This window comes from Amycolatopsis sp. NPDC004625 (assembly GCF_040609695.1).
Classification (GTDB): Bacteria; Actinomycetota; Actinomycetes; order Mycobacteriales; family Pseudonocardiaceae; genus Amycolatopsis.
In genome coordinates this window covers 1-57,506 of record NZ_JBEXKX010000012.1, presented here as the reverse complement: position 1 = coordinate 57,506, position 57,506 = coordinate 1, and the positions used below count along the sequence as shown (strand labels likewise).

The 57,506-nt window shown below is 67.7% G+C and carries 47 protein-coding genes and 5 pseudogenes; 27 read left to right on the top strand and 25 right to left on the bottom strand.

The features are described 5' to 3' along the window. Positions 1-112: 112 nt before the first annotated feature. Positions 113-3,007 (bottom strand): BTAD domain-containing putative transcriptional regulator, encoded by a 2,895-nt coding sequence (locus tag ABZW17_RS15985; protein WP_354813902.1) that lies wholly within the window; start codon positions 3,005-3,007, stop codon positions 113-115. Positions 3,008-3,195: 188 nt separating this feature from the next. On the opposite strand from ABZW17_RS15985, the gene ABZW17_RS15980 reads away from it, so the two are divergent. Then, complete coding sequence (locus ABZW17_RS15980; RefSeq protein WP_354813900.1) at positions 3,196-4,008, top strand: hypothetical protein; 813 nt, start codon at positions 3,196-3,198, stop codon at positions 4,006-4,008. Between the two features lie 159 nt (positions 4,009-4,167). Here the strand turns inward: ABZW17_RS15980 and ABZW17_RS15975 are convergent. Together ABZW17_RS15975 and ABZW17_RS15970 are read right to left on the bottom strand one after the other, a co-directional pair. After that, positions 4,168-4,356: pseudogene (locus ABZW17_RS15975) on the bottom strand (hypothetical protein); the annotation flags it as partial. A 221-nt stretch (positions 4,357-4,577) separates the two neighbouring features. Continuing rightward, on the bottom strand, positions 4,578-4,946 hold the full coding sequence (locus tag ABZW17_RS15970) for a hypothetical protein (protein WP_354813898.1): 369 nt from the start codon (positions 4,944-4,946) through the stop codon (positions 4,578-4,580). Positions 4,947-5,304: 358 nt separating this feature from the next. On the opposite strand from ABZW17_RS15970, the gene ABZW17_RS15965 reads away from it, so the two are divergent. Beyond that, positions 5,305-9,441, top strand: coding sequence for a tetratricopeptide repeat protein (locus tag ABZW17_RS15965; RefSeq protein ID WP_354813896.1), 4,137 nt, complete (start codon positions 5,305-5,307; stop codon positions 9,439-9,441). A 146-nt stretch (positions 9,442-9,587) separates the two neighbouring features. Continuing rightward, positions 9,588-10,025 carry a hypothetical protein gene (locus ABZW17_RS15960; protein WP_354813894.1) on the top strand — a complete coding sequence of 146 codons (438 nt, stop codon included), beginning with the start codon at positions 9,588-9,590 and terminating at the stop codon, positions 10,023-10,025. 235 nt (positions 10,026-10,260) lie between these two features. Here ABZW17_RS15960 and ABZW17_RS15955 read toward each other — a convergent pair whose 3' ends face one another. From ABZW17_RS15955 to ABZW17_RS15945, 3 genes and pseudogenes are all read right to left on the bottom strand, one after another. After that, a complete protein-coding gene (locus ABZW17_RS15955) occupies positions 10,261-10,566 on the bottom strand; it encodes a hypothetical protein (protein WP_354813892.1) in 306 nt (101 codons plus the stop codon). 96 nt (positions 10,567-10,662) lie between these two features. After that, positions 10,663-10,809, bottom strand: a pseudogene (locus ABZW17_RS15950) (IS256 family transposase); the annotation flags it as partial. Between the two features lie 251 nt (positions 10,810-11,060). Beyond that, positions 11,061-13,871 (bottom strand): XRE family transcriptional regulator, encoded by a 2,811-nt coding sequence (locus ABZW17_RS15945; protein ID WP_354813890.1) that lies wholly within the window; start codon positions 13,869-13,871, stop codon positions 11,061-11,063. 317 nt (positions 13,872-14,188) lie between these two features. On the opposite strand from ABZW17_RS15945, the gene ABZW17_RS15940 reads away from it, so the two are divergent. Next, positions 14,189-14,350 carry a peptidoglycan-binding domain-containing protein gene (locus tag ABZW17_RS15940; RefSeq protein ID WP_354814186.1) on the top strand — a complete coding sequence of 54 codons (162 nt, stop codon included), beginning with the start codon at positions 14,189-14,191 and terminating at the stop codon, positions 14,348-14,350. A 27-nt stretch (positions 14,351-14,377) separates the two neighbouring features. Next, positions 14,378-15,124 (top strand): hypothetical protein, encoded by a 747-nt coding sequence (locus ABZW17_RS15935; RefSeq protein ID WP_354813888.1) that lies wholly within the window; start codon positions 14,378-14,380, stop codon positions 15,122-15,124. A gap of 153 nt (positions 15,125-15,277) precedes the next feature. Here ABZW17_RS15935 and ABZW17_RS15930 read toward each other — a convergent pair whose 3' ends face one another. Both ABZW17_RS15930 and ABZW17_RS15925 read right to left on the bottom strand, forming a co-directional pair. Beyond that, positions 15,278-15,676, bottom strand: coding sequence for a hypothetical protein (locus tag ABZW17_RS15930; protein ID WP_354813886.1), 399 nt, complete (start codon positions 15,674-15,676; stop codon positions 15,278-15,280). A 328-nt stretch (positions 15,677-16,004) separates the two neighbouring features. Further along, positions 16,005-16,982 carry a hypothetical protein gene (locus tag ABZW17_RS15925; RefSeq protein WP_354813884.1) on the bottom strand — a complete coding sequence of 326 codons (978 nt, stop codon included), beginning with the start codon at positions 16,980-16,982 and terminating at the stop codon, positions 16,005-16,007. A gap of 44 nt (positions 16,983-17,026) precedes the next feature. On the opposite strand from ABZW17_RS15925, the gene ABZW17_RS15920 reads away from it, so the two are divergent. The 3 genes from ABZW17_RS15920 to ABZW17_RS15910 all read left to right on the top strand — a co-directional run bounded on the left by ABZW17_RS15920 (position 17,027) and on the right by ABZW17_RS15910 (position 19,030). Continuing rightward, positions 17,027-17,320, top strand: coding sequence for a hypothetical protein (locus ABZW17_RS15920; protein ID WP_354813882.1), 294 nt, complete (start codon positions 17,027-17,029; stop codon positions 17,318-17,320). Positions 17,321-17,753: 433 nt separating this feature from the next. Continuing rightward, complete coding sequence (locus ABZW17_RS15915) at positions 17,754-18,143, top strand: hypothetical protein (RefSeq protein ID WP_354813880.1); 390 nt, start codon at positions 17,754-17,756, stop codon at positions 18,141-18,143. A 26-nt stretch (positions 18,144-18,169) separates the two neighbouring features. Next, positions 18,170-19,030, top strand: coding sequence for a helix-turn-helix transcriptional regulator (locus tag ABZW17_RS15910; protein WP_354813878.1), 861 nt, complete (start codon positions 18,170-18,172; stop codon positions 19,028-19,030). A gap of 664 nt (positions 19,031-19,694) precedes the next feature. Here the strand turns inward: ABZW17_RS15910 and ABZW17_RS15905 are convergent. The 3 genes from ABZW17_RS15905 to ABZW17_RS15895 all read right to left on the bottom strand — a co-directional run bounded on the left by ABZW17_RS15905 (position 19,695) and on the right by ABZW17_RS15895 (position 21,267). Then, positions 19,695-19,835: a hypothetical protein gene (locus ABZW17_RS15905; RefSeq protein WP_354813876.1), complete on the bottom strand. Its 141-nt coding sequence runs from the start codon at positions 19,833-19,835 to the stop codon at positions 19,695-19,697. A 151-nt stretch (positions 19,836-19,986) separates the two neighbouring features. Further along, entirely contained in the window at positions 19,987-20,571 is a 585-nt protein-coding gene (locus ABZW17_RS15900) for a hypothetical protein (RefSeq protein ID WP_354813874.1), read from the bottom strand. 279 nt (positions 20,572-20,850) lie between these two features. After that, positions 20,851-21,267 (bottom strand): hypothetical protein, encoded by a 417-nt coding sequence (locus tag ABZW17_RS15895; RefSeq protein WP_354813872.1) that lies wholly within the window; start codon positions 21,265-21,267, stop codon positions 20,851-20,853. Positions 21,268-21,356: 89 nt separating this feature from the next. Here ABZW17_RS15895 and ABZW17_RS15890 point away from each other — a divergent pair, with 89 nt between their 5' ends. From ABZW17_RS15890 to ABZW17_RS15880, 3 genes and pseudogenes are all read left to right on the top strand, one after another. Then, positions 21,357-22,019, top strand: a complete 663-nt coding sequence (locus tag ABZW17_RS15890) for an NBR1-Ig-like domain-containing protein (RefSeq protein WP_354813870.1) — start codon at positions 21,357-21,359, stop codon at positions 22,017-22,019. A 210-nt stretch (positions 22,020-22,229) separates the two neighbouring features. Then, positions 22,230-22,539 (top strand): annotated as a pseudogene (locus ABZW17_RS15885) (transposase); the annotation flags it as partial. Positions 22,540-22,801: 262 nt separating this feature from the next. Further along, positions 22,802-23,005 (top strand): annotated as a pseudogene (locus ABZW17_RS15880) (MarR family transcriptional regulator); the annotation flags it as partial. Between the two features lie 150 nt (positions 23,006-23,155). On the opposite strand, the gene ABZW17_RS15875 reads toward ABZW17_RS15880, so the two are convergent. Next, positions 23,156-23,617, bottom strand: a complete 462-nt coding sequence (locus ABZW17_RS15875) for a hypothetical protein (RefSeq protein WP_354813868.1) — start codon at positions 23,615-23,617, stop codon at positions 23,156-23,158. 19 nt (positions 23,618-23,636) lie between these two features. Here ABZW17_RS15875 and ABZW17_RS15870 point away from each other — a divergent pair, with 19 nt between their 5' ends. The 5 genes from ABZW17_RS15870 (at position 23,637) to ABZW17_RS15850 (ending at position 31,165) form a co-directional block, all read left to right on the top strand. Beyond that, entirely contained in the window at positions 23,637-25,136 is a 1,500-nt protein-coding gene (locus tag ABZW17_RS15870; protein WP_354813866.1) for a site-specific integrase, read from the top strand. Continuing rightward, positions 25,133-26,935 carry a hypothetical protein gene (locus ABZW17_RS15865; protein WP_354813864.1) on the top strand — a complete coding sequence of 601 codons (1,803 nt, stop codon included), beginning with the start codon at positions 25,133-25,135 and terminating at the stop codon, positions 26,933-26,935. Before ABZW17_RS15870 ends, ABZW17_RS15865 begins: the two co-directional genes overlap by 4 nt. Next, the gene (locus tag ABZW17_RS15860; protein ID WP_354813862.1) at positions 26,932-28,983 is read left to right on the top strand and encodes a hypothetical protein; all 2,052 of its coding nucleotides are present in this window, start codon (positions 26,932-26,934) and stop codon (positions 28,981-28,983) included. The genes ABZW17_RS15865 and ABZW17_RS15860 overlap by 4 nt, the downstream gene beginning before the upstream one ends. A gap of 241 nt (positions 28,984-29,224) precedes the next feature. After that, positions 29,225-29,407, top strand: a complete 183-nt coding sequence (locus ABZW17_RS15855) for a hypothetical protein (protein ID WP_354813860.1) — start codon at positions 29,225-29,227, stop codon at positions 29,405-29,407. A gap of 243 nt (positions 29,408-29,650) precedes the next feature. Next, a complete protein-coding gene (locus ABZW17_RS15850; protein WP_354813858.1) occupies positions 29,651-31,165 on the top strand; it encodes a pentapeptide repeat-containing protein in 1,515 nt (504 codons plus the stop codon). A 245-nt stretch (positions 31,166-31,410) separates the two neighbouring features. Here ABZW17_RS15850 and ABZW17_RS15845 read toward each other — a convergent pair whose 3' ends face one another. Continuing rightward, positions 31,411-32,385 carry a pentapeptide repeat-containing protein gene (locus ABZW17_RS15845; protein ID WP_354813856.1) on the bottom strand — a complete coding sequence of 325 codons (975 nt, stop codon included), beginning with the start codon at positions 32,383-32,385 and terminating at the stop codon, positions 31,411-31,413. A 354-nt stretch (positions 32,386-32,739) separates the two neighbouring features. Between ABZW17_RS15845 and ABZW17_RS15840 the strand changes: the two genes are divergently transcribed. Beyond that, on the top strand, positions 32,740-34,242 hold the full coding sequence (locus ABZW17_RS15840; protein ID WP_354813854.1) for a pentapeptide repeat-containing protein: 1,503 nt from the start codon (positions 32,740-32,742) through the stop codon (positions 34,240-34,242). A gap of 966 nt (positions 34,243-35,208) precedes the next feature. Here ABZW17_RS15840 and ABZW17_RS15835 read toward each other — a convergent pair. Continuing rightward, a complete protein-coding gene (locus tag ABZW17_RS15835) occupies positions 35,209-36,660 on the bottom strand; it encodes a pentapeptide repeat-containing protein (protein ID WP_354813852.1) in 1,452 nt (483 codons plus the stop codon). 175 nt (positions 36,661-36,835) lie between these two features. Continuing rightward, positions 36,836-39,506: pseudogene (locus tag ABZW17_RS15830) on the bottom strand (error-prone DNA polymerase); the annotation flags it as partial. 330 nt (positions 39,507-39,836) lie between these two features. Between ABZW17_RS15830 and ABZW17_RS15825 the strand changes: the two are divergent. Continuing rightward, the gene (locus ABZW17_RS15825) at positions 39,837-40,079 is read left to right on the top strand and encodes a hypothetical protein (protein WP_354813850.1); all 243 of its coding nucleotides are present in this window, start codon (positions 39,837-39,839) and stop codon (positions 40,077-40,079) included. A 49-nt stretch (positions 40,080-40,128) separates the two neighbouring features. Here ABZW17_RS15825 and ABZW17_RS15820 read toward each other — a convergent pair whose 3' ends face one another. Further along, entirely contained in the window at positions 40,129-41,598 is a 1,470-nt protein-coding gene (locus ABZW17_RS15820) for a pentapeptide repeat-containing protein (protein ID WP_354813848.1), read from the bottom strand. A 1,027-nt stretch (positions 41,599-42,625) separates the two neighbouring features. Between ABZW17_RS15820 and ABZW17_RS15815 the strand changes: the two genes are divergently transcribed. Further along, positions 42,626-43,606 (top strand): hypothetical protein, encoded by a 981-nt coding sequence (locus ABZW17_RS15815; RefSeq protein ID WP_354813846.1) that lies wholly within the window; start codon positions 42,626-42,628, stop codon positions 43,604-43,606. 443 nt (positions 43,607-44,049) lie between these two features. Here ABZW17_RS15815 and ABZW17_RS15810 read toward each other — a convergent pair whose 3' ends face one another. Continuing rightward, entirely contained in the window at positions 44,050-44,214 is a 165-nt protein-coding gene (locus ABZW17_RS15810) for a hypothetical protein (protein WP_354813844.1), read from the bottom strand. 212 nt (positions 44,215-44,426) lie between these two features. Between ABZW17_RS15810 and ABZW17_RS15805 the strand changes: the two genes are divergently transcribed. Next, positions 44,427-44,594: a hypothetical protein gene (locus tag ABZW17_RS15805; RefSeq protein WP_354813842.1), complete on the top strand. Its 168-nt coding sequence runs from the start codon at positions 44,427-44,429 to the stop codon at positions 44,592-44,594. A 235-nt stretch (positions 44,595-44,829) separates the two neighbouring features. Continuing rightward, positions 44,830-45,090, top strand: a complete 261-nt coding sequence (locus ABZW17_RS15800; RefSeq protein WP_354813840.1) for a sigma-70 family RNA polymerase sigma factor — start codon at positions 44,830-44,832, stop codon at positions 45,088-45,090. An 85-nt stretch (positions 45,091-45,175) separates the two neighbouring features. Here the strand turns inward: ABZW17_RS15800 and ABZW17_RS15795 are convergent, their stop codons facing one another. Together ABZW17_RS15795 and ABZW17_RS15790 are read right to left on the bottom strand one after the other, a co-directional pair. Beyond that, complete coding sequence (locus ABZW17_RS15795) at positions 45,176-45,757, bottom strand: hypothetical protein (RefSeq protein ID WP_354813838.1); 582 nt, start codon at positions 45,755-45,757, stop codon at positions 45,176-45,178. Positions 45,758-46,129: 372 nt separating this feature from the next. Further along, positions 46,130-46,681, bottom strand: coding sequence for a hypothetical protein (locus tag ABZW17_RS15790; RefSeq protein WP_354813836.1), 552 nt, complete (start codon positions 46,679-46,681; stop codon positions 46,130-46,132). Between the two features lie 273 nt (positions 46,682-46,954). Here ABZW17_RS15790 and ABZW17_RS15785 point away from each other — a divergent pair, with 273 nt between their 5' ends. The 4 genes from ABZW17_RS15785 to ABZW17_RS15770 all read left to right on the top strand — a co-directional run bounded on the left by ABZW17_RS15785 (position 46,955) and on the right by ABZW17_RS15770 (position 49,878). Then, positions 46,955-47,251 (top strand): helix-turn-helix transcriptional regulator, encoded by a 297-nt coding sequence (locus ABZW17_RS15785; protein WP_354813834.1) that lies wholly within the window; start codon positions 46,955-46,957, stop codon positions 47,249-47,251. Continuing rightward, on the top strand, positions 47,248-48,048 hold the full coding sequence (locus ABZW17_RS15780; protein WP_354813832.1) for a hypothetical protein: 801 nt from the start codon (positions 47,248-47,250) through the stop codon (positions 48,046-48,048). The genes ABZW17_RS15785 and ABZW17_RS15780 overlap by 4 nt, the downstream gene beginning before the upstream one ends. Before the next feature lie 802 nt (positions 48,049-48,850). Beyond that, positions 48,851-49,174 (top strand): hypothetical protein, encoded by a 324-nt coding sequence (locus ABZW17_RS15775; protein WP_354813830.1) that lies wholly within the window; start codon positions 48,851-48,853, stop codon positions 49,172-49,174. Further along, positions 49,171-49,878 carry a hypothetical protein gene (locus ABZW17_RS15770; protein WP_354813828.1) on the top strand — a complete coding sequence of 236 codons (708 nt, stop codon included), beginning with the start codon at positions 49,171-49,173 and terminating at the stop codon, positions 49,876-49,878. Before ABZW17_RS15775 ends, ABZW17_RS15770 begins: the two co-directional genes overlap by 4 nt. 88 nt (positions 49,879-49,966) lie before the next feature. On the opposite strand, the gene ABZW17_RS15765 is transcribed toward ABZW17_RS15770, so the two are convergent. The 3 genes from ABZW17_RS15765 to ABZW17_RS15755 all read right to left on the bottom strand — a co-directional run bounded on the left by ABZW17_RS15765 (position 49,967) and on the right by ABZW17_RS15755 (position 53,358). Continuing rightward, positions 49,967-51,955, bottom strand: a complete 1,989-nt coding sequence (locus ABZW17_RS15765) for a site-specific integrase (protein ID WP_354813826.1) — start codon at positions 51,953-51,955, stop codon at positions 49,967-49,969. Between the two features lie 7 nt (positions 51,956-51,962). After that, a complete protein-coding gene (locus ABZW17_RS15760) occupies positions 51,963-52,463 on the bottom strand; it encodes a hypothetical protein (protein ID WP_354813824.1) in 501 nt (166 codons plus the stop codon). A gap of 124 nt (positions 52,464-52,587) precedes the next feature. Next, positions 52,588-53,358 carry a YfbU family protein gene (locus ABZW17_RS15755; protein WP_354813822.1) on the bottom strand — a complete coding sequence of 257 codons (771 nt, stop codon included), beginning with the start codon at positions 53,356-53,358 and terminating at the stop codon, positions 52,588-52,590. A gap of 417 nt (positions 53,359-53,775) precedes the next feature. Between ABZW17_RS15755 and ABZW17_RS15750 the strand changes: the two genes are divergently transcribed. Both ABZW17_RS15750 and ABZW17_RS15745 read left to right on the top strand, forming a co-directional pair. After that, positions 53,776-54,393 carry a hypothetical protein gene (locus tag ABZW17_RS15750; RefSeq protein ID WP_354813820.1) on the top strand — a complete coding sequence of 206 codons (618 nt, stop codon included), beginning with the start codon at positions 53,776-53,778 and terminating at the stop codon, positions 54,391-54,393. Positions 54,394-54,685: 292 nt separating this feature from the next. Beyond that, positions 54,686-54,931, top strand: a complete 246-nt coding sequence (locus tag ABZW17_RS15745; RefSeq protein WP_354813818.1) for a hypothetical protein — start codon at positions 54,686-54,688, stop codon at positions 54,929-54,931. Positions 54,932-55,291: 360 nt separating this feature from the next. Here the strand turns inward: ABZW17_RS15745 and ABZW17_RS15740 are convergent, their stop codons facing one another. The 3 genes from ABZW17_RS15740 to ABZW17_RS15730 all read right to left on the bottom strand — a co-directional run bounded on the left by ABZW17_RS15740 (position 55,292) and on the right by ABZW17_RS15730 (position 57,126). Continuing rightward, positions 55,292-55,570: a hypothetical protein gene (locus ABZW17_RS15740; protein ID WP_354813816.1), complete on the bottom strand. Its 279-nt coding sequence runs from the start codon at positions 55,568-55,570 to the stop codon at positions 55,292-55,294. Between the two features lie 70 nt (positions 55,571-55,640). Continuing rightward, positions 55,641-56,390 (bottom strand): sigma-70 family RNA polymerase sigma factor, encoded by a 750-nt coding sequence (locus ABZW17_RS15735; RefSeq protein ID WP_354813814.1) that lies wholly within the window; start codon positions 56,388-56,390, stop codon positions 55,641-55,643. Then, positions 56,383-57,126: a hypothetical protein gene (locus ABZW17_RS15730; protein WP_354813812.1), complete on the bottom strand. Its 744-nt coding sequence runs from the start codon at positions 57,124-57,126 to the stop codon at positions 56,383-56,385. The genes ABZW17_RS15735 and ABZW17_RS15730 overlap by 8 nt, the downstream gene beginning before the upstream one ends. Between the last annotated feature and the right edge of the window lie 380 nt (positions 57,127-57,506).

The window sequence follows — 57,506 nt, the reverse complement described above, 5'->3', positions numbered from 1 at the left end:
GATGAGACGGTTGTCACTCGAACGGGGCAACATGTGGCCGAGCGAGCCAGCCGCGGTAGTCGCTGTCACGTCGGAATAGGGCGATGCTCCCTGGTTTTGCGGGGCGCGTGTATCAATCAGGCCATAGGCCGAGCCTAGTGAAATGTTCTCGAACATAATCGTTTACTTGGTCCTGGATTTCTTCGATCAAATCCAGTGTTCGGCGGGACTCGGCCCAGGCTTCGTCCTGTCGTCCGGTTGCTGCGTGTGCGCGAACGATTGTGACGTGCGCGCGGACGGAACTGACGTGGTCTTCGCGTGATCGGCATAGACCCACGGTCTCCCTGCCCCGTAGGACTGCCTCGACGTAGTCGCGTCGCTCGAGGCTGACCTCGCTGAGTTCGAGGAGAACCGCCACCGTCTGCGCGTGGTCGGCGGGGTGGTGGGTGTGCAGCTCTGCGGCTTTCTGTAGCTGGGTGGCCGCGACGTCGGTGAGGCCTCGCCGACGGGTTAGTCGGCCGAGGTGGAGCAGCGCTTGTGCTCGTCGGCGGTGGTCGGGCAAGCGCTGGAACCCTTCTTCGGCGGCGGTCAGGTGCTCGAGTGCTGCCGCGAGGTCGTTGACGTGGCAGAGGTCGATCCCAAGTTGCAGGCGTGTACGCGCGGCCAGGGCTGGCTCGTCGATGCCGGGCTGCAGCGTCAGTGCTTCATAGGCTCGCGCGGTCGCCAGGTCGTGTTCGCCTGTCGTGCTGTAGTGAGTGGCTTGCAGCAGCAGGGCTTCGGCGAGGCCACGCTGGTCGGCTATCGCGCGAAACAGAGTGGTAGCCAGGTAAGCAGACGTCAAGGTCGCGTCATGGTTGCCGAGGTGATGGTGGAGCTGAGCGAGGCCGGCGTGTGCCTCAGCTTCGCTGCCGCTTTCGTGGGTGGCCACCGCTGCGGCGAGAACGATCTCGTGGGTGTGGTGCCAGTCGTGGAGGCTGTCGCCGATCTCCAGATGCGGACGTAGCGTGCGAAGGATGGCGACGGCGTGACCAAGGTGGGTGGATGCGGCGCGCCGGACGTTCGCGGCCATGCTGGCACGTTCACACTCCAGCAAGGCCTTCGCATCGGAGTAGGGATCGCTGGGGGCGTTGTCCGGGTCGGGTATCTGAATCTCGGTATGCGGGCGGGTGGGGGACAGAGTTTCGGCGATGTGGGTGGCGAGCGTGGCGGTCCAGTCGAGCAGACGGGTCTTGGCGCGGGCCCGGGTGTCGGCGGGGTCCATCTTGATGGCCAGCCGTTCACCTGCAGCCCGTGTCAAAGTGTCCATCGAATAGCCGTCACCGCGCATGTCCACCAGGTGCAGGTCGCTCAGGGCCTTGAGATGGCGGCGTGTCGTTTCCGGGCTGGTGCCGTCCAGCGCCGTCGCTGCAGCGAGGCTTAACGTCGGATCGATATGCATGCTCAAAGTCCGGAACGTCCTGGCCGAGCCGGCGGAGAGGCGGTCGTAGGACCACACGATCGACGCGAGCAACGTCCGGGTGTCGGACTCGCCGGCCAGGAGCAGATCGTCGGGTCTGGGCGGCTGGGTTGAGGTCGTTGTGGTGAGCGCGTCGGCGAGGAGCCGGATCGCTCGGGGCAGACCGCCGGTCAGCTGACTGGCGGCTTCGGCCGTCAGTGTGCTGGCGGGTGTGTACGAGTCCGGGACCAGGGCGGTGAGCAGGCTTGCGGTCTCGGCGGGTGTGAAACGTTCGACGACGAGCCGGTAGGCGCCGTGATCGTTGACCAGGTCAGTGAGGCGGTGTCGGCTGGTCACGATCACCACCGAGGCGGCGCTGCCCGGCAACAGGGGTGTCACCTGTTCGGAGTTGAGCGCGTTGTCCAGAAAGATCAAAACTCGCCGTCCCGCCAGTTTCGTCCGCAGTTCGCGCTCTCGCAGCACCGGGGTGCTGGGCAGGTCAGGCGCGGCGACACCGAACGATTCCAGCAACTCCGTGACGATGGCGTCGGGGTTTCTGGCAGGTGTGGGGGAGTAGCCGGATAGGTCGGCGTAGAGCTGGCCGTCGGGAAACTGCTCCTCGATCATGTGTCCCCAGCGCAGCCCGAGCTGGGACTTCCCGACGCCGACCGGTCCGGTGATCACGACGATGAGCGTCGAGGTCGGACCGTTCATGTGCGCTCTGATCAGCCGCTGTTCCAGCTCGGTGAGGTGTCCGGCGCGGTCGACGAATTCGCTGACCGAGAGCGGCAGCTGTGCAGGCGGGATGGCGCGTAACGCAGCTTGTGTGCGGCGATAGTCGGCGTGTTCGACCAGCTCACGATCCTGGAGAAGCTTGCGGTAGTGCTCTTGCAGTTCCCGGGGAGGGCTGGTGCCGTACGACTCGGCGCAGCGGTCCCGGATCTGTCTCCAGCAGGCGTCGAAATCCTCGAAGTGCCCGAGCCCGTTGAGGGCGCTGAGCCGCAGCGCTGCGAAGGTGACGTCCTGCTCGTGCCGCGCTGGTGCGGCCTCGAGATAGCCCAGTACTTGGTGAAGGTTGCCGCGGTTCAGCTCGATCGTGCACAGGGCCTGGTAACCGGGTAGCAGCTCGCGGTCCTCGAGGTCCTCGCGCTCGCCTTCCATCCAGAGCGTGTCCAGGCCGCTGACGACCTCGCCACGCCACAGGGCTACTGCTTTCTCGAGCGCTGCGGCGGCTCCGTCGAGATCATTCGTTTCGCGCGCCGCTCGGCTGGCCCGGACCAGCTGCTGGAACTGAAGGTAATCGAGGGTGTCCGAGCGCTGAAAGAACGTGTAGCCGCCGTCGTGGGTGAGGATCTCGGCGCTGGCACCGACTGTTCGAAGCGTCTTACGCAGCCGGCTGACGTAGGCCTGCAGCGTCTTCCTCGCGAGCCGGGGCGGGTCATCCCAGAGCGCCTCGATGACAGTCTGGGTGCTCACGAGCTTGCCGTGGCGCATCGCCAGCACACCGAGCAGGAACCGTTCCTTCGCACGCTTGAAGTCGATCTTCTGGCCGTCACGTCGCAGCTCCACGCTGCCCAGGATCTTCAACTCCATTGGGCTCCTCTGTCACCCCACGGAGTGCCGGCCAAGGGACGCGATGACGTGCACCCTAACGCCGGGCAGCCGGGCTGCGCCGCTGGTAACCGCGGCTGTCAAGGATCTGTCCTGTTGATGGCAACCGCAGTGTCAACCTGCAGGCCGCACGATCGGGATCGTACGACCGGCCCAGCGGAGGTGGCCAGATGCCAACACCAGACGACGTCGACTGTCGGGAACAGAACGAACTGATCGTGCACGCGAATCCACGATGTCTGCCCAGTACGGTGCCGGCCGCGGCCGCGAGCTCGAACTCGCGGCGACGCTGGCTGCGACGGCTGCGGACGAACACTGCCGACGTCGCGGTCCAGAAGTCGGCCGATTCCTTGGCCACACCACTGCCGCAACAGCCGGGCCCGGCTGCACTACATCGGACCATCATGGCTGTTGACGTTGAAGAATTCTCCTCCCCGTGGCGCACCAACGCCGACCGCCTCACCGTCCGCTCCGGGCTCTATGAGGCCGTCTACTATGCGCTGCTGAACTCCGGAGTCGTCTGGGAGGACTGCCACCATGCCGATCTCGGCGACGGCATCCTCGTGCTCGCTCCATCCACCTACCCGAAGGCCGTCTTCAGCGAACAGGTGGTTCCGGTCATCGCCCGGGCACTGATCGGCTACAACGAGGAACACTTGCCCGCTGAACAGATCCGACTCCGCCTAGTACTTCATGCCGGTGAGGTCACCTACGACGCCTACGGAGCGACCGGCCAGGCGATCGTTCACGCGTTCCGCCTGCTCGACTCCCCGGCGATCAAGCAGGAACTCGCACAGTCACCGGGAAGTCTGGCACTCATAACGTCGGCATGGTTCTACGACGAAGTCATCCGCCATAGCGCTGTCAGCCAGCCTGACCGGTACGTACGGGTCATGATCCACGTCAAGGAAACCGTGGCACCCGCGTGGATCTATGCCAAGTACGGTGACGGCCCTTTCGGAGATCTGCGGCAACCCGGCTGAAGATCGATGAGTCAACGCCGCCACCTCATCTGAGACCGAACTCGCGGGCAAGATTTACCTGGTCTGACATACGAGCGGTGTAACCCGGGTTGTACGGTTCAGGGACTCACCGGCGCCGAGTTGCTGGTGGCCGGCGGTGCGTCCCAGCTCTGATCTCGCTCAGTCGGGCACGACCGGCAGGTGGAACCGCATGCGCAGGCTATGGTCCAGCGGTTCGGCGGCGACCTGCCCGCCGGCTGGTCGGCCTCGGCCGCGTTGAAGCTGGCGACGTCGCGGGGCCATCTGCATCACCTGCTCCTGGAACGAGGGCACCCCGAGTGTCCGGTCCAGGGAGTCGGCCAGCAGCTTCGGGACATGCGTCGGCTGGTGCCGCTATGCGTAGCGTTCAGCGGCGCCGCGTCCGCGAAGGAGCTGTGCGACTAACGCCGCTCCGCGACCAGCCACACCAGTTTGCGGAACTGGCCCGGCTCCAGCCCGGTGAACGGGCAGTCCGCTCCGGCCACAACACTCGGATCGCTTGCACCACAGGAATATGATCGGTCTGCCGGACACCGGGTACGAGACATCCCTTAGGTCAGGCTCAACACGACACCGGTCTGACCCGCCGGGACTTCGCCGTGATGGGGAATCACGGTTCCGGCCGCAAACGTCTCGATGATCAGCATCGGCAGCCCGGGGTTGTGCACGAACCCGGCGCCGTTGGTCTCTCGGCGTCTCGGCGGTGCGTAGCCGGCGGCGACAGCCGCGTCGATCTGGGCTTGGAGAACTTCGGCGTTTTCACCATCTCGAAGGGTAATAACCCCCAATACCAATGGTCCGTTGGCGCCTTTGCCGCCCGAGAACGCGTCCCTCAGGACGACGCCGTTCCGCGCGCCGATGCGATCCGCGACCGCGGAGAGGTACGTACCTCGCTGCCTGCGCTTGCGCCCGAAGACCATGGTGCCAGGCTATCTCGTGGTTTAGCTCTGTAAGCTGCCGAACGCTGAACTCGCGACGATCGCTGTGCTCAGGATGCATGACCCTAGGTATGCGCCGCGGTCACAAGCTCGTGTCCGCCGAACGAGCGGGTTCCGCCAGTGGACTACATCTCCGCTCCGAACCGTAACACATGTGTGCGTCGAGTCGTCTCCATCGATGTGGCCACGAGCATGTCCGCTGCTTTCCTCCCGAGCCGGGAACTGCGGCACGTCTCGGCGCACTTTGCGCAATAAGGCGATGGAGCCAGCAACCTGGTGTGCTCGGAATCAGGCAGGGAAAGGAACGGCAGTGGGGGAACCGGGTGGCGAGCAGGTCAGCGTGAGCGGAGTCGACCGGCTACGCCGGGACAGCGAGCTGGCCGCGGCCGAGGCGCTGGGCAGCCGGGCCGTGGACGCGTATCCCCGGGACCCGGCCGCCTGGGTCGCACTCGGGCGGGTCAAACTGGCCCAGCACCTGCTCGAGGACGCGCTCGCCTGCTTCGAGCGGGCATTGCGCTGCCCTGAGCCGACACCGGAGGCAGCAGCCTGGCAGGTCGCGGCCTTGAGCCGGCTCCGGCGCTTCGACGAAGGACGAGAAGCGGCCGAGGCGGCCCTTGACCGGTTTCCGCGCAGTCCGGACATTCTCGTCGCTCATGCCCGGTCGTCGATCGACCAGTACGAATGGGCGGCGAGCCTGCCCATCTTCGACCAAGCGCTGGAAATAGATCCTCACCACGCACAGGCACTGAAGTGGCGGGCTGCGGCTTTGCTGTCACTTCGGCGGTTCGACCAGGCAGAGACCGCCGCGCGGGAGGCTGTCGACCGATGCCCGGGCGAAGCCGACCTCCTCGTGCGGACGGGCTGGATACACGCAAATCAGTATCGTTACGAAGACGCCCTGGCGTGGTTCGAACGAGCCTTGGAAGCCGACCCCCGTCACAGTTGGGCTTTACGATCAAGGGTGAACGTCCTGCGACGGTCTCGGAGGTTCGCCGAGGCTGAAGTGGCCGCACGGGAAGGCATTGAGCGGCGCCCTGCCGACCCCGGCCTCATGATGCGAATGGCTTGGCTGCGTGATGACCAGTACCGGTACGAAGACGTCCTGGCCTGGTGCGACCGCGTGCTGGAAGTCGTTCCCCGCGACAGCTCGGCGTTGGCTTGGCGGGTCAGCGCTTTACGGTCATTGCGAAAGTTCGGTCAAGCAGAGGCTGCCGCACGTGAGTCCATCGACCGGCGCCCCAACGAACCGATCCTCCTGGTCCAGATGGGTTGGGTGCACGGCGACCAGCTCCGAGACGAGGACGCTTTGGGCTGGTTTCAACGCGCCTTGGAGATCGACCCCCGTCACGATTGGGCTTTGCGGTCGAGGACGGCAGCTCTACGACGGCTGCGAAGGTTCGACGAGGCGGAGTCGGCCGCACAGGAGAGCATCGACCGGCGTCCCGACAGCGTGGACGCGTTGGTACAGGTGGGCCGGTTGTACGATGACCAGTTCCGCTACGAAAAGGCGCTGAAGTGGTATGACCGTGCTCTGGAACTCGATCCTCGCGACGCGTCGGCGCTGGAGTGGCGAGGAACGGCACTGCGTCGGCTGCTGAGGTTCGACCAAGCCCAAACTGCCTTGCAAGAGGCCATCGAGCTGCGCCCCGACGCACCCAACCTCCTCATCGAGATGGGCTGGGTACACAGCGACCAGTCCCATTACGAAGACGCCTTGACGTGGTTCGAGCGGACCCTGACCGTCGATCCACGTCACGGCAAGGCGTTGGAGTGGCGAGGGAAGGCACTGCGCTGGCTGCGACGGTTCGAGCAAGCCCAGATCGCCTTGCAAAAGGCTATCGAGCTACGACCTGACGAACCCGGCCTTCTGGTGGAAATGGGGTGGGTGAAGCGTGACCAGCTTCAGCACGAAGAAGCATTGACTTGGTTCCAGCGAGCTCTCGACATCAACCCGGACCACGACCGGGCACTCCGCTCGCGGATATCGGAGCTGGGAGCGCTGAGAAGGTTCGATGAGGCGGAGACTTTCGCACGGGAAGCCATCGACCGGCTTCCGCTCGATGTGCTCATCATCCTTCAGATGGCCTGGCTTTGTGAAGATCAGTTTCGCCTTGAAGACGCTCTGACCTGGTACACCCACGCCTTGGAAGTCGACCCGCGCGATGCCTCGGCGTTGACGTTCCGGATCTTGACCCTGCGGTCATTGCGAAGGTACGACCAAGCGGAAGCCGCGGCACAGGAAGCGATCGAGCTACGTCCTGACGATCCTGGCCTCTTGGTGGCAATGGGCTCGGTACACAGCGACCAGTTCCAATACGAACAAGCCCTGACCTGGTTCCGACGCGCTCTCGACATCGACCCTCGCAACGGCTGGACACTCCAGTCGCAGGTAGCGGCGCTGCAATCGCTGCGAAGGTTCGACCAAGCGGAAGCCGCGGCACGGGAAGCGATCGAGCTACGTCCTGACGATCCTGGCCTCTTGGTGGCAATGGGCTGGGTACACAGCGACCAGCTCCAATACGAACAAGCCCTGACCTGGTTCCGACGCGCTCTCGACATCGATCCTCGCCGCAGCTGGGCGCTGCGGTCGCGGGTGGTTATCTTGCGCCGGCTGCGCCGCTTCGATGAAGCCGAAGCGGCCGCAAGCGAAGCCATCAAGCTCCGCCCCGACGAACCTGACTATCTTGTCGAGATGGGCTGGGTACACAGCGGCCAATTCCACTATGCCGATGCGTTGACATGGTTTGAACGCGCTCTGGAGATCGACTTACGGCACGCCCACGCGCTGGAGTGGCAGGTGACCGCTCTGCGGAAACTGCGGCGATTCGACGACGCCGAAGCTGCCGCGCGGAAAGCCATCGAGCTGCGTCCCGACCTTCCAGATCTCCTCATGGAGATGGGATACGTTTACGATGACCAGCTACGCTACGAGGAGAGTCTCGGGTGGTTCGACCGGGCGCTCGCTCTGGATCACAACCACGTCGAGTCGATCACCGCACGGTCGGGCGTGTTGCGCTCGCTGCGCCGGTTCGACGAAGCCGCGCAGCATGTGACGAGCGCGCTCGAGCGAATGCCGTGGGAACGCACGCTCCGCAGCGAGCTGGTTTGGATCCATCACGACAACCGTCAGCTGGACGAAGCGGAACGCGTCGTCAGCCGGCTGCGAGCCGACAGCGGGAGCCCCCGCGAGCAGGCGGAGGCACTTTCCCAGGCCGGGTGGGTCCGCTTCGCCGCGGGGGAATACCGGATCGCCACCGAGTTCTTCCGGGCCGCGCGCGAAAAGAATCCCGAGAACCTTAGCTATCGGTTCGGCCTGGCGTGGTGTCTGGTCCGGCATGTGACGCCACAGGCTCGTGACGAAGCCGAACAACTGTGTTTCGCCGTGCTGGACGAGAATCCGGTGAACCATTCGGCGCATACGTGCCTCGGTGTGCTGAACTACCAACGTCAGCGGTTCACCCAGGCGGAACAACACTTCCGGAAAGCCGTCGAGTTGGACGACCACCACGCGAGTCACGTCGATCTCGGTGCCTTCTACTCGCAGCTCGGCCGGTTCGACGAGGCGGAGCAGTACCTCAACGCCGCGCTCGAACGCGACTGGTACGACGCACAGGCCCATGTGGAACTGGGCCACCTCCAGATCCAGCGCGACATCGAGGACCCGTCCGCGAAACAGGGCGCCGACGCCGTGCGCCACTTCCGCCAGGCCAGACAGATCGATCCGGCCAACGGCAGCGCCAGCCTGGGGCTCGCGCTCGCCCTCACCAGATCGGCAGGCGACTTCACCGAATCCGAGGAGGTACTCCATCAGGCTCTCCGCCGCCCGGACTGCGACCTGCCCCGCTGGCAACTGCTCGTGGCCTTGGCGAAGTTGCTGATCGGACGAGGCGACGCCACCCAGGGGCGCCAGTTCTACACCGACGCCCTCGCACACGCGCAGGAAGCCATCGCGCGAGCGGCCGGCGAGGCGGAGCCGTACTTCGTCGCCGCGGTCGCCCGCTACAAGCTGGCGGAGACCGCCGGCGATTTTCCCGCGAAACCCGCTCAACGGCGCCGAGCCGTCCGTGATCTGCGGCGCTGTGTGCAGATCGACCCGGGAAACGTCGAGGCACAGCGCAGCTTGCGGATCATGGAAGAAAGCCTGCGGATCACCCGGAGCAGCACGAGGGGCAGCGTTGTCGTCGTCAGCATCGGCGTAGCGACCCTCTTGGCCTTGTGGATCGCGTTCTTCCTCTCCAACAAGATCACCGGGGTCATGCTGATGACTCTCACACCGGTACTCGTCGGCTTGGTGGTCATCGGGCTGGTCCTGCCGTTCCTGATCCGACTAAAGCTCCCCGGCGGCGTCGAAGCAGACCTGACAGCCAGCATCCGGCAGATCTCGTCCGGCCCCACCGGCGAAGAGACCTTCGGTCCAGGTCGCTTCAACGTCATCGCTGCCACCACTGGTCCCAAAGGACAACTCCCTCGGTTCTGATCCGATGCTGCGGGCGAGACTGCGCTCTGGGAGGTTTGCGAGCGCGGCCACGGACGTGCGAGTGAGCGGCGCAGCCACTCCTGGAAGTGGCGAGCCTCTTGGACGCCAACGGCATCCCCACCGAGCTGTTCGCCTCGGAGGCGGTTATGAACTACCTCCGCGCCACTGCAGATGACCAGGTGACCGCGGAGCAGGCGCGCGATGGCTTGGGGTGCCTGAACCGGCTGAGTCTGATCAGCCTCGATCCTTCACCGACAGCGGGAACCGTCCGCGCGCATGCTCTCGTGCAGAGAGCCACGCGCGAGGCCATGCCCGCGGATCGGCTCATGATCGTCGCTCAGGCGACGGCGGACTCGATCGTCCAGGTCCTACCAGATCTGATATTAGAATTGGGCACCTCTGCTGCTAGTGACGGTTACGTGCAGTTGCTGGCCGAGCTGGTGCGGGACTACATCGGCGCCCGAATCCCCCGAAGGTCGGGGTTACGCGGTCGAAAAGGTCTTGTTTGGCTTGCGAACGTCTGCGTCGAGAGCGCGGAAGGTATGCAGGCCTGGAAGCGGCAGTGCGGCTTGCGCATCCGCTAGAAGACACGCAGCTGAAGTCGCTGATAGCGCATTGGCACGTAAACAAGCACGTATACAGAAGTTTTTTTGCGCGATCCGACGGTATCTATTGATCATGCGGGGCCGGTGCGGAACAGCACGTCAGTATGAGAATGCTTTATCGGCCGCAGACCGCCTGATTGCTGGCTTCGAGCTGTAACCTGTCAGGGCGTCGCGGCCAAGGTGAGCTTGAGTCTGTGGGTGAGCTCTGGCCGGCCTAACCGCGCGACGAGCGGCTCCGACGAAGCAGGCCCACCGCCCCCACCGCACCCACCGTCAGCAACGCTGCACCCAGCACGCCGAGCGCCACGATCATCGCCACCGTGCCGGCGGTCAGCTGCGGTGGATCGCAGGTGAGCTGTCCGACATGCTCGTACGCGCACCAGTACAGCCCACCCCGGGACGAGGTCACCACCTCCGGCGCCGGGTCCAGCGCCTGCTGCGCTGACCACCACACCAGTCCCGCTGCTGCCATCGTCACTACGCCCGATGCCATGAGCGACGCCCACAGCCATCTGCGCACCACTTACCTCCAACGACGAGGGGCTCACAACGCAGTCTACCGACCACATAAGGTGATATGCGTCTGGTCCGTAATCGGTGTTTCCCGCGTTGTTGATCAGTAGGGTTCGGCTCCCGGCCAGCGGTCACCGAGCGTGATGGCGAACGCGTTGATTGCTGGCTTCCAACGCATCGTCCGACGGGCGCGGCCGGTCCCGGTCGGATACAGGCTGCGGGTCACGAGGTACAGGCGCTTCATCGTGGCTTAGGTTCAAGGCGTCGGCGCAACACCTGTCATGACGTGGGGTTTGCGTTCGGACGTCCGGCGATATCGGTCGAGCTTCAGTGCTCGTTCTGGAAGTGGATCCGCGGAGGTGAGATCATCGACGTCGCGCGGCGGTCGGCGCGTTAAAGACCGTCGGCTGGCGGTGGTTCCGTGAGCCTGACGTAGTGATGCCACCACAGCGGCCTGAGTCCTCGAGCTCTGCGCCAATTAATCCGACTATGTTGCATTGGTCAGTTTGCGTTTTGCGCGTGTTCCGCGACTATTTTGGGATTGAGTTCCCAAGCGGTGATTCTGTTGTTTATGTCCACTGATGTGAGCTGGTGTCTGCTTTCTCCAAAAGCTACCGACTTGGGAAAGCTCTGAGTTGTCAGTGTTGCTGTCGTACGAGGAGCTTTCCTGTCCGAGATGTCGATGAGCTGTACGGTGTTGAAGGAGCTAAAGAGCACGAGGGTTCCGTCGTCGCTAAATTTAGGGCGGTTCCCGCCTGGCGCTACAGGTAGTTGCGTGATTCGAAGTGGATGAAATATGTCGCGCGTATCCCATAAATAATATCGTTGATCCGATATGTCAGAATCGCTTCTTGTGATCAAGGTCTGGCCATCACGGCTGACGGCGCTGATCTCTCCGAGTGTGCGCGGAAGTTCGCTGGTGCCGCTCGAAGGGGGCTGGCTGGTGTGGTTCCATACTTGGTAGCCGCGATTGCCAGTCTTCCTGATGAACATGGTTCCCGCTGAGCCGAGAGTGAGTGCCTCCGGTTTCTCGGGGAGTCCAGTTACCTCGCGAGGTTGGCGTGGCCTGGTGATTTCCCAAATCCCCGTAGTGGCGCCTTCATGGGACGGATGGCCTGTCAGCAGGGCGCCGTCTGGGCTGAATGCCGGAGCTCCGTCGTTGGGAACTGACGACAGTTCCGTCGGGCTGCGGGGATTGGAGACATCGAACAGGCGTGTCGAATGGATGGCCTCGCTGACGGTCAGCAGGTGGCCGTCGGGGCTGAAGGCAAGGGATGCTTGAGCGCTTGTATCTGTTGTGAACGTGGCCAGCAGCCGGATCTGCGGGATTTGCCATAAACTTACGATGCCGATAAGGTTGACGGCTGCGGCGATGTGACCGCCGGGCTGGATCGCGACATCACCCTGAGATGCGGGATCGCTGGTGATGCGTACCTCCTTGCTTCCGGCGGCGGACAGGAGAGCATCACGCGCCTCGTCGGTCGGGGCGACGCTATAGGCGGCCAGGCCGAGGCGCACTGCCGGTCCCGTGTCGTGGTTGGTGTAGAGGGCGAGCGCTTCGGTGGCCATCTGCCGAGAACTCAGGATCCGCTCCTGGGCGAGTGTGTGCTCGCGCTGCTGGACGGCGACGACAGCGACAGCAGAAACCGTCACAAGAAGGACGATGAGGGCCGCGACGAGCCAGCGCAGTTGCCTGTTACGGCGCCGCTGCTGCGTGTGTTCGCGGGCTTCGGCTTCGCGGCTCGCCTCGAGGAACTGCAGTTCTCGAGGTGTCAGCCCATGGTCGGGGTCCTGAGACCATGCGTAGGCGACAACCAGCCGCGCGCCGCGCAGCAGGCCCCCCGGATCGCGAGCTTCTGCTTCCCAGAAGCCAGCCGCGTCGGCAATGTGACGATGGATGCGTCGACCGTCGCGGTCGGTGGCCAGCCAGCCCCGCAGTCGCGGCCACGCCCTGATAAGCGATTCGTGAGCGAGATCGACGAATGTGGCGCCAAGGGTGATCAGTCGGGCATCGACCAATCGGTCGAGCACGACGTCCAGATCTGGATCGGTGGGGTCGAGTTCGTCGCGCGGGATGCGGCGTTTCGTGTCCTCGGTACCGTCACCGATTGCGGTCAGGCGCAGCAACAGCTGCCTGGCGGCACGCTGCTGGGCAGCGTCCATCGTCTCGTAGAGCTGTTCGGCGGTGCGGGCCAGGCCACCGGCGATTCCGCCGGTGGCCTGGTACCCGGCCAGGGTCAGTCGGTTGCCGCTGCGCCGCCGCCACGTCTCCCGCAACGCGTGGGACAACGCCGGCAATACGCCGGCCTGCCCCTCCACCTCCGCCACCAGCTGCGCCACCAGCTCACCCTCGACCGAATAGCCGGCTCGGACGGCCGGCTGGACGATCGCGTCGCGCAGCTCACCCGCCGTCATCGGACCGAGCAGCACCTGGGCGTCGGTCAACGCTGCAGCCAGGTCGGGGTGCCGGGCACAATGGGCGTAGAAGTCCGCCCGCACCCCGACCACGATCCGGCATCGTCCCCCGTCGGCGGCAACAGCCGTGAGCACGGCGTCGAAGAAGCCCGTGCGTTCCTCCTGGTCGGTGCAAAGCGTGAAGACCTCCTCGAACTGGTCGATGATCATGATCAGTTCATCCTCTGCCGCGCCGGCGAGTGCCTGGCGGATGGCCAGGTGCAGGTTGCGCGCGTCGGCACGTAGCTCGGTATACAGCTGTGCGGCTGTCGCCCCGGTCAGCACGGCGAGCTGCACAGCACATTCCTCCAGCGGCCGCGAGCCTGGCGTGAACAACACCTCCCGCGACTGAGCAGTGGAAGCCCGAAGACGAGGCAGCAGGCCGGCGCGCAACAGGGACGACTTCCCCGAGCCCGAAGGGCCAAAAACCGCGAGAAAGCGCTGCTGGGCCAAGCGGCCCGCCAATTCGTCCACCCCCCGGTCGCGGCCGAAGAACCGGGCGGCATCCCCGGGCTGGAAGACCGTCAGCCCCACATACGGTGACTCCACGTGGTCCCCATCCGCGCCATCAGAGTGCGGACAGGCCTCCGCGGCGAGCGTGACAGCAGTGTCGTGCCAGCGTCGTTCCCATGCCACCACGTCCCCACCACAGGCCCTGACGTATCCCAAAGTCACCGCTAGGGAGGGCAGCTTCTTGCCGCCGGCTGCGTCGGACAACGTACTGGCCGAATAGTGCGCCCGCTGTCCCAGCTCCCGGTACGTCGGACTCCCTGCATCCTTACGCAGTCGCCGCAAACCGACCGCGAACTGCGACAACAGCCCACCATCATGATCGAGCGGCTGTTCCCGGCGCGGCATAAGCCACCACCTCCCCACCCGCATCCCAGTCTCCGCAGAATGTTGTTCGCTGTCGAGATCCCGGCGCCGAACAACCCTGACAGGCTAAACCAGAGCAGGACAACAGCCAGGACGCCCGCAATGCGTCACCAGCGAGAAAGCGAGCGTCGCCCGGCTGGAGTGGCAGCATGCAAACAATTACTTTGCGTAATCGTGATCAGGTTGGCTGCGTCAGCAGCCCGCAGCACACCATGAGATCGGCGGTGCGGCCTGCCCAGCGCCGCGCTTATCGGAACTGAACTTGGCAAACAGGGAAAGGAGAAAAATGAGGTACATCAATCGGCGACTCGCTACCACGGTCGGCGTACCTGCTCGGCACCGCCATCGACGGCCAGGCCGGTGCGAACACCCGTAGAGCGGTGACCACCTTCCAGAAGACCAAGAACCTAGCGGCAGACGGTGTCGCCGGGCCGCAAACCTGGCAGGCACTTCTGTGCTAGTGGAACAACGGATGATGGGAGAGAAACATGTCGATCGGAACCAGCGCGCTCGCGGGGCGAATGACAAGGATCACCACCACCGGCGCGGCAGCGGTGGCCCTGGCCGCGGTCAGTGCACTCGGTGTCGCCACACCGGCGAGCGCCGCTCTCGCCGCACCACAGGGCTTTTTGCGGGCGCTACGTACCAGCAAACTCGGACGCCGCGGTGGACCACTGGCGCTGGCGGCCACGTTGGCCGTTGCGTTGCTCGCCGCGATGGCTGTCGCCGCACCAGTCCACGCTGCAACACAGAGTGACCGTTTCGACGTGCAGATGTCTTCCGCACACCTGACCGCCGCGCAGCGCGCGACGCTGAAGGCGGAGGTCGCCACGTACGTGACGTCGACAAACGGCAACCAGACGGCGGCCAACGTCGTCGCCTTCGCCGGCGGCGAGGTACGCATCGCCCTGCCCGGCGAGGCGTACCCGCGCGACTTCGCCCTGCCGGAGGTCGTCAACCCCGACCCGGACCCCTGTCTGACTGGCCCCGTCGGCAGCGGCTACTTCTGCGCGTACCAGGGCTCCTCTTACGCAGGAACCGAATACGCCTGGTACCACTGCGGCACGTACTCGATCCCTTTCCACCACGGCGGGTCGTGGATCAACGATCAAAGCTCCGGCACTGTCGCAAGGATGTACAACTCCAGCGGAAAGGACATTTTCAACACCCCGCCCGCATACAGCTCCGACGCGAACGCAGACTGGTGGCCGGTGTGGCAGGTGAAGAACTGCTGAACTGATTCGCCACCGATCGACGGCTCGCTCCGGAACGACGCGCCGGGGCGAGCCGTCAGCCTTGAGACATCTATGGGGAAAGGCACATCTGGTGCAGCGTCGGGTCCGGTGTGATGGGCGGCCCGCCGTCGCCCGTCAGGAGCAGGACGGCGATCAAGCCGGTGGCCGGGCCGATGAAGGCGGGCAGGACGTCGTGCACCGGCCGGTCACGACGTCGCGGTCGCGTTCGTCGGAGCACGGCGGCACGTTTACCGAGAGCCGGCCCTTCTTCAATGCCGCGCCGACGCGGTCGACGCTACGGGGGATCCGGCGCAGCACCGACAGCAGCGCCGGCGTCTCGTCGACCACGGTGCGGCGCACCGAATCCGGCCGCACCCGGGCGCCGACCTGCTCGACGGCGAACGCGCGGGAATCGGCCACGACGTCGAACCCGGGGACCAGCGCGGTGAGGGTGCCCGCCACCGTGGTGAGCGCGCCGAACATCGCCGCCATCGGCGGCGGCACGCTCAGCCGGAAATCCGCGACCACCCGGAACAGCCCGGTGAACCGCACGTACGGCTGCTGCGAGTGCTTCGCGTTGTCCGTACATACCGCCCATCGCCCCCTCGATCGGAGCTAGAGCCTCTGACGCCGTTCAGGCCGTGTCAAGGCGTACCCTGCCCGATCGCATGGCCGCCACACTGATGGCCTTCAGCGCCCGAGCGACGACCACGGCGGGTGATGCACTTGGGAGTTGCTGGTCGGCATAACGGTGATTACCGGGCTGCTCAGGTCATGTGCGGCAGGAGCAAAGGCTTCCGGTGGCTCGAGAAAGCGGACGTAGCTCTGGTGGCGGCCCCTGCCAGCGGCTACAGAAACACGCCCTACCGCACTGCCTGGGCTATCGGGCGCGCGGCAGGTGCACCCAGGCGGAAACCTCCCCCTGCTTGAGGGGCACGGTCGCGGGAAAGTACTCATCGGGGTCGATGGCCCCGTAGCCGTGACGCACGACGCCGTCGTGGATTTCGTGGGAGACCATGAGAGCCAACGGCTGTTCGGGATGTTGGCGCAGGTTGTCGCGCAACAAGTCGGAGTTCAGCAAACCGTATGCATCGTTGAGCGCGCTGCCGAAGAAGTCGTACTCGTCGCGGAAGAGCTCGCCGGAATCGACGACCACCCGCAACCGCATGTGGGCTCCAGGCAGAGCGCTGCTGTTGTAGGCCATGAGTTCACGGGTCAACGCCGGGATCAGCGGGTCGATCAGGCGGTTCTTCGGCGTACCCGGGAACAGGTAACGCAGGCTGTCCCCGGCGGCCTCGGGCGGCTGCAGCGGCGTCACTCCGGCATGCTCGATCGCCGCGGTCACCATGTGGCGCAGCTCTGTCCGGAGCACACCCTTGATCTTGTCGGGGCGGGTGCCGTGGTTTTCGATGTCCACGAGCAGCATGCTGACGTGGTGCAGGTCGCCCGAGTCGAGTGACGTCTTAGGCGGGGGCGGCGAGGCTTGCGGCGGATCGGCCAAGCGTATGCGCGCTGGGAAGCTCAGCCCATTCGTCTTTACCAGGATCTGGCGGAAGCGCGACGGGTCGATTCCCCGAGCAGCGTGCGCGATCACGCTCTCGTAAAGGTACTCGGACACGATCATCGCCAGATCGGCGTCCGTCAATTGGAGCGCCGTCCGGAGTTCAGCCGAATGCAGCAGCTGGAGCGTCGTGGACAGGCTGTCTCCGAAGACGCCGTGCTGGTCTCGGACAACCTCTCCGGCGTGCATGGCGACGCGAAGCTGGGCGCTGAGATCAGCGTCTCGGCGATCGCCCGAGCCGCAGGCGTCGACCGCACGTTCCCCTATCGCCACACTGACCTGCTCGGTCAAGTCCACGCCGCGCAGGCCAACCCGCCGCGGCGGACGGCGACGGACCCGCGGTGAGCCGGGCATCCCTGCAAGCCGACCTGGCCAACACGCACGGCCAGATCACCCGCCAGGCCGCCCACATCCGACAGCTGAAGAAGAAGCTCTCCGAGCTGCTCGGCGACCAAGCATGGCGTGAGTCCGGCCTCGGCGCACCGACGGACATCGAGCACCTGCAGCGCCAGATCACCCATCTTGAGCAACAAGTTGTCGACCTCCGCGGCCAACTCGAGGAGCGTGACCAGGAGTTGGATGCCGCACGGACGGCCAACCGGGAACTCATCGCCAACCTGAACCGACGCGCCTGACAACCGACGCCGTCGGGGAGAGGCGACTGCCTCCGTGATGCCGGGTGTTGGTGCCAGCTTCGGCATATCTGAGAATCTGAGAAGGCCTCCCGCGCCAACGGGAGACCTTCTCACCCCGATGCTCGTCCGGACCAACAGACTGCCTCGGGAACTTGAGGGAGCCGGAGTCCATGCTCCGGTCAGCTGACCTACAAATTCACGCGCCGCGCGGCGCGAGCATTAGTTCATCACGGGACGTTGTTGTTCGGTATGCCTGGACGTTCGCCGGACGTCCGACAAACGCGTGAGGCCCCTGACCTGGGAAATCGCTCCTTCGGAACGAACGCCCCGGACGGTCGGTCGCGTTCGTTCGAACGCGGCGGCCCTGTCCACGCCCACGAGAGTAGCGGCTCTGGACGCCCACGGATGAAGATTGCAAACAACACAGCCCCAGATGGGCTACCGCAGGCGACGGGGTTGGGCCATCATCAGCGGTGAGCAGTTGCCCCCTCTCTGTCAGCGCCAACTGGCGGAGAACACCACGGAGTGGCTGCTCGCCCTGATTGCTCGTCCGGACCACTACATCCCGAAAGGGTGCTGCCCGATGCCGTTCCGTTTCGTCCGCTGGTCATTCAGCGGCTGCCTGCTGTTCCCCTCACCCGCGGCGCAAACCAGAGTTTTGGTCGTGGTGCTGGCGTTCGTGCTGGTGCTGCTGTTCCGCGGTTATGACCTGCCCACCACGCTGGCCCTGCTCGGGAGTGCGGGACTGGTGACTGCGCAAGTCAGCCAGCACCTGATGCGCCCCCGGCTCGCGCCGGCGACGCTCCCACCGTCGGCGTCCTGACCTCCCTATCGATTAGGACATCAACGATGGGACGCCGGGAACGCCCGATCGACCCGCGCGTGAGCGGTCCGCTCGCGGAGTTTGCCGACGGTCTTCGGCAGCTTCGCGGGCAGGCCGGCCTCTCCTACCGCGAACTGGCCCAACACGCGCACTACTCGGCCTCGGTGCTCTCCGAGGCCGCCTCCGGCATGTCACGCCCGAGCCTGGAAGTCACCCTGGCCTACGTTCGCGGCTGCGGCGGCACCGAACAAGAGCTCAAGCAGTGGGCACAGGCCTGGCAGCTCCTCAACGAGCAGTTCACCACGAAATCCGAACTCCAGCCGCCCCGGGTCCGCGCGGCGATACTGCGCAGATCCCCACGTCAGGTCCAGATGCGGATCCCCGCCACCGGGGCCAAATCGGCTACCCCCATCTCCCTCCCGGATCCACGGACCGCCACGACGATCCCGGAGTTCACCGCGCAGCTGCGGCTGCTCAGGGAACGTCTCGGCCTGTCCTATGCCCAGCTCGCGGAGAGAACCCTCAGCGACTATCCCCTTTCCAAGAGCACCATCCACGCGATGCTCACCTCCAACCGGCTGCCGCAGCCAGGGCACCTCCGCGCCGTGATCAACGCCTGCGGCCAGGAAGATCACCTGGATGCCTGGCTCGGCACCTTGCACAAGCTCCTAGCCCAGACCTACGCCGCAGAAGTCGCCAGCCCGCAGGAGTCCGCGGAGGCTTCTCCCGCCGACGGACCTACTCCAGCTTCAACATCCGACGACGCCGGCAACCAGGTCTCATCAAGCTCGTCCTGGACGAAGTCACACTTCGCGATCTTGGCGGTAGTGGCGACTGTGGTCTTCGTGCTGGGCTGGCTGGCCGGGATGCTCATGACGCAGCTCTAGGCCCTGCTTGCGCTGGGGAAGAAGCTCTCCGAGCTGCTCGGCGAGCAGGCCTGGCGGGAGTCCGGGCTCGGTGCACCCTGCCCCACACAGCAGTCGAACTAAGTCAATGCACCACCCCTGTTCCAGACCGAGAGGTCACCGCGAACCCGAACAAAGCAGCAGAGTCACCGCTGCTTCGTCGGCTTCGCCCGACCCGGCCGGCGCCGCACCACTGCGGGAGAGCCGAGCACCAACCGCAGCACTTCGGTCGCCCGCTCGGCTCGAACAGAATCACGCGATAGGACCGCCATCAGACCAGCGAACAAGGTCACGATCGCCCTCACTCCTGAGCGGAGGGCTGCAAGCACGACGACGATCGTCACTGGCACAGCAGTAGCGATCTCCAGCGGAGCACCCATGGCGCTGTTCTCCTCGCATCACGAAGAAACAGCGCCTGCACCCAAGGGCGAACCGGGAGCGCAGCGCGTTCGCCTCGCTCAACCAGCCACACAAAAAGAACAGACGGCTTTCTTGTCACAGCCAGCATGCCAGCCCGAGCAGACACCAGCGAGTTCGAACAGCGACATCACTCGCCCGGCCCAATAGACGACGCCGGACCGCGAAAAGCGGTTCCGGAGCGGCTGGCCGGGACTGGGAGACGCCAGCCCCGGCCAGCTTGCTCGGCTCACTCGCCCTCGTTCTCACCGTCCTCGCCCTCGCGGCGACGCTTGATCCAGGCGACGACGATCTTCTCGATCGCCCCGACCACGGCGATGGCGACGGGCACTGCCGCCGGAACGATGACTGTCACGAGGTCAGTCGACATGAAGGTCTCCTTGGACCCGGTGAAGCCCACCCGAAACTTGGGGACTTCCTCAAGTCTTCGCTGGAGACAGCGGCGGTTTGACAGTATTCACCGGGCCACCGAGACGAAATCGTGACCTACCGAACCCGGGTTCCGAAGGTCGCAACCGAACCTAGTCCTCTGGGTTGACGATCCTCTCCTGCGCTGGCGGCCACCCAGGACGAAACAGTGAGTCGAAGAAACCCGCGACTCGCCTGCCGCCGTCAGCGCCCGACACGATCACGCTCACACAGGTCGCGGACGCGCCGGCCGCAAAGAAGGGCTTGCCGCGGTCATCCACGTCGAGGTCTGCCATGACGAACAGCCGCACCAGTTCAAGGTCCACGCCGATCGGGCGCGGGCGGGAACCGGTTCCCAGTTGATCGAGGCTGGCCACACCCATCGCTTCTCTGATGGTCCGGATCTCGACTGAGCGCATGTTGATGAAGAGGCCGTCAGCGGGGTCCGCGCGCAGCAGTCGCTCGGTCAAGCCATCGCGGTCAAGCCCTCGCGCACAGGAATCCGAGAGAACTCCTGGGTTATGAAAGATCCACATCTGCGCTAAGGCCAGGCGGAGTTCCTCCGACATCATGGTCCACGCGCGATCAACATCGTCAGCCAGAACCGCACCAACCCAATCCCGAGCGAACCGCCAAGGTCCGGTGGCGACCTCGGCGCGCTCTTCCGGAGCCAAGTCGGGGAAGTCAGGATCTTCCATACCCGGAAGTCGCGGGCCAGCGTGAGAACGTTGCATCGAGACAGCGAGCCACCTTGCACGACACCTGTTGCGATCGCTACAGTTGATCAACATAGCCACTGAGCTGCAGAGCCTCTGTTGAGGAACCCGCCTCGCGCTGCAGACCCCCGGAGAAGCGGCGTTTTGCAGTTTGGCGCACGCCAACCGGAGTGGACACCGAGCACGTGTAACCCAGCCCGAGCGAAGCACTTAATAGACGTTCAACGGGCGCGCCTGTCCGAACCGGGCACCTGGCGGTCACTACCCAGCCAAGATCAAGACGAAGTTGCCGTTCCGGCAGGCGGCGCCACACAACGTGTACGCCTTGTCATGCGCTGCCAAGCTGAATGCCTGGTCTTCGAGGCTCTCCTTGACAACATGCCGCAGTAGGCCATCAGGACTCTGAAAGGTGCCCTGCTTCTTACGGGGCCGTACGTCGACAGGTGTCTGCTGCACCTTGAAGCCCGCCTTCTTCAAGTAGTCAGAAGGTGCCATACCCGTGGTAAATGGGCTCTCCTCCTGATACGAGGTCTTCTGCATCTCCAGCACCATCTGCCAGGCCGCCTCATCCAGAGGCTCGATCTGCGCCAGAGGCCCCTGTTGCTTGCGAGAAGCGTTGAGCAGTCGGACTAGTCTCAGAGATTGGGCCAGCTCAGCGTCTTTCGGTTGCGGGGCCACGGTCGTCTCCCGAGGTGTTAGGCGCCAGGAGGACACGACGCTAGATCGGCCTCTTGCAGTTTGGCGAACCCCAAACCATGGTTATTCTCATGAGTCGCGGCAGTGCCCTCGAGACCCTCGGCGAGACTATGCGACACCTGCGCTCAGCCCACGGCGCCACACTGACCGCCGCTGCCACGGCAGCCGGCATCAGTAAGGGACACCTGAGCAACGTCGAGCGAGGACGTGATGCCCCGAGCTGGGACCTGATCGCTTTCTACGAGGAGGCGTACTCCGGGGACGGCCAGCTCTGGTCGACCTACGTCGAGGTCGTTGCGGCGCCCCGGCGACACACGCCGCCACAGCTTGGCGATCAGCAGAAATATCCGATCGCTGGCGACGAAGCCACGTTCGTCGCGGACGTCAGCATCCCGGACGGGACGGTCATGTCGCCGGGACAGCGGTTCGAGAAAGTGTGGCGGCTCCGAAACACTGGCACTGTGCCGTGGGTGGGCCGGTACCTGCGCCGCCTCGGAGCGCCAGGCGGACTGGGTATCCCAAGCTCGCCCGTCCAGGTGTCAATAGCCGACACGATGCCCGGTGAAACGGTCGACATCTCCGTGTCGCTGAAAGCCCACATCTTGCCTGGGACCGCCGAGGTCCACTGGAAGATGGTGGATCGCGACGGGTACGAGTTCTTCCCCGATCGGTACTACCAGGGGATCTTCATGACGATTGTGGTTGCTGCAGGTAACTCCCCGGTCGGCGCATGAGCCTCGGCACGACTGCCGACGGACGCCCTTCCAACTATTCGGCCATCCAGCCAAGATTTACCCGGCATATGAAGTAATTTGTACATCAATCACGAATCGATGGTTGCGCAGGATCTGAAGAGCCTGGTCATGGCAGCCCGGCGGTCGGCGGGCCGGTACGTGGTCTGCCGCCACGAGTCGAAGAAGACTCCGGGCAATCCGACGGCGAGCATGCGGTCGCGGTTCCTCGCGCTGCGGGTCCGCCCAGCCAACCGCAACATCCCCCGCGGCAGCGACGGCAGCCTGCCCGAGTGCTGGCTGCTGGCCGAGTGACCACCCGGTGAACCCGAACCCACCGACTACCGGCTCTCCACCCTCCCCGTCGACACAAAATTGCGGACCTGGTGCGGCTGGCCAAGATCCGCTGGCGCATCGAACACGACTACCGCGAACTCAAGACGGCCTCGGCCTCGACCACTTCGAAGGCCGCTCCTGGCTCGGCTGGCACCGCCACGTCACCCTCACCGCCGTCGCCCAAGCCATCTGCACCCAGGGTCCGCCGCACCCCAAAAGCCCTGCGCAGGCCTGACCCTCTACGCAGTCCTGCGCCAACTCCAAACCCTGCTCGCCGCCTGGACCGGCGTCTGCCACACCTGCCGACAACCCATCCAGACCCAACCCCAAAACAGAAACCCCAGCTCAACAGCACCTAACAAAGCACTACTAGTGTCCAATCGGCTGGACATGCTCAAGATCGGGTTGAGCATCGGGCTGGGCAGCGGCGTCGTCGCGCTGTACCTGTCCTGGCGGCCCGCACGGCCGGCGCGGACCGCTACGGCGGGCTGTCGCTACCCCAGGTCACACTCCTCGAGCCCTTGGCGGCTGAGCCGGAACTGCCGGTCGGCCAGCTCGCTGCCGCGGCCGACGTGTCCATCCCCACGGCCACCCGGATGCTCCAGCAGCCGGAAGCCGCCGGAGTCGCGGCGCGTCGCCGATCAACCGAAAATGAGCGCAAGGTCCTGGTGAGGTTGACCCCGGACGGCAGCGGACGGCTGACCCGCCTGTTGGCCCGCCGGCGGCGCGGGCGATCACGTTGCCGCGGTTCTTGGTCGCGCTGCTGCGCGAGCGTCTCGCGCGGTACCGGTGTGAGTTCGTGTTCACGACGCCGAGCGGGACGTGGCTGTGGCGTTCGACGTTCTTGCGGCGGGTGTTCCGCAGGTCGAGCAGCGCGTACTGGACGAGCTCAAGCGGAGCTGGCACATCGCGGCCCCACTACAGCCGACGCCGTCACCGAGTGTGGCCGACGGCGCGCGGGTGTTTCGCCACGATGGGGTCACCCGCCGGTGCCGGGGCTCGACGTGAAGGCCCAGCAGCAGCCCGCGCCGGTCGATCGGGCACAGCGACAGCTCGACCTGGCCGTAGATCGTCGCGCCCCACCGCAGCTGAATCATGCCGGTGCCGGCGCGGACGGCGGGCGGGACGACCACCAGCTGCAGCCGCCGAGGCTGAACCTGGTCCTCGGTGACCTGCGCGGCAGCCGAGGGGTCGACCGGCGCCCACCGGCCGCCGCCGTCGGGCTGGTTCTGGCAGTGCAGGCACACTTGAGCACTGTCGGTCATGACCGGATGATCATCTCCGATGATCACCGAGACGTGGCGAGTCGTCCTCACGCGGACCGACCTGCCGACCACCACTTCGCCGCCCCCGTTCGAGCTCGACCAGCGTGAGCAGCGCGTGGACTGGATGCGCCGCGAGCGCCTGATCGATGGCGTGCCGTATCTGCTGTCGCCGGCGTTTCAGAACGACGTTGAGCTGAACGAGTTCTTCCGCTCGACAGAGATGACTCAGCGGGCGCCGCTGACGAAGCAGGGCTACGCCCGCGACCTCGCTGCGTTCCTGTCGTTCCTGTGGGCCGCCCGCGACCGCCGCAGCTGGCGCGACGCCACCGAGGCTGACCACCTGGCGTACCTGTCCTGGCGACGCCAGGATCCGGCCGGACCTCGCGTTTCCGGCGGGACGTGGAACCGGGAGGTCGCGGCGGTTAACCAGTTCTACCGCTGGGCGCTGCGGCTCGGCCACGGCCAGGTGCACCCGATCCCGCAGGCGTCCCGCCGCCCACTGCCGGCCGGGGTCGGCTGGGCCAGGCGCCGGACGTTGGACGAGCAGCGCCCCGCGACCTACGCCTCCGACGGCGGCCGCGACCGCGTGCAGTGGCTGCCCCCGGCGGCGTACCGGACGTGGCGCGAGGTCGGCGTGCGCGGCTACAGCCCCGACGGCCTTCCGCGTCCGACGTTCCGGGGGCGGTGGGCAGCCCGGAACTCGGCGTTCTGCGACCTGATGATCCGCACCGGCCTGCGGCTGCAGGAGCAGGCAGCGTTGACCGTGTTTGACCTGCCGGACCGCGGCACCGGGGCGGGTGGCGGGTATCGGCGGTTCTGGCTGCCGGAGGCGGTCGCGAAGGGCAGCTCGGCGCGGTGGGTGTGCATCCCGGCCCGTGTGCTGGCCGACCTGCACGCCTACGCGCAGCTCGACCGGGCCGCGGTGGTCGCCGAGGCCCAGGCCGACGGCCGCTACCGGCGCTTGCGCCACCCGCTGGTCGTCACCGAGCACGGCCGACGGGCCGCGACGCAGCCCGGCACCGGCCGGACGGTCGACCTCGCCCGGCTCGGGCCCGGCGAGCGTCTCCGGCTGCTGGTCGAGGGCCCGGGCGGGCTGGAACCGGCCGCGCTGTGGCTCGGGGAATACGGCTGGCCGATCACGACGTCGCGGTGGAAGAACGTGTTCGCCGAGGCCAACGGCCGCTGCGCCAGCGCGCAGATCGCTTTGCGGTGCCACCCGCACATGCTCCGGCACTCCTTCGCCGTCATCACCCTGGAACAGCTGCAGCGTGGCCACCTCGCGGCGCTGGGAGAGCTGACCGCGCAGCAGCGCACGCACTACACCCGGATCTTCGGCGACCCGCTGGACTGGGTGCGGCGTCGTCTCGGGCACCGCTCGGTGGTCACCACGCAGATCTACCTGCACGCCCTGGCCGAACTGGAGATGGACACGCGCACGGCGCTGGTGCCCGATGACTGGGAGATCCCGCACGACCCCACGGCGCCCGGCGAGGCGCCGGCCGAGGGGACCGGCCGGTGACCGGCACGGGACGGGGTAGCACCGGCCGCGGCCGCCGAGCCCGGCTGCCCGCCACCTCCTCGTATCCGGCACCGCCCAGCGCTGCGGCCACCGGGTCCGGGACGAGAGTCGAGTTCGTCGGCGAAGATGAGCGGCAGTATGTCTTCGACGTCGCGGCGCTGCCCCTGCCGGGGTGGCATCCCGCGCTGGCCGCCGCTCTGGCCACCCTGATCGGCCCAGCCGGGACCCGCCGCACCTTGAACTCGGCGAAGGCCATGTGGACGGTCATGGCGAGGTTCGTCCGCGCGCTCGCCGAAACACCGCGTCCACCGCAGCGTCCGCGGAACCTGACGCCCTGCCAGGTCGAGGCCTACTTCGCCCGCCGCCGCATGGCCGGTGTCCGGCGGTCCGTGGGCGACGAGCTACTCGCCCTCCGCATGCTCTTCCGCACTCCGGCCCTGCGCGAGCAGCTGCAGCCGGAGATCCTCGACCAGCTGGAGCGCCGCACCACCATCCGCCGCTCCAGCGCCACGGATGGCTACACCGACGGTGAGCTGGCCCGCATCCTCCGCGCCGCCCGCGAGGACGTCGCCCGGCTGCGCGACCGCATAGACACCGGCGAGCTCCGCCTCACCGCACCGGCTGGCGACGACGCGGCGCTGCACGAGCTCGCCGCCACCGGCGTCGTCCCGGGGTGCGCGTCCGGCCCTCGGACCGGGATGCGCCGGCGCCGCGAGGAAGCCGGACAGCTGTTCGTTGTCCGCTCCGACCTCGAGCCGCTGCTGGTGCTGCTGACCGCGGTGACCGGTCGCAACGTCGAGACCATCAAGGAGCTGCCCGCCGGGCACCGCGTACTCGGCGGTCGAGCGGTCGAAGTGCAGCTGATCAAGCGCCGCCGGGGCCGCGGACGCTGGCACGACACCGCCACGTGGGAGATCGGGCCGCCGCACCGGGAACTGCACACCCCGGGCGGGCTCTACCTGCTGGCCCACCGGCTAATGGCCCGCGGCCGCGGGATCAGCGGCGCAACATCGATCTGGTCGATCTGGCGCAACGCCCACCCCGGCGTCCCGCAGCGGCCCGAGCACAGCGACCCATTCGCCCACAAACTCGACGCCAGCATCAGGCTGCCAGCGTGGGCCGCCCGCCACGAGCTGCGCACCGATCCGCGCCCGGACGGCTCCACGGGACCGCTGGTCATCAGCTTCCGCCGGCTGCGCACCAGCGTGGAGGTCCGGCGCACCCGCGCGGCCGGTGGTCACCTGCCCTCGGCCGCCCGCTCGAACAGCACCGCCGTACTGTTCGCCGACTACCTGCGCGGCGACGCAACGGCGATCGACTGGGCCAGCGAGGTCACCGCCGACGCGCTCGTCGAGGCCGAACGCGCCGCGCTACAGGCTCACCAGCAGGCCTTGGCCGTGACCGGCGCGGCCACGCTCACTACCCGCAGCACGGACGCCGTGCTGCCGACCGGCCCGGGCGCGGAGGCGGCGTGGAACAGCTGCACCGATCCGCAAGCACACCCGGCCAGCGGATCCGCGTGCCGACGCGTCTCCGCGCTCGACTGCTTCCACTGCGCGAACTGCGTGATCACCCCCGCGCACCTGCCGGCGGTCCTGGCGCTGCACCGCGCCCTCGACCAGAGTCGCGCCGTCGAGGGCACCGACCGGTGGTGGAAGCGCTACGGCCCGGCGTGGGCCGCGATCCAGCACGACGTCCTGCCCAAGTTCACCCCCGCCGAACTCGAGCGCGCCCGCACCGACGCGCCCGCAGCGCCCAGCTGGCTCGACCTCGTCGAAGATCCCTGGGAGCGCCCGTGACCGAACCCGCCCTGGGCGCCCCGGAGGCGCCGGTGTTCGTGCTGGCCACGCGCCCGCTGCGGCCGGAGGTGGCGTTGACGGAGACGTCGCGGTTCAGCGACGTGGTGTGGGAGCTGGGCCCGGCGGTGCTGCAGCGTCACGCCCGGCACTCGCGCCTCGACTTCGCCACGGTGCCCGCCGCCTACCGGGACACCGCCAAGCAGCTGAGCCACGCGATGCTGTCCGGGCCGCTGCCGCCGGACGAGACTCGGCTGGCGATCAGCACCGTCCACGGCATTTTTGTTCGAGTGGCACGGTTTCTGACCTGGCTCGACGCCCAGCACACCGTCCGCAGCGCACCGATTCGGCTGGCTGAGGTGACCACGGACGTGCTCGCCGCGTTCGGACAGCACCTGGACGACTCGATCGCCACGCCCACCGGCCGGGCGTTGGTCCTGTCCGCGGTCCGCTGGCTGTGGCGCTTGCGCCACGCTCTCACCGACGCCCTCCCCCTCGACCCCTCCGAGGTGGCGACGTGGAGCATCGCGCACTCCGCGCGCGGGGAGAACCGGACCGACCGGATTCCGGAAGAGGTCCACGGTCCGCTCATCGGCTGGGCGTTGCGGTTCGTGCGGGACTTCGCGCCCGACATCATCGCTGCAGCCGCCGCCCTGGGCGAGTACCGCCGTCCACACCGGACCAACCGCCAAGGCGACAATCGTGGCGTCGGCGCGCGAATCCAGCAGGTCCTCGACCGCTACGTCGCCGCGGGGGACCCGCTGCCCGGCCACGAGCACGGCCCCAACCTGAAGTTCCTGGCCTGGCAAGCCGGCTGCCAGACCGCCGCGCTCTACCGCGGCACTCGGCCAGCCGCAGTCCGCGCCGCCGCGGCGATCGTCGGCGTCGCCGAGCACACTTACCTGCCGATCGCCGTCCGCGGCCGGCTCGACGGGCGTCTGTGGCTGCCCGGCATCCCGATCATGCACCCCCTGTACGGCGCGGCTGCGCTGGAACGGCTGCTGCGCGCGGCGTGTTACATCACCCTCGCGTTTTTCTCCGGCATGCGCGACAGCGAGATCAAGCACCTGCGCCGCGGCTGCGTCCGGGCGGCCCGCGCTCAGGACGGCACGCCGTACCGGTGGAGCGTGCACAGCCTGGCGTTCAAGGGCGAACACGACCCGCACGGCACCCGCGCCACGTGGACCATCGGCGAACCGGCCGCCGCCGCCGTCGCCGTCCTCGAGCAGCTCCACCCCGGCCCGCCCGACGCGCTGCTGTTCGCGACCGACACCGCACCCACCGGGACCGACCTGGCTGTCCTGGGCAGCGACGCCACCAACCAGCAGCTGCGTGACTTCACCACCTGGATCAACCGCTTCTGCCAAGCCCGTGGCCGCGTCGACCGCGTCCCATCCGTCGGAGGGCGCCCCTGGCTGCTGCGCACCAGCCAGTTCCGCCGGACCCTGGCCTGGTTCATCGCCCGTCGTCCCGGCGGATCGATCGCCGGTGCGATCCAGTACCGGCACCTGAGCATCCACATGTTCGAGGGCTACGCCGGCACCTCGGACTCCGGGTTCCGCGCCGAAGTCGAAGCCGAGCAGGCCCTCGCCCGCGGGGAGGCTCTGCTCGCGCTGGCCACCGACCATGACCACCCCGGCCTGACCGGGCCGAGCGCAGCCGAAGCCGCCCGCCGCCTGGGCACCTTCGCGGCCGCGTTCGCCGGCCAGGTGGTCACCGACCCCGCGCGGCTACGACGGCTTCTGCACCGCGCCGACCCGGCGATTTACCCCGGCGAGTACGTCACCTGCGTGTTCAGCCCCGACACCGCGCTGTGCGTGCCCAACCGCGCCCGAGTAACCGCCCCCGAGCTGTCCTCGTGCCAGCCGCTCGACTGCCCGAACGTCGCGCTCACCGCCGCGAACGCCGACGCGCTGGCCCGCGAAACCCGGCACCTCAACAGCGAACTCGCCTCCGCCCACGCGCTACCTCCACTGCTGGGCCGCCGCCTCGCCGAACGCCGCGATCGGATCACCGCCTACCTCACCCGACACACCCCGGAGAAACCATGACCCGCCACGTCGAGCTACCGAACACCACCGACGTGCGACTTGCTCTCGACGCACTGCTGGCCGATGCCCGATCCGGTGCAGGACGTCCCCGACGGTCCTCGCGCTCGCCCGCAGGCTCGGGCTTCCCAACACGACCTTCCGGCGCCACTTCCCCGAATTCGTCGCCGAGCTGAACCGCCAACCCGAGCAGGAACCCGCCGTACTCCGCTCCCGGACATACGACGTCACCGGGGCCGAGCTCGTGCGGGAGAACGCACAGTTGCGGGCGCGCAACCGCGCGCTGACCGAGCATCTGGCGCTGGCCATGGCCGAGATCCAGCGGCTGGCTCTCGAGGACCATCGCCTGCGCGAGCAGCTCGACGCGCGCGGCGCCGTCCCGGTCCTGCGCCCCCGTCCGACACGCGGACGCCACCCAGCCGGGTAGGCGACAGCGGCCCGGTCAGCATCGGGATGCCCACCCTGCGGTCATGACGACGAGCACGCTGCCTCCCGAGGCGCTCCCGGTCCCGGCGAGCAGCACATGATTCAGCGTGGATCATGTTTCCCCGTCGATTCAGCCTGGACCAAGCCTGGGGCCGATTGTTTGCTGCTGGTCATGACCGGCTCGCCGGGGGACTGGCGGCGCACGGCTGCAACGGTCGGGTTATCCCGGGCGACGTAGATGAACATGACCGATGACAACAGTCAGCCACTGCGGTCTTCGGCCGTGTCAGCCGCACAGCAGCCATCCGCAGTGGCACCACGGGCGCGGTTGCGGGAGCTGTCACCGACGGCGATGTGGCTGACCGCGGCCGTGATCGCGGTCTTGACCGCCGCCGTGGTCGTGGTGCTGTGGTGGGCGGCGACCTCCGGACTCAACGGCGCCGAGCTGGTAACTGCGCGGCTGGACGCGCTCAAGATCGGGCTGAGCATCGGCGTCGGCAGCGGCGGCGTCATCGCGTTATACCTGTCTTGGCGGCGCCAGCATTCCACCGAACGCGCCCTCGCTCACCAAGAGCATGACTCGGCCGAACGGCGCCTGACCGAGCTGTACCTCAAGGCGGTCGAGCAACTCGGCTCCCCGCAGGCTGCGGTCCGTCACGGCGGCCTCTACGCCCTCGAACGCGTCGCGCAGGACAACCCCCGTCAGCAGCAGACCGTGGTCAACGTGATCTGCGCGTACCTCCGCAACCCCTACACCCCCCCGCCGGAAATCGGCGGGCCACGACTGCTGGGAGTCCGCCGTCCCCTGCTGAAATCCACGGAGCGCCCCCGGTCACCTGCGGCCACGCTCAACGGCGGCACCCGGGAAACCCAGCTGCAAGAACGAGAAGTACGCCTCACTGCACAACGCATCCTGCACCAGCACCTACAACCAGGCACGGATCTCGATCACCCGCGGCACGACTTTTGGCCCGACATTGACATCGACCTCACCGGCGCCACCCTCATAGACTTCTTCTTCATCAGATGCAGAACCGCCAACGCCTCATTCCGAAGTGCGACCTTCATCGGCGAAGCCGTGTTCATCGGGGTGCAGTTCGGGGCCCTTGCTGACTTCGGCAGGTCGGAGTTCGGCGGCAACGTCAGGTTCATCGAGGCGGAGTTCGGTGGCGACGCCTGGTTCGGCGGGGCGGAATTCGGCGACTACGCCTGGTTCGACGAGGCGAAGTTCGGCGGCCACGCGGGTTTCTTCGAGGCGGAGTTCGGCGGCGACGCAGGGTTCGACGGGGTGGAGTTCGCCGGCAATGCGCGGTTCGACGGGGCGGAGTTCGGTGGCAACGTCAGGTTCGACGGGGCGGAGTTCGGCGGCGACGCAGGGTTCGACGAGGCGGCGTTCCGCGGCTACGCCCGGTTTGAGGGGGTGAAGTTTGGCGGCGACGCACGGTTCCGTGGGGCGGGGTTCGGCGGCGACGACCAATTCGACCAGCCAGAGTTCGGCGGTGCGGAGTTCGGTGGCTACGCTTGGTTGCCGGGAGCGGCGTTCGGCGGGGCGGAGTTCGGCGGCGACGCCTTGTTCCAGGGGGCGAAGTTTGGCGGCAACGCGCGGTTCGACGAGGCGAAGTTCGGCGGCAACGCGCGGTTCGAAGGGGCGGTGTACGGTGGACGCGCATTGGATCCGGCTGAGCATGGTGTATCGCGACGGGCTGATGAACCTGCCGCTGCTGGAGATCCGGGACCGGGCTGGCAGAGCTTTTGCTAGCCGGCGCTAACACCATTTCTGCCAGCGGAGTGCGATGTGCAGCCCGGCGGCTTCCTGGTGCGAGCACGGGCTAGCCGGACGAGCCGCGCCCCGACTCCAGCGCCGAATCGGCGCCATTCGTCGCCGATCTGCCGCTACCTCCGCTCCCGCCAAATCAGGCGTCGAGCCGGCCGGGTCGACACCGCGGGCGAGCTCGAGCGCGCAACGCGCGGGCGAACGAACAACACCGCCAGCACTGACCCGATTCACCACCACGCACCCTTCGTCTGCTCTGTGTGAACATTCCGAATTACAGTGCCGGGGTTGTGTTGGGCTCCTGTGAGATTCGCAGATGTGAGGTCAGAACCGGTGAGATTCGCGCCGTTGAGATTCGCGGATGCGAGGTCCGAGGATAGGAGGTTCGCGTCGGTGAGGGTCGCGCCGTCGAGGTTCGCATGAATGAGCTGCGCGAAGGTGAGTTGCGCGCCCCTGAGGAACGCAGCTCCAAGCTGTGCCTCACGGAGATCCGAGTGGTCGAAGTTCGCGTGATCGAGACTCGCGACCATGAGCTTCGCGCCTTGGAGGTGTGCGCTTTGAAAGCCCACGCTGGTGAGATCCGCTCCTGCGAGGTTCGTGCCTTGGAGGTCCGCGCTTGAGAGCTGCGCTTCGGTGAGTAGCGCGCCGTGGAAGTCCGCGCCAGCGAGGTGGGCATATTGGAGATCCACGTGGTGGAGGTCCGCGAAGAACAGGTGCGCGCCGACGAAGTCCGACCCGGCAAAGTCTATGCTTTCGAGTTTCATGTGGCCGAGATTCACGCCGGCGAAGCAGGTCTGGCGGAGGTCGACGACGGTGGCGTTGTCGCGGCTGGTGTCTCGGCGACCCAAGACGGTCAGCGCTGCGCGGGCATCGGCGGTGAGATCCTGCTGCTGGCAAGGGGCCGTGCCCGGACTCGGGTTGTTTGTTGGCCTGGCATCGGCGCTGGGGGGATCGAGGTCGGCGGGGACAAGTGTTCGAGTTCCGCGAATGAACGCGGCCAGGATTTCGATGATGGTCGGCTGGTCGCGAGGGGAGTCGTGGGCGAGGCGTTCAAGTGCGTAAATGCCGCCGAGTCGGATCTGTAGGCGATCGGCGCCTTGCTGGCCGAGTTGGTCGACAGACTTGGTGTAGCGGTCGGTGTACTGGGCCTGAGCTGCCAGGTCGTTCTGGGCCACATTCTGGTTCTGGGTCATGATCAGCGACACCCCGGTGAATATGAGGGCACCGATCGCGGCCAGGGCTGTGACACTCTGCGCGATGACATCGACCTTAGAACGAGGCGTCTGCATAAAAGAGAAGACGCTCCCAGGAACGCCGCTGTCACATTGCTCCGGTCTCAACTTGGACCCGATTGCATCGCTTGCCTTTGTCGCCGCGGACGGCCGCTGCGCCCGCGAGCGCCCTGACATCACCTCTGCGGCCAGCGGGTTCGATGCGCAGCTCGGCGGCTTCCTGGTGCGGGCATGGGCGTCGGGGTGCGCGGGGAGCCGACGCGAGCCCAGAACGCCGCCCGCCGGCAGCCTGCAACATCTTGCTCAGTTTCAGCGACCTTTATAGGCGTGACCGACGAAGCCCCGCCGCCGCCTTCCGACGCCCCAGTACCGCCGGCCGCCACGGCGGCGCAGAGGATGCGATTGCGGGAGCTCTCGCCGAAGACGATGTGGCTGACCGCGGTGGTGATCGTTGTACTGACCGCTGGGGCGGTGGTGGTGCTGTGGTGGCCAGCGACCGCCGGGCTAAACGGTGCCGAGCTGGTGTCCGCGCGGCTGGACGCGTTGAAGGTCGGGCTGAGCGTCGCGGTCGGCAGCGGCGGCGTCGTTGTACTCTACCTGTCCTGGCGTCGGCAGCACTCCACCGAAGCTGACTTAGATAACCGCGAACGCGCCCTCGCCCACCAGCAAGAAGTCCATGCAGACACAATGGCTCGACAAGACCATGCCGCCCGGGCCACCGAGCATGATGCCGCGGAGCGGCGGCTGAACGAGCTGTACCTCAAAGCCGTGGAGCAGCTCGGTTCGCCGCACGCCCCGGTCCGCCACGGCGGTCTCTACGCCCTCGAACGCGTCGCCCAGGACAACCCGCACCAGCGGCAGACGGTAGTCAACGTCATCTGCGCTTACCTCCGCAACCTCTACGTCTCACCGCCAGAGATCCAGACGCCACGCTCGCCGAGCGTCCGACGTCCCCTGCTGCGCTCTACCCTTGCCACGCGCTACGTACCTACGCCATCACGTGACGAAAGCCGTGAGGCGCTCCTTCGGGAACGCGAGGTCCGCCTCACCGCGCAACGTATCCTGCAGTTGCATTTACGCCCGGGACCGGATCCCGACCACCCGCAATCCGGCTTCTGGCATGAGATCCACCTCGACCTATCCGGCGCGACCCTCATCAAATTTTCCCTCGCCGGCTGCGCAGTCGCTACAGCAACCTTCGCCGAGGCGACCTTCAACGATGTTGCCTTGTTTGATAAGGCGGTCTTCATTGGTAGCGCTCAATTCGGCGGGGCGACCTTCAATGGATATGCCAGGTTCAACGATGCGACCTTCAATGGTGAAACCAACTTCGGCAGGGCGAATTTCAAAAGCTACGCCGCCTTTCGAAACGCGGCCTTTACTGGCGTCGTCGGATTTGGGCAGGCGAGATTTAGTAGCCTTGTCGGATTTCAGGGAGCAGATTTTGCAGGGCGGGCAAATTTCGCTCGGGCGACCTTTATTAATTACGCGGGGTTCGGTGGTGCAACCTTCAGTGGCCATGCGGGTTTCCAAGCAGTGACCTTCACTGACACTGCCAGCTTTGACGAGGCAACCTTCAGCGATAATGCCGAGTTCGGCGAGGCGACGTTCATAGGCGACGCCAGGTTTGAGGAAACGAGCTTCAACGGTGGCGCAGTGTTCGGCCGCGTGAAATTCGACGAAAGCGCCGTGTTCGACGGGGCTACCTTCGACGGCGGCGCCTGGTTCCACGGAGCGACCCAAAGAGGTTACACTTTCGACCCAGGTTACATATCGTCACCTAATGAGACGCTCCCCGTGTCGGAAGAAGATGCCAGGGAAGATACGTAAAGAGAATGGCCAATTTTCCGTGGAGTTCCGAATCGGCGGAGTCGGTACGTGGGATTGACCTCGAGCTCGGTGATGACACCGCGATGGTCGACGCCACATAGCGCCATGCCGAGGATCCCGACGCCCTGGCCGTGCAGCTCGAGGACGAGGTCACCGACCGCGGCCAGCCGGTCCGGTGGCTGGGCCCGGATAGCGAGCCCGGCACGGTTATCCGACGGTTGGTGAGCGATGCGGAGGTCCAGCTCAAGCCATGTTGGCCGGTCGGAGTGGGCTTCCAAGCAGGAGTTGCAGCTGGTGGTGTGCAGGCCGACCGAGTGGTCGTAGCTGACGGTCTGCCCGCCCACCGCCAGGTGGTGCTTGCGGTTGAGGCACCTCACATGCATGCCTGCGGGGCGTACCGGCAGTCCGCTGTCGGTGCTGGGGCTATGCCCGCCGCCCTTCGTCGTGGTCAACGGTCACGCTCGAACCGGGTCCACAAGCACACGAGCTCGCGGAGGTTGTAGTCCTGGTTCGGGGTTTCCTGCAGCTGACCGGGTAGGAGTCGGTGCCCGGCGGGACAGCGGCCGGGTAGGTGCTGCGGCCCGGTCGCCGGCCGAATCCACGGCCAGAGCGGGACGTCGAGGTCGCGCCCGGCTCGCGCGGCCTGTAGGGTCTCGGTGAGCGCGTCAGGTTGATCTTGTTCGACCTCGGCTTTCTCGGCCGTATCACCGCGATGTCATTATGATCAGTCTCAATGTCATGGCATTCCTGTCGCCACTGTCCGCTGTTTAATGCAGCCTTGCCTGCTCATGCTGGCGTACGGCCCGCAGGTCTCCCACGGCGTGACCGCGTTCTGGCCGACCGATGTGGAGTGGTTCGTGGCATGGCGTCGAGTATCAGTGCAGGTCCGTCAATGCCGTCGATCCCAACTGTTGGGTGACTGCTGAGGCGATGACTAGGTGGCACGGAGACGGTTCTGGGACATACTCAGCCGCATGACGCCGCCCCGTTCTGAGGGGGTGTGACCTGGACTAGGCGACCCCACAACCCGTCGTGGCCGTCCCGTCCGTTCTGCTCGGCGGCCAGTGCCCATCCCGCCGGCCACTCCGAACCTGGGACATCCTCGGTCACCCGCACCCACGCGGTGGCAAGCCTCGGCGGGATCACCATCGTGGCGTCGTCGAAGCTGACGTCGTCGCGGCTGAATGTGGCGTCGTCGAAGCTGACGTCACCATTGAACGTGGATTCGCCGAAAAAGGTAGTGTCAGCGAACGTGGTTCCGTCGAAACAGGTGTTTCCGGTGAACTTAGCCTTGAGGAACCAAACGTTGCCGGTGAAGGTGGCTTCGTTGAACCTGACGTCGCCGGTGAACGTGGCTCCGCTGAACGAGGCATCGCAGGCGAACTTCGCCTCATCGAAATTGGCTTCGCCGAAAGTGGCATTGTCGAACCAGGCACCGTCACCGAACCTGACTTCGTTGAACCAGGCGTAGCGGGTGAAGGTGGCTTCGTGGAACCTGACCTCACCATTGAACGTGGACTTACCGAAAAAGGTGTCGCCGATGAAGGTAGCCCCGCTGAAGTCGGCTGAGCCAAGCCGGCAGCCGATGATGTCGAAGGCAACGAGTGTGGCGCCGGCCAGGTCTATCCGGTGGTGGCCAGGCCAGTACTCGACGTTGGTGGAGGCGCCCGTGGCCCAGTCCTGCTCGGGTCGCAGGTGGGTTGCGAGGAGGCGCTGGGCAGTGAGCCGGACCTCACGCTCTTGCACGCGTTCCTGCTGTCTTGCGCGCTTCGCCGCCGCGAGCTCGCGGTCGTCGGAATTCAGGTCCGCCATGGCCGCCAGGTTTGGCGGCTCGTAGGGCATGCGCAGGTAAGCGCACAACACGTTGACGACGGTGGCCCGTTGCTCGACGTTGCCTTGGCCGAGCCGACTCAGCGCATATAGGCCGGCCAGCCGCACCGGAGCCTTATCCGAGCCGAGCTGCTCGGCGGCCTTGGTGTAGAGATCGGTGACTCGTCGGGCGGCGGCGTCTCGCTCCGTCGCGTCGGCAACCCGCTCGGCGTGCTGCCGCTCGTATTCGGCGACCAGAACTGAGTGCGTCTGGACCTCCTCACGATGAGCCTGTTCCCACTTGCGCTGCTCAAGTTCCAGCTCCTGGGTGCGTTGCCGACGTGTCGCCAGATATAGCGCGAATAATCCGCCGCCACCGACCGCCACGCCGGAGGCCACCTTCACAACATCCAGCAGCGCTGCCGTCTTCTTCTCCGGGTCGGTCCACACCTGGCCGTTCACCCACCACCACAGCCCGGCGAGCACCGCGAAAGCGATGAGCAGCACTACGCCAGCGACCACGGCCACCGTCCATCGCGGCAGCGGTGGCCTCCTGACCGAGGCCGGGATCGAGCGCTGGCTCGGGTCGGTCTGATGCGCATCGGCCATGCTTGTAGGTCGTCTGCTGTCATGTTCGCGCTACACCATGCTGGCGCCTCTGTCGGCAGTACCCGGCTGGCGGTGAGTCTCACATGAATGGCACAGGTGCTAACCAGATGCCATGGTTATTGAGAACGTGCCATCGAATTCGACACCCTACACGGCCCCAGCGCCGGGGCCGGAGTCAGCGAAAGTCACGGCTCTTGCCCGCGAGGGCGCGCAGGTCCAGCGGGGTGATCTGGTCGGCCACGACCGAGGCGGTGCCCTGGGTGACCTGGGCGATGCCACGCACCACGATGGCCGGGCTCTGCAACGTCTGCCTGAACCGGTGAAACGTCGCCGGGTGAACAACCACATTGATCATGCCGGTCTCGTCCTCGAGGTTCAGGAACGTGATCCCGCCGGCGGTCGCGGGCCGCTGTTTGTGGGTGACCGCGCCACCGACCCGGATGCGGCTGCGGTCGACGACGTCCAGCACGCGGGCGGCCGGGACGACGCCGAGCCCGTCGAGGTGCTCGCGCACGAACTCCACCGGGTGCCGGTCGGGGGTGATGCCGGTGGCCCACACGTCGGCTGCGGCGACCTCAAGGGCGGTCATGCCCGGCAGCGCGGGCGCGTCGACGCCGGTGGCGATCCCGGGCAGGTGCCCGCCCCGGGTCTGTGCGGCCGCTCCGGCGGCCCACAAGGCCTGCCAGCGGTCCGGGCCCAGCGCGGTGAACGCGCCGGAGGTGGCCAAGGCTTCGGCCACGGGTTGCTTGAGCTGGACGCGTTCGGTCAGCTCGCCGATGCTGCCGTACGGGCCGCCGCGCTCGCACTCGGCGACGATCGCCTCGGCGACGTCGGTGCCGACCTGGCGGATCCCGGCTAGACCGAGCCGGATTGCCACTCCGCCGGTCGAGTCCGGTTCCGGTTCGAGGGCGGCGTGCCCGAGGCTGGTGTTGATGTCCGGTTCGCGGACGTGCACGCCGTGGCGGCGGGCGTCGGCGACGAGGGACTGCGGGGAGTAGAAGCCCATCGGCTGTGCGCGCAGCAGCCCGGCGCAGAACGCCGCCGGGTAGTACAGCTTGAACCACGCCGAGGCGTAGACCAGCAGCGCGAACGACATCGAGTGCGCTTCGGGGAACCCGTAGCCGGAGAAGGCGTGGATCTGCTCGAAGATCCGCTCGGCCAGCGGCCGGTCGATGCCGTTGGCCGCGCATCCGGCGAAGAACCTCCCCATCAACGCCATCATCCTGGCGTTCGAGCGTTTCGAGCCCATCGCGCGGTGCAGCTGATCGGCCTCGGCCGCGGTGAACGAGGCGACGTCGCGGGCCATCTGCATCACCTGCTCCTGGAACAGCGGCACCCCCAGCGTCCGGTCTCCAGGGAGTCGGCCAGCAGCGGGTGGGCGCGGCTCCAGCTCTCCTCGCCGCGGCGGCGCCGGATGTAGGGGTGCACCGATCCACCCTGAATCGGCCCGGGCCGGATCAGCGCGACTTCGACGACCAGGTCGTAGAACTTCCGGGGCCGCGGGCGGGGCAGGGTGCCGAGCTGGGCGCGGGACTCGACCTGGACACCCCGATCGCGTCCGCGGCGCACATCGTGTCGTAGACCGCCGGATCGGCCAGGTCCAGCTCGCCGAGATCGACCCGGCGCCCGTGGTGGGCGTCGACGAGGTCGATCGAGTACCGCAAGGCCGACAGCATGCCGAGGCCGAGCAGGTCGAACTTGACCAACCCGATGGTCGCGCAGTCGTCCTTGTCCCACTGCAGCACGGTCCGGCCTTCGGCGCGGGCCCACTCGACCGGGACGATCTCCGAGACCGGGGTGTGGGCGATGACCATCCCGCCGGAGTGCACCCCGAGGTGGCGCGGGGTGTCCTCCAGCCGCCCGGCCAGTTCGCGGACGTCGTCGGGGACGCCGTGCCCGCGCTCGGCCGGGGTGTCGGCGTCGGCGACGGTCCGCCAGCGGTCGACCTGCTTGGCGAAGGCGTCCTGCTGGCCGGGGCTGTGCCCGAGCGCTTTGGCCGCGTCCCGGACCGCGGAGCGGGCGCGGTAGGTGATGACGTTGGCGACCTGGGCGGCGTGCAGCCGGCCGTGCCGGGTGTAGACGTACTGGATCGCCTCTTCGCGGCGGTCGGATTCGATGTCGACGTCGATGTCCGGCGGGCCGTCCCGTTCCGGCGCCAGGAACCGCTCGAACAGCAGGCCCCAGCGGACCGGGTCGGCGTTGCAGATCCGCAGCGCGAAGCACACCGCGGAGTTCGCGGCCGAGCCGCGGCCTTGGGCGAGGATCCCGCGGGAGTGGCAGAAGCGGACGATGTCCCAGACGACGAGGAAGTAGCCCGGGAACCCGAGCTCCCGGATGACGGCCAGCTCGTGCTCCAGCTGGGCGTAGGCCTCCGGCGCCTCGGCCGGGGTCCCGTACCGGGCGGCCGCGCCCTCCATCACCAGGTGCCGCAGGTACGCGTCCTCGTCGGCGAAGCCGACCGGGCAGGGGAACGGCGGCAGCTTCGGCGCGACCAGGGCGAGGTCGAACGAACACTCGACACCGAGCACGGCGGCGCGGGCGACCGCGCCCGGGTATCGACGCTCGAACTGGCGCAGCTGCTCCTGTCCCGAGCGCAGGTATGCCGTCCCGGCCGCCGGCAGCCAGCCTTCCAGCTCCTCGGCCGACCGGCGCGCGCGGATCGCCGCGACGGCGTCGGCGTGCCAGGAGTCCTCGGGGCGGGCGTAGTGGACGTTGTTGGACACCACCGTCGGCAGGCCCAAGCTCTTGGCCATGGCGGCCAGGTCGTCGTTGTGGCTGCTGTCCAGCGGGGCGCGGTGGTCGATCAGCTCCACCGCGACGTGGTCGCGGCCGAACCGGTCGACCAACATCGCGAGCGCGTCGATCTCGCGCCAGCTGCGCCTCGCACCACCGTTGAAAACGGACATACCTCACCCCGCACTGCTGCGACACGCCGCGGGGAAGACGGCACCAAGTCATCGAACATATTTTCGAACTCGTGACGTATGGTGCCCTGTGGACGGTCGGCGGGCAACCCGACGTGAGGTCGATAACCGCAGCTAAACAAGGGCTTCACCATCGGTGAGTGCCCGACGCGCCGCGGTAGCCGCACGTTCGGCGGGCGGACCGTCGACTAGGCCGAATGATCGAAGGTCCGGGCCCGCCGGAAGCGGACCGGACGAGAGGAGCATGACGACGTGCCGGACACCGCACAGCAGCCCGAGGCGCGGGACCTGACCGGTGCGACCGCCTACGCCGGCGTGCCCGACAAGGGCGACCGCTGGTACATCCTCAAGGAGAGTGACACCGTCCTGTACCAGCGCAGCGACGGCACCTTCGCCCCCGAACGCGACAAGGACGGCCGCCGCGTGCAGATCGTCACCGCCGCGACCCTGCACCGGGCCACCCAGACCTGGCGAGAAGTCCCGATCAACCCATGAGCCGGCGGCCTGGGCCGGATGGCCGTCTGAGTACGTGATACCGGCCGCGTCAAGTGCCCGAGACCCGCTTCGCCGGCCGAGCCTGCTGCGACGTCACGGTTCTGAAGTCCCGCAGATCGACGATCGCGCTGCGGGAGGTGGTCCGAGCAGTCTTGACGATCGTCCGGAGGAGCGCGCGGGCTTGTTCCGGGCTGTGGTCGAGGAGACTGACATCGGCGAAGCGGGCCCCGCCGATGACGGTCACGGTGTCGAGGCCGCTGACGCTGGTGAACCTAGCGCGATCGAACCTGACTTCGCCGATGAAGGTCGCGCCGTCGAACCTAGCGGTGCCGGTAAAGGCCGCGTCGTCGAAGCTGGCGGTGCTGGTGAAGGTCGCGTTGTCGAACTCGGTGGTGCTGGTGAAGGTCGCGCCGGCGAACCTGGCGGTGCTAATGAAGGTCGCGCCGTCGAACCAGGCAGGGCCCCTGAAGGTCGCGCCCTCAAACCCGATGGGGCCGGTGAAGGTCGCGTCGTCGAACTCGGTGGTGCTGGTGAAGGTCGCGTCGTCAAACCTCGCGGGGCCGGTGAAGGTCGCGCGGTTGAACCTGGCAGGGCCGGTGAAGGTCGCGCGGTCGAAATAGGCGGGGCCGGTGAAGTTTGCGCCGGTAAACAACGCTTCCCGCACTCGGTTGCGACTCAGTACAAAGTCGATCAAGTGGGCGTTGGTGAGGTCGAGGTCGATGTCTGCCCAAAACGTGCGGCGATTCTCGGGGCGAAGGTGCTCGGCGAGGATGCGCTGGGCCGCGAGCCGGACTTCCCGCTCCTGCACCCGCCCCTGATGATCCTTGACCTGCGCCTCGTCGGTTGCGGGTGGCGGCTGGGTGTCGGGGGGTGTGAAGGGCATTCGCAGGTAGGCGCAGACGACGTTGACGATGCTCTGCCGCTGCCCGGGGTTGTTGTGGGCCAGCCGCTCCAGCGCGTACAGCCCGGCCATCCGGACCGGCGCTTGCTCGGAGCCGAGCTGGTCGGCGGCTTTGGTGTAGAGCTCGGTGACGTTCTTCTCCGTCGCGTCGCTCTCGTTGTGCTGCTGGCGCCGCACCGCCAGCAGCAGCGCGAAGATGCCGGTGGTGCCCGCGCCGATCCCGAGCCCGGTCTTGATCGCCTCGACCCGCGCCGCCGACCTTCCGGTACCTGCCTGATCGGCTTCGCCGAGCAGCCAGCTGGTCGCCGCCCATCCCACCGCGGCCACCACGATCGCGGCGGCGACCACGACCCACCAGCTCATCCCCGCCGCCCGCGCCCGCCGAGTCTGCGGCGCCCGCTCCCCGCGCCGTCGAGCCACCGCGATCACCAGCCCGCCGACGGCGACGGCGAGCAAGGCCAGCGGCACCGCCAGCGGGCGCGCCCACCGCCCCAGCGCCGGCCAGTCCACCCACCCGGACTGCACCACCATCGCGGCCAGCAGCGCCACCCCGCTCAGCACCAGCGCCCCACGCGCCGGCGCCCAGCCCCGCCCGAGCGATCCGAAGAACATCAGCATCCGCCTCGTCACGGACAGTCAGTCGCTGCGGCGCGGCGACCTGCTACGCCCGCGCGAAGCTGCGGCCTCGGTGTATGACGTCCTGCACGTCGAGGCAAGCCACAAAACGTAGGCCGCCGAGCCGATCGAAGTACCGGCGTCGATCATGAAGGCGTCTACAGTGGTTTTGACGCGTACGCGGCAACAGGTCAAATGGTTCGGCGAAGCCCGCTCGATGAGCGGGCCCCGCCGACCTCGGACAGCCAGGTGACCGGCTAGTGCGGGTACAGGTTCGCGAGGCCTGTGAGTACCAGCACCACGATGGTCACCAGCCGGGCCGCCGTCACGGTCACGGAACCCGTGATCGTGACGGTGATCCGACACCGGCTGCTGTCACGTCGTCGATCCCGACGCGAAGTCAAGATCAACCGCCGTCCCTTCTCTCCGGAACACCATCGAGCGGACGCCCGATGGAACCAGGGGCCCGGAGGGTTCCCTCGGCTCGAGCGCGAGGCACCAGCAGGTCGGCCCTCTAAGTAGACCTGTCCCTGCAGCACGACACGCGCAGACACGCGGAACGGCGCCGGCGATTCGCGGGCCGTCTCGATCCGAGCTGGGTCGCGCCGCGACGGCGCGCGACCCGCGGTGAAGTCGTCCTGGCAGCGCCCCCGCCAGCGGTTACGTCTTTCGCGTGTCCCCGTGACTGCACCGGATATTCACATATCGGTCAGCGCGGCCTCGGCGCCCTCGGATCTGCGGGGAGAACTCCACGTGGTGGTCGGCGAGCTCACGCCGCGGCGGACCCCCAGGTTGCTGACGTCTCGAACGAGGCTCGCTCCCGGCAGGTCCGAAGGGCGTACCTGCCAAGCGGCGATGCGGCCTGCATCACCGCACGATGCTCGTCCCGCGGAGGAGAACAAGACCAACCACCTGCTCCGCGCCAAGCACCGCGGCGCCGGAAACTTTCTGGTCGTGGGGCGCCTCCGTCGGAGCTATCAGGTAGACAGAGACCCGTTCCTGCACCTGGAGAACGACGAGCATGATCACGATGACCGACCGGCCCGGCGCCACCTACGCCACGCCCTACGCCGTCGAGGCGATGGACACGGCGCTGGCACGCGTGCGCGCGTTCTCGACGGCGGTGGATTTCCGGCCGCCGATCCGCTCGATCGGCGAAGCCCTCGAAGCTCACTACAAGCAGTTGGCTGTTTTCGACGTCCGGGAGCAGCTGTTCCGCAACCTCGCGCCGGCGTTGCACCACCACTGGGCCGCGACGTTGCAGCCCGTGGTCCCGGTGTCGCCGGTGTTGCTGACGACTTCGTTGCTCGATTTCGTTGACCAGCTGCGCACCCGGCTGATCGACCTTTTCCGCCCGGTAGCGGAGACGGCCGACGAGGTGGCGCGGAGGGCGCACGCGGCTCTGGAGGCCGCGGCGGAGCGCGCGCACGCCGTGCTGTGCGCCGATCCGGACGTTCGCCGGCGCAAGGCCGCGGTCGAGGCGTTCGCGGTGCGCTGGATCGGGCTGGGCAAGCAAGTCCCGGCGCGGCGCGAGGCGATCCTCGAAGGGGTCGAGGATGTGCTGCTTTCGGCGTGCTGGCGCCAGGCCCCGGACGAGATCTCGACGGACCTACCGCTCGGCGTGCGCTTGCGGCTACAGGTGCATACCGCGGCGCGGTGGCACCGGCCGATGTGGGAGAACCAGGTCCGCGGCTACCCGATCGATCAGCTGGAGCGTCCCGCCGGCCGCAGCGCCGGCGGCGGGCTGGTCACGCTCGGCCAGCACGTGCTCGACCCGCAGGACCCGTACGCGGTGCTGGAGGGCGGCCTGGACGCGCAACGGCGGCTCCGTGCCCTGATGCCGCTGCTGAAGTCCGACCACCGGCTGGTTCTCCTGCAGTACGCGCACGGCGACGGGATCACCTGGCGGGAAGCGGCGCTGCGCGCCGGGCTGCCGGCCGAGGCGGGCGAGAGCGCGCGGAGGCGGACGAAGCGGCTCGGTCGTGAGCTCCGGGCTCGTCAGCTCGGGTAACACCGCGAGGAGCACGCACTTCACCAGTCAGGCCGATTGTCAGGCTGACCGGGCTTCGCGGCGGCATGTGCGGGGGGTGGTGCGATCCGCTTCGCCGCGGGCGCGCGGGCTGCCAGTGTCGAATCGGACCGACGACCGCCGCTGGGCGGTCCCAGATGGATAGGCGCCACCAGGGCCTGACCAGGGCGTTCGTCGGTCCCCGAGCTCTTACCGAGCTGAGAGACGAAGAAGCGCTGGCGAGGTGACATCCGAAGATGTACGTCCCATCAGGTCCTCCGTCCCGATACGACCAGGTCCTGCGGCTAACAGGTCCCGATGAGTTCGGCTACACGCTCCAGGTCAGTGAAGAAGTGAGCCTGCTCGTGTCCCTGACGGGGGTTGTCGAGGTTGTCGCGCGAACAATGGACAAAAAGCGTCGCGCCGGCGTTGCCAGGTTCGGCCGTCTACAGGAAGAGCGCGAGTACCTCGCCGGTGGTGATGAGGTCGGCCAGGACCGGCGCGGCCGCAGTAGACCGCGAAGGCGAAGGTGTCGTGGCCGTCGGCGACGGCCGCGCGGTCGAACTCGGTGTCACCGGTGAGGGGCGCGGCGCCAGCTTTGCAATTCCCATGATGAGATCCCATGATGGGACTACCTGAACGGCGTAGCTTCCGTGCCGACGCCGACCGGTTCTGCCCCCCCCGGGCTCGTAGCGGGGCGTACAGCACACTGGGATTCCGGTTCCGGGTAGTCTCCTGCGGTCACCACCAGTCCGGCGCGACGTAGCCGCTCGGCTGACCGGCCGTCGAGCGCTTAGCGGGCGGCGGAGTGGAGGTGATTGCTGTGGCTGAAGAGCTTGAGGGCTCGACAGGAAACCAGTCGGAGTTCCGCTCGCGTTACGCGTTCACCGTGACGTTGAGCGGCCCGGTCACCATCAAGGTGACCGGGCCGGCGGTGGCTCTGGTACTAGGTCTGGCTTTGCTGGTCCTGGTCTGGTACCTGAGCCGGTAGTTCCACGGCGGCGGGAAGTCGTAGGTCATGCCCTGATCTGCGGCTTCCCGCTTTTTTATTCTTCCGCATCACATACTGGTATACACCAGTATGCGAAGCGGCCGTTCAGAGAGTACATCCTCTGTCCGGGAAGGGCCCGGAGACATCTCTCCTGCGTGCACACCTTGGCGTAGCCGGAACCGTCTCGGCCGAGCTCAGGTGGCCATGCCGGACCCCGTAGCGATCCGGCACCTGGATGGCCCAGCCCGTTGTTTCGGTCGCGCCGGACGCTGAGCCGGAAGCCCACGCGCTCGCCGGCGAACTCAACGACCGCATGAGCGGCCTTTTGCAGCTGTTGGCACCCCAGCAGCGCGAAGTCGTGGTCTTGCGGATCGTGGTGGGGCTCTCCGCCGAAGAGACCGGCGCCGCACTCGGGATGTCCGCTGGCCAGGTCCGGGTGGCGCAGCACCGCGGCTTGACGCGCCTGCGCAAGCTGATGCTCGACGAGGGGTGGTGACGACGACATTCCCGGACGAACTGCCGGTCGCCCGCGTCTCGTCGATGCCGGAGGGCAAGAACGGGAACCCGGCAGCGGTCGCGGGTCAGCGGTGCCGGTAGCGCTCCCGCTGGCGCCAGGCGGTGTAGCCGTCGAGCTCGCCGGCCAGCAGCGTCCCGAATTCCTCGCGCAGGCGGGCCAGCGCGGCCGGCCCGCCGTGGCCGGACGCGGCCAGCAGCGTCGGGAGGGGGGAGGTGAGCAGCTGGCCTGCCCAGCCGCAGTAGACCGCGATGGTGTCGACGGCGAAAGTGTCGTGCCGGTCCAGCAGCACGTAGCCCAGCAGCTGCCGCAGCCACATCGTGACGTCGTCGGCGGTCGGCTCGACCGCCAGCTTGACCTCGATCAGGGTCCGGCCGAGCACCAGGTCGGCGACGGCGTAGCCGGAGGCAAGCTTCGGCGCGACGACCGCGGCCGCGCCGTGCTGGAGCAGCTGGTCGCGGCCGCGGGCGAGGTAGGCGTTCCAGCAGTACTCGAGCGCGGCCAGCAGCTGCGGCCGGGCCGGATCCTCGTCATGGTCGTCGAAGCCGGCGGCGAACAGGGCCCGGCGCCGTTCCACGTCCCAGCCGCGGGTGAGGGTGTGGTGGATGGGCTGGTTCATCGCGGCCAGGTCCAGGCAGGTGGTGAACACGCTGCGGCGCGCGTCGTCGAGGGCGGCCGGGTGCTCGGCGCGTTTCCAGTGCTGCAGCAGCGGGTCGGTGACGGCGCCGGCGGGCAGCGTGCTGAGGGGGTGGTGGCGATAGCCGGCCGCGGTCAGCAGCGCCGCGTACCGGTCGGCGGGCAGGTAGGACAGTTCCGGCTGCCGCGGCGGCGTGGTCGAGATCCAGGGCCAGTTCCAGGGCCCAGCCGATGGTGTCGCGCAGGCCCGGCACCGGCAGCTCGCCTTCGGGCGCGGCCAGCTGCTGGACCCAGTCAGCCGCGACGACGTCGGTGTGAGGCAGGTGATCGCGGATGAACCGCGAGAGCGGGGTGCCGGCGTGGCGGGCTTGCTCGTGGACGCCCATCACCCCTCGTAGGGCCGGTAGGGCATCGCGGGCGGTTCCCGCGGCGGGGCAACGAGGTTGTCGCCGGGCCGGAACGGGCCTTCGGCGGCGACGCGGTGCATGTGGCCGGTCAGGTCGTCCAGCTCGTAGGCCCGTTCGGCCGGCCCGACTTGGGAGCGGGAGCCGTCGGGGTGGTGCAGCGTGTGGACGGTGGCCGGGCCGCTGCCCACGAGCAGGGCCGTGACCTGCGGCAGGCCCAGCGGCATGGCGTCGCAGCGCTGCTGCCGGGCCAGGTGCACGACGGCGTCGACGACGCGTTCCCAGTCGGCGACCTGGGGCCACAGCTGCCCGCCGGCCAGCTCGAAGGTCAGCGTTGAGAGCGGCACCAGGGCGCCGGGCGTGCGGTCGGGGAACTCGGTCAGGCACCGGTACATCCGGCCGCCGTCGGGTTGCGGCACCGTCGGGTGCAGCAGCGTCGCGGCGTGCACGATCGTCGCGTTGATCTCCACCGGATGCTGCGGCGACCGGTACGGCTCGTGCAAGGCCAGCAGGTACACGTCCTCAACCGGCACGGTTTCCCCCTCCGTCGGCGGCATGCTCGCCGCGGTCGCTGCGGTGGCAGGCCCGCCGGCGCACCGTACCGGAGGCCACCGACGAAACCGGCGATGAACACCCGCCAGAGAATCGGGGTCAAGACGACGATCAACGCGGCCAAGCCGACGTCCACCCAGGCCCGCGGTCAAGGGCGTTCAACGGGCTCCCTTGAACTCTACGTAGGGGCTATGTAGAGTTCTTTCATGGGTAGTCAAGCTCGCAGGCCACGAATGACACATGCCACTCAAGTCGTGCTGCAGGTCTTGCTCGCCGACCCTGCTGAGGAGTACTACGGCCTGGAGCTGAGCGCGGCGACACAGCTGCCGAGCGGCACGCTGCACCCCATCCTCGCTCGGCTGGAGTCGCTAGGGTGGCTGGAAAGTCACTGGGAGAACGCGGACCCGCGAGCTGAGGGGCGCCCGCGCCGCCGCTACTACAAGCTCAGCCCCGACGGGATCGTGCAGGCTGGCGCCGCCCTCGCCCGCGCCCGAGCCGAAGCGGCAAAGCTGGGCACGCTGCACCCCGGACTCGCCGGAGGTGTCAGATGATTGGCACTAGCGCGGCGCTTTCGGCCGAACAAGACCTCCCTCGCGCCGTTCAGCGAATCCGGCGGCTCACCCGGACCCTGCGCGAAGACCTGGTCCTCGCTGGCGTCCACGATCACCGGCGCAAGTATTACTTGGGCTTGTCTCGGGCCTTGACACGTAATCTCAGCAGCCAACTCACGGTAGCTATCAGGCACGCACGCCTCGAAGGCGAACTGGAGATCGTCGGTGAACTGCTTGCGGTGCAGAGCCGCATCTCCCAACTCCGTGCCGATGTCGATGTCGCGGTCGATCTCACCGGTCACCTCACCACCGTCGGCTTGACGCGCGCAGACTTCGACAAGGCCGCGATGATCGTCGCCGACCTGGATCTCGGCCCCGGCCTTTCGATCAAAACCGAGATTGCACGCGGTGTTGCACTGGACCGTGAACGCGTGATGACTCAGATGGCCCTCGCGGTCAACGCGGCGGTTTCGCGTGCCCGCACACACGCCGACGCCATGGAACACGGGTTGAACTGGTCACTGCCGACGACCGGAGCGCGGCGCCGCTCCCCGCTGTTCGTGGTGCCGACGGTGGTCGCGACGACCGCCGTACCCTCTGCTTCTCGAGCACCGATGAGTCAGCGACTGCTCGATCTTGCCGTGCGTGCGCTTCCCGTCGAGCACCGGGTCCGGTACTTGGAGGAGTTCCGGGGCGAGCTTGCCGACCTCGGCAAGCGGCGGCTGCGCTACGCGATCGGAGTCGTGATCGGCGCGCTGCCGCTGCGGCACAGTCTGCGCCAAACATGGGACGACTGATGATCACCGATCCTGCGACGGTCGCGCGTCTCGCCCACCGGGCACGGTGGGGGCGGCCGAGCCTGCTTTGCGAGGTGCCGGCGGCAGCGCAGAGGCGGGTTCCGGGTGCCTGCCCGGAACCCGCCTCTTTACGCTTGGTGGAGTCCGAGGCGAAGCGGACGTACCACCTGATCCCCCGTGCGCTCGGCGCATCCCACTGCGGTGTCGGCCCGGGGACAACGGTGTCGATCTTGTCGGCACGCGCTGTTAGTGACCACTGTAGGACGATCTTCCTTAGCCGCCGCCGTCCGGTTGGACATCGGCGTCGCAAATATGCCCTCACCTGCGGATACAGTCAGAATTGGACAGCGGATCGCGTGCAGTGCCAGGGCCGCTGGACACCGAACTGGGCGCGCCGCTGGACAGTCGCGGCACCGGCCAGACCCCATTGGACACTCCGCCGCTCCTGCAGAGCCCGCGAGCACCGTGGCCACTTGGACACCAACCGTGGTTGTGGGGGTGTCCTACTGTCTGTCTCTTTGAGACACTGAGCATGCTTGCCCTGCGGTCCGTGCCGCAGGGGCCTGTGGTTCGAGTAGGCGAACGAGATCCACAGGTTCGAGCCGTTCTTGCCCCACAAGACGCTCGGCGCATCCCACTGACGGACCCGGACGGGCCGCGGGTTACCCGCGCCCACCGGGTTCCGTCGACCGGTCACAACTCTGTGGCCGGAAGACGAAGGGAGAACTCGGTGGCGAAAACCCCGAGAGGGCCCGACAAGGCCCCCCTCGCGCCCTCCGCTCCACCGGCGGACGCGACCCCTATGCCCGCCTCCACCGTGGTGAACGGCGCGGAGACGGAGATCGCGACCCCCCAGCCCGAAGAAGGCGCCGCCTCACGGTCGAGCCTGGGCTGGCCGCACGCCGTGCTGCTGGCGGTGCTGGTGCTGTTCAGTTTCGCGTTCGTGATTCTGCTGATCAAGCTCGTCGGCGTGGATCCGGAGCTGGCGGTCGGCATCGCGTTGGTGCTGGTGATCGGCATCGCGCTGATGGTGCTTCCTGCCCACGACGGTGGCGGTGGCCGACTGATGCGCCGGTTCGGCCGCGCCGTCCTGGCGTTCTTCGCGCCGCACGGAGGTGCACGATGAGCGCCCCGCAGTGGTCGCCGGAGCCCGGCTTCTCGTCGGAGGCGTCGTTCGGGCTGGAGCTCAACGCCGAGACGGAGGCCGAGTTCATGCAGTTGATGCGGGACATGCTCACCGCGTCCAACCGCACGGCGGGCAAGGTCGCCGCCTACGCGAAGCTGCCCCGCAGCACGGCGTACCACTTCGTCTCGCCGAAGAACACCCGGCTGCCGAAGGATCGCGAGCAGGTCAAGGCGTTCGCGCAGGCCTGCCGGCTCAACCCGATCCAGGTCAACCGGGTGCTGTGGCTGTGGGACCGGCTCAACGCCGCCGCAGAGAACTCCGCCGACCTCGACGTCATCGACGCCGAGCTGGTCGACTCCGTCAACGTCCCCCGGGCGTTGACCCTGCAGGACACGACGCCCGGCGGGGTGGTGGTCCACGGCAACCTCACGGTCCACCACCACCAGTCGACCGACGAGCACGCCGAGCTCGGGCAGGATAAGGACCGGACGTACCCGAGCAGGTCGCTGCTGCTGGCGGTCCTGGACGACAAGGTGCGCGTCCGGCACCTCATCGTGCTGCTCACGCTCATCGCAATGCTGTCCATGGGCCTCATCGTGGTCCTGTTCCCCGACCGCGCCATGTACGCGCTGCCCGCCATCGCCATCATCGGCGGGACCAGCGTGATGCTGCTCCGCTTCACCTATAAGAAGCGCGGTCGTTAGCGTCGACGGTCTCGCGGCCCCCTTCGGCGAACCGCCGGAGGGGGTCCCTTTTTGCCTGCCAGCAGAACTTCCACCCGGGCTCGGCCGTCTACGGGAAGAGCGCGAGTTCCTCTCCGGCGGTGATGAGGTCGGCCAGCACCGGCGCGGCGGAGTTCTCCAGGGTGTCGGCCGCGGCGAGGTAGCCCTCGGTGACCGCGACGGAGGAGTGTCCGAGGTCGGCGGCGATCTGGCGGATGTGGACGCCGTGGGCTTCGGCGACCCGGGCGTAGAAGTGCCGCCCGGAGTGCGGGTGGATCGTCTCAGCGATCGGCCGCAGGGCCGCGGCGTGGGCCCGCATGGTCGAGGACCCGCTGGCCGCGGCGACGCGCAGCAGGCTCGCGCACAGCGACTTGAGGATCCGGGCGATCTGCTCGGTCCCGAGCCGGGCTCCGCTGGTCGTGGCCAGCAGCGGGGTGGCGGCGGGTTTCCCGCCGACCTGCCCGCCGACGGTGACCTCGGTGCCGGTCTCGTGGACGTCGCGCGCGGCGAAGTAGGCGTCGAGGGAGGCGAAGGCGACGGCGGTGACCCGGACCCACCGGTTCTTCGCGCCCTTGCCGTGGACGTGAAGGGCGGGGCGCCCGTCGGGCCCGGCGCGGCGCAGGTCGCCGCGGTCGGCGGAGCAGAGTTCGTCGGCGCGGATGCCGGTGGTGGTGAGCAGGTCGACCATCGCGGCGTGCCGGAGCGCGACGAGCTCGCGGGTGTCGCGCGGGCCGCGGCCGCGGTAGGTCCGCGCGGCGACGCGCAGCGCCCGGACCTGCGCCAACGTGAAGGCGACGGTGGGGGAGTTCACCGGCGGGCGGAGCACGCCGAGGCGGGCGCGTTCGGTGCGGGGCAGCGCGGCGGGCACCTCGAACGTCGTCTTCTCGCGCAGCCGCATCTCCCGGTAGAACGCGGAGACGTAGCCGAGGCGGGTCTTGCGGGTCCCGGCCGGGACGCCGGCGGCGGCCTGGGCGCCGAGCCATTCCCGCAGCCGGTCGCGGCTCATCTCGGTGAGCGGGTTGATCCCGGCCTGCTGGCACCAGGGGAAGAAGGTCAGCGGGTTCGGCGCGGCCGCGGCGCCCGGGCGCGGGGTGCCGCGCCAGCGCTGGTCGGCGCGGGGGATGCCGAGGGCGTTGGCGGCGGTGGTGCGGGAGGACTCGCTGGTGTAGCCGGTGAGCAGCCAGGTCGCGGTGTCGTCGACCAGCGGCCGCGCCCACGCCGGCGCCGCCAGCTCCTGCTCGTCCACCTGGTCGCCGTCCGGCGCGGCGAGTTCGGCGCCCGGGGCGGTGCCGGTGAGCACGGTGCCCGCGGCCGCGAACCCGTCCACTGCGTCCTCGTCCTGGACGCCGCCGGTGGCCGGCGGGCCGTCGGCGGGCCGGGCCGGGGCGAGCAGTTGCTCGGCGGGGTCGGGGTGCCGGGCGGCCCAGGCACGCAGGTCGGTGTCGTGGGCGCGGATCTGCACGGCCATCGCGGCCAGCGACATCGCTACGGGATCCGGATGCTCGAGGGTGAGGGCGTCGGCGACGGCGCCCTGGAGCAGGTCGGCGGCCTGGCGCAGCAGTGCGGAGTTCTCGGCGAGCCGGTGCCGGGAGATCTCGCGGGCGCCGTGTTCGGTGAGGGCGTCGGCGCGGGGGATCAGCTGCGCGGCCCCGGCGGCCAGCTGCTGGAGGCGGGTGGTGAGCGCGTCGGCTTCGGCGCGCCGCTCGGCCAGGAACCCGGGTTCGGCGCCGCGGCCGCCGGACCCGGGCGGGAGGACCGCCGCGCGCAGCAGCCGCTGCAGCTGCCGGGCGATTTCGACGACGACGTCGGCGGCCCGCAACCGGGGCGAGCCGGCCGGTTCGGTGGCCAGGGTGGGGTCGGTGCCCAGCGCGGCCGCCAGTTCCCGGCATGCCGCGGCGGCCTCGGCCAGCCGCGCCCGCGCCCACACCAGGACCTCGCGATCGCCGGTGAACCGCGCGTCCGCAGCGGCGTCCTCGCACGCGGTCGCTGCCGCATGCAGCTGCTGCACGATCTCCGGTTCGGGCCCGGTCACCGCGGTGGTCGCGCGCTCTGGGCTCATCGCGTGGTCACGGTCCGGCGGTGGGCGGGCAGGCCGGCGCCGAGGTTGCCCATGACCGCGGCCATCGCGGTTTCCAGCTCCTCCAGCGCGGCTTTCGCCGCCAGGCGCCGGGTCGTGAGCTGCTCGGGGGTGCGGGCGTGTCCTGCACCGCGGTGTCCATGGCGTAGACCGCGTCGACGGCGCGGTCGATCTGCGGGCGCAGCTGCGGGGCCAGCACCGCGAACTGCGCGCGGGGGCGGGTGATGGCGTCCCGGGTGGCCAGCGACGCCGCGTAGGTGGTGGCGATCTCGTCCTTCTTGCCGCGGATCCGCGCGGACTCCAGGTCCCACATCGCCGCGTAGTGCGAGGACAGGGCGGCCATCAGGTCGCCGAAGATGCCGACGATCGAGACCTGCCAGTCGTGCACCCGCCCGGCGGTGTCAGCCCGGTGCTTGAACACGCTGCTGAGCACGGTCCCGGTGACGGTGCCGGTCAGGGCGGCCACGACGGTGATCACGGTCTGCCACATGTGACTTCTCCTGGTTGGGTCTTGAGACCGAGCTCGGGAGGCGGGGCGCGGACGGAGTGTGCCTACCGGGGGCCGCGGAACCTCGTCAGTCCGCACGGTGGCGCCCCGGATGGAGCTCGCCGGGTCACCATTCGCGTGAATGCCGCATCGTTCCCGGCCGTTGGGTGGCCTCGAGGATCTTCTGCAGGTCGGATACGTCGAAGTGGTAGATGCTGAAGGCGCCGGCGCCTTCGCGGGCTTTGCGTTCGGTCACAACGGCTTCGTAGCCCAGCAGCATGCGCTGGTACCGCGTCAGGACCGGCATGTGGGAGTTGCCGCCCTCGTGTTCGTCGTCGAAGTGGTACGCCAGCCCGGACCACCGGCCACTCGCGACCAGGTGCTCGGCCAGGCCGGCCAGGCGCACTTCCTGCGCGTCGTTGTGGTCGAACCCCGCGAATCGCAGCGTGTGCTCGGCGCCCTCGCCCAGCTCGGCGAGACCGGTGTCGTCGAGCCGGCCCAGCGCGGCTTCGACCACGGTGAACATGTCCAGGATCTCCATGGTCAGCGCGCCCTCCGCCGGGGTGAGCTCCTCGTGGATGCCGATGAACTCGCGGTGGTACTCGGTCGTGAAGCCCTGCTGAAGAACCTTGATGTGCTGTTCGTGCTGCTCGGCCTCGCCTAAGGCGTCGGCGGTCTCGGCGAGTCGCTTGAGGATCTCGTGTTGCAGCACCAGCATCTGCCGGTCGAGCATGCTCAAGCTCTTCGGCGCGCTTGTCGATGCCGCGACCGCGGTCCGGCCGAGCAGACCGTCGATCGCGCCGCGCAGCAACGCGCTCACGGTCGTGCCCCGGCCCCGCGCAAGAAGCTCAAGCTCGTCACGCGTGTCGTCTTCCATGCGCAAGGTCAGTGTTGCCATCATGCACTCCGTAACTCTGCTGGCGCTGTGTAATACAGCATTACAACATCGATTAACGTATCACGTCGTGTGGGACGCGTTGCGGAGCGGCAGGCTCATGTCTCGGTAACTAGTCATGATTTCACAGGTAATCAGGACTAGTTGAGTTTTGTCGCATACCCTGCATGGCGGTGAGCATCCGCCAAACGGGTTACTTTCAGACTGAGCGCATAAAGTTATAACTTGTAATCATGTAGTCCGGTTGAGACAGTACCTAGCAACGGTTGCGACGCTGGTGCTTCGAGGCAGGACTCCCGGCTCTGCCTCCCTGATTTGGAAAGACGGTGGGCGAAGATGGCAGTCCGGTTGAAGCTAGGGAGCTACCGACCTGTCGAGCCCGACTCACTGGGTCGGACGTCGGTCGGGTACTTCCCGCGAATGAGCGAGCAGGAGGCATGGGAGGCCGGCCGGGCGTTCTGGAAGATGAACCCCGAGAAGGTCACCCGGCAGCGGTTCGCGCTGATCGTCGCGGAGGGCGTGGTCCGCGCGGTCGTCGAGATCACCGGGCACACCCGCCACGACGACCGCCTGGCCCTCGACGGCACGGTCCTCGAGCCCGGGCACCCGCTATATGACTACGTCGGCAAGCCGGACCCGGTCGAGACCGGCTCGCAGAACCCCGTCGGCTACACCGAACTTCCCGAAGAGGCCCAGTTCCTCTACCGCCCGTGCGGCTGCGGCTGCGGCGAGACCACCGACCGCGACTTCCTGCCCGGCCACGACGTGCGCGCGATGCAGGACCGCGTCCGCACCTACTTCGGCGCGTCGCCGCTGAGGTTCATCGAATGGGTCGACAGCAAGATCACCGAGGACGCCCACGCCGGCGGGAACAGCCGTTGGCCCGGCCTGCTGACGCCCGAACTGTTCCATGACAGCGGAACCCTGAATCCTGGTGCTCGACTCAAGGTCATCACCCGGACTCCCGCCGCACCGACGGATGCCACCACGATCGCATCCGCCGGAACGGGCTCGTCGCCAGCCGGTCTCGCCGAGTAGGAGTAGTGGGCCCGACTGCGGGTCACCCGTCGGAGGCGAACCACGCTTTTCGCGGGGAGGCTGGCGAGTGTGAGGACGTCCTGCGTGAGGTGGTGCGGCTATTCCCCCAGCAAGCACCTCCCAGCGGGTTCGGCGAAGACAGCGTCCTGAAGCAACGCGGCGCTCAAGGCGGTGTACGGAGGCTGGGCCCTCTATGACCTCGGCCAGTTCCAGCATGCCGAGAGCGCGCTGGTGACCGCGTTGGCGGAGATCCCAGAAGACAACCTGCGGTTGCGTTATCGAGTGCGCTCGGTTGGCTCTGGTACGCGTCAAGGGAGGTGCGGCCGAATACGCCTCCGAGCAGGCTGCGGTTCTGGCCGAGGACGCTCGACACCTCGAGTCGGCGCCGGGTGTGCGCGACCTGCGTGACCTGCGCCGCGCGATGGCGCGTTGGCACAATCCCGGCGCGCAGCAGGCCCGAGGAGTGCTGACGAAGGCGCTTCGGGAGTATTCCGCCGAGAAGGACGGGCTCGGTGAGCTTGGTGGAGACCGCCGGTGACGCCCAAGCTGCCCCCGGCCACGCCGGTGCCGTGGAGCAACGTCGTCGACGGCTGCGCGCACGACGACAAGATCCGCCGGGACGTGCTGATCGCGCTCTGCTTGGTGCTGTTCGCCGTCGTCGCGATCGTCTTCGCGGTCACCGGCGCGCTGGGCCGCTGGTCCGGGACGCCGCCGGCAACGCGGTCGTCCGCATCGTGGCCGGGAGTGTGCTTGGCGGAGGCGGCCTCGCCTACGGCGGCCTTCGGTTGCACCGTCGTCGAGCTCGGCGCATCGAGCGCACCACCGACGCACAGGAGGACGATCCGCATACCTCCTAACCGCCTGAGCCTTGGGTGCGCGCCCAATGACAGCTCGTGCATCAGGTCGCCGGCGAGATCATGGCGTTGCGTGAGCCCGGACCAGCGGCCAGCTGGTGGTCTTCGTCCCAGCAGACCGCGCGGTGCAGCGCTTCGATGAGCAGCTCGTCGTCGGCTGCGTCCGGCTGGTCGCCGGCCGGGACCCAAACGTCGCCGACCTGCCGGCCGTAGGCGTAGAAGGTGAGGTCGATGCCAGGGCAAGTGAGGAGCTCACCAGTTGCCGGGTCGCCGAGGACCTCGCGATGCTGCGCGCGCACCACGACGCGCCGGTGTCCTGCCACGTGCCACCTCCTCGTATGGGGTGGGAGTCGCTCGCCCGCCAGGCGCTGTAACACCGGTCTCGGGCAGCACCTACTCCCGAAGAGACTGAGCCTGGTACAGACGACGCAGCCGGGCGAGCGCGCGGTGCTGCGCCACGCGCACCGCTCCCGGCGTAGACCCGACCGCGTCGGCTGTCTCCGAAGCCGACAGCCCGATCAGCACTCGCAGGATGACGATCTCGCGCTGTCGGTTCGGCAGCGCCTCCAGCAGGAACCGCAACCGGCCGTCGAGCTCCTGCAAGGGAAATTCCGCAGCGGCGGCATCGCCCGGCGTGTGAAGAGCGACCAGATCTGGGGGAGGAGGCGGTCGTCGCCAAACACGGTTGCGCTCGAAATCCTCCACCAAGTGTAGGGCGATGTTGTAGACGAAGGCGATGAACGGACGCCCCTGGTCGCGGTAGGAAGGCAATGCTTGTAGCACCCGGAGCACGGCCTCCTGAGCGACGTCGGTGACCGAGTGTGTGGGCAGGTCGGCGCCGAGCCTCGCACGGCAGTACCGCTGCACGAAGACCCGCAGGATCGGCAGGACCTCGGCGATGGCGGCGCGGTCCCCGGCAGCGGCGCGGGCGATCATCGGCTCGATCCCGGAGAATCCGGACGAGGACATTCGCAGCCATACTTCTACCGGCGCCAGGGATGCCTCGGCGACCGCGACGACTTGGCTGGAGGTTTCGGGAGACACTCGCTTGCGCAGCCGCCGGGCAGCCGGGGTGCCCAGGGAAGAGGCGTCGATCAGTGCGGCCATCCGCAGCGAGGCCGCGTGGTCGGCAGGTTCAGTCATCGTCGCGTCCCTCCTCCTTGCGCGCTCTCTTCAGGTGGCGTTGCCAGATCCCGCGCACGGTGTCCTTGCTCGACTCGGGGAACCCGCTTGCGCTGAGCGCCTCGGCGATCTCGTCCTGGGTGTAGCCGTCGGCGACGAGCTTCACGACGATCCGCGTCTTGCGGTCTGGCAACCCGGCCAGCGCCCGACGGGCCTGATCTGCCTGTGTCACCGTCGCGGCTGGGTCAGCCGGCGACCCGCTGATGACGCCGACTACCCGCCTGGCGGGACCGTGCAGCGCGGCGGTGTGCTGGGCATGCCACTGCTTGTAGAGGTTGGGGAACTCGTAGATGCAGGTGCCGATGAAGTAGGTGCTCAAGCTCGCCCCGCCCGAGGCGGACCAGCCTTCATCGAGCAGCGCCCGCTGCTTGAATGTGGCGAGGGCTTTGGCGACCACGAGGGCGGACAGGTCGGCGTGGTCCTCGGCGCTCCAATCGTGCGGAGGCGCAGGCAGCCCGAACTTCTTCCCGCGCCGGGCACCGAACACCCGGGCGCACTCGGCGAAGATCCGATGGGTACGCATCCAGACCACCATCACCGCGATCCCGTACTTGGCCAGCTCGTTGGCGAACAGGTCCCACCCGCCGCCTTCGAAGTCCGCCTGCGCGAGCTCGTTGCGCAGGTCCAGATCTCGTCGGCGTCGCTCGGCGGAGTCCGCCTCCCGCCGCTCGGCCTCATCGCGCGCTTCGGCGCGCAACCCGGGGTCCTCGGGCCCGGGTTGCGGTGGCGACGGCGGCACGGCAGACATATGCGTTGTAGTCGCGGTTACCGCTGTCGCGTTGCACCCGAGGTACTTGCGATTGGCGGCCTCGTGTGCCCGGATGCGAACCGCACCCTTCCCGGATCGGTGACGAGCAACGACTCCCGCTTCTATATGAGGCTGCCGCGGGAAGCGCACGCGCCGCGCAAAAGCTTCTCGACCGGGTTTCCGCGGCACAGGCGCGTGAAGGATCCGGCCAGGTCAGACGTGATGTTCGGCCCGGCTAGACGAGTAATGCGTAACTCGGTCAGTGGTCGTAGGCGGTTAGTGATCGGGTGACGGGTTGGCCGGTGGCGCGGTTGTGCCAGATGGCGGCG

What these genes read in the sequence shown, in the direction of transcription:
- ABZW17_RS15985 (WP_354813902.1), bottom strand. Translation starts at nt 3,007, where the DNA reads ATGGAGTTGAAGATCCTGGGCAGCGTGGAGCTGCGACGTGACGGCCAG.
- ABZW17_RS15980 (WP_354813900.1), top strand. Translation starts at nt 3,196, where the DNA reads ATGCCAACACCAGACGACGTCGACTGTCGGGAACAGAACGAACTGATC.
- ABZW17_RS15970 (WP_354813898.1), bottom strand. Translation starts at nt 4,946, where the DNA reads ATGGTCTTCGGGCGCAAGCGCAGGCAGCGAGGTACGTACCTCTCCGCG.
- ABZW17_RS15960 (WP_354813894.1), top strand. Translation starts at nt 9,588, where the DNA reads ATGAACTACCTCCGCGCCACTGCAGATGACCAGGTGACCGCGGAGCAG.
- ABZW17_RS15945 (WP_354813890.1), bottom strand. Translation starts at nt 13,871, where the DNA reads ATGCCGCGCCGGGAACAGCCGCTCGATCATGATGGTGGGCTGTTGTCG.
- ABZW17_RS15935 (WP_354813888.1), top strand. Translation starts at nt 14,378, where the DNA reads ATGTCGATCGGAACCAGCGCGCTCGCGGGGCGAATGACAAGGATCACC.
- ABZW17_RS15915 (WP_354813880.1), top strand. Translation starts at nt 17,754, where the DNA reads ATGGGCTACCGCAGGCGACGGGGTTGGGCCATCATCAGCGGTGAGCAG.
- ABZW17_RS15910 (WP_354813878.1), top strand. Translation starts at nt 18,170, where the DNA reads ATGGGACGCCGGGAACGCCCGATCGACCCGCGCGTGAGCGGTCCGCTC.
- ABZW17_RS15905 (WP_354813876.1), bottom strand. Translation starts at nt 19,835, where the DNA reads ATGTCGACTGACCTCGTGACAGTCATCGTTCCGGCGGCAGTGCCCGTC.
- ABZW17_RS15900 (WP_354813874.1), bottom strand. Translation starts at nt 20,571, where the DNA reads ATGGAAGATCCTGACTTCCCCGACTTGGCTCCGGAAGAGCGCGCCGAG.
- ABZW17_RS15890 (WP_354813870.1), top strand. Translation starts at nt 21,357, where the DNA reads ATGAGTCGCGGCAGTGCCCTCGAGACCCTCGGCGAGACTATGCGACAC.
- ABZW17_RS15875 (WP_354813868.1), bottom strand. Translation starts at nt 23,617, where the DNA reads ATGACCGACAGTGCTCAAGTGTGCCTGCACTGCCAGAACCAGCCCGAC.
- ABZW17_RS15870 (WP_354813866.1), top strand. Translation starts at nt 23,637, where the DNA reads ATGATCACCGAGACGTGGCGAGTCGTCCTCACGCGGACCGACCTGCCG.
- ABZW17_RS15850 (WP_354813858.1), top strand. Translation starts at nt 29,651, where the DNA reads ATGACCGATGACAACAGTCAGCCACTGCGGTCTTCGGCCGTGTCAGCC.
- ABZW17_RS15835 (WP_354813852.1), bottom strand. Translation starts at nt 36,660, where the DNA reads ATGGCCGATGCGCATCAGACCGACCCGAGCCAGCGCTCGATCCCGGCC.
- ABZW17_RS15820 (WP_354813848.1), bottom strand. Translation starts at nt 41,598, where the DNA reads ATGCTGATGTTCTTCGGATCGCTCGGGCGGGGCTGGGCGCCGGCGCGT.
- ABZW17_RS15815 (WP_354813846.1), top strand. Translation starts at nt 42,626, where the DNA reads ATGACCGACCGGCCCGGCGCCACCTACGCCACGCCCTACGCCGTCGAG.
- ABZW17_RS15810 (WP_354813844.1), bottom strand. Translation starts at nt 44,214, where the DNA reads ATGGGAATTGCAAAGCTGGCGCCGCGCCCCTCACCGGTGACACCGAGT.
- ABZW17_RS15800 (WP_354813840.1), top strand. Translation starts at nt 44,830, where the DNA reads ATGGCCCAGCCCGTTGTTTCGGTCGCGCCGGACGCTGAGCCGGAAGCC.
- ABZW17_RS15780 (WP_354813832.1), top strand. Translation starts at nt 47,248, where the DNA reads ATGATTGGCACTAGCGCGGCGCTTTCGGCCGAACAAGACCTCCCTCGC.
- ABZW17_RS15775 (WP_354813830.1), top strand. Translation starts at nt 48,851, where the DNA reads ATGCCCGCCTCCACCGTGGTGAACGGCGCGGAGACGGAGATCGCGACC.
- ABZW17_RS15770 (WP_354813828.1), top strand. Translation starts at nt 49,171, where the DNA reads ATGAGCGCCCCGCAGTGGTCGCCGGAGCCCGGCTTCTCGTCGGAGGCG.
- ABZW17_RS15765 (WP_354813826.1), bottom strand. Translation starts at nt 51,955, where the DNA reads ATGAGCCCAGAGCGCGCGACCACCGCGGTGACCGGGCCCGAACCGGAG.
- ABZW17_RS15760 (WP_354813824.1), bottom strand. Translation starts at nt 52,463, where the DNA reads ATGTGGCAGACCGTGATCACCGTCGTGGCCGCCCTGACCGGCACCGTC.
- ABZW17_RS15755 (WP_354813822.1), bottom strand. Translation starts at nt 53,358, where the DNA reads ATGGCAACACTGACCTTGCGCATGGAAGACGACACGCGTGACGAGCTT.
- ABZW17_RS15750 (WP_354813820.1), top strand. Translation starts at nt 53,776, where the DNA reads ATGAGCGAGCAGGAGGCATGGGAGGCCGGCCGGGCGTTCTGGAAGATG.
- ABZW17_RS15735 (WP_354813814.1), bottom strand. Translation starts at nt 56,390, where the DNA reads ATGACTGAACCTGCCGACCACGCGGCCTCGCTGCGGATGGCCGCACTG.